Raw genomic sequence first — 57671 nt, 5'->3', positions numbered from 1 at the left:
CGTCCACGAGATCCACGCCGTCGGGGACGGGCAGCACCTGGGTCGACCGCACGCGCACCTGCTCCGCGTACCCGCCGCCGTCGAGCAGCGCGACCACGCGGTCACCCACGGACCACCCCGTCACGGACTCCCCGACGGCCGCGACCGTGCCCGAGACCTCCAGGCCGGGCCAGTCCGGTGCGCCCGGGGGAGGCGGGTACGATCCGGCGCGTTGTAGCAGGTCAGCGCGGTTCACGCCAGCGGAAGCGACGTGGACCACGAGCTCGTCCGGGCCGGGGGTCTGGTCAGGGAGCGCAGAAACCGTTAGTTTCTCAGGGCCACCGGGGCCCGATATCGTGACGCCTCGCACATCGCCGAGACTACGCGGACGGCCCGGGAGGCGCCGGTTCGCCGACGGGGCGTCGCGGGGGCGGGACGAAAGTTCGCGCTCCTCGCGGATTAGGTGTCCGGGGGATGTGCACCGATAGTTAGTACGCACGACCGGGGAGCGGAGCCCGGGAGGCGCCGCTGCCACGCGGGCCGACCGCGCCGCCGAACGGGTGGACCAGGGTGATGGAGGCAGGTTCGTATGCTCCGCAGGTTGAGCGTTCGCGGGAAGATCCTTGCGGCCCTCGCGGTGCCCGTCCTCGTCCTCTTCGCCGCCGCCGCGATCATCTCGGCGCAGGCCATCGGGTCGGCGCGCGACGCCAGCCAGACGAGCGCGCTCGTCGGGGCGCTCGCGGCGCAGGACGCGGCGGGGACCGAGATCGCGGCCGAGCGCACGTACTCCTTCCTGGACGCGAGCGCAGGGTCGGAAGACAGCGAGGCGCAGATGATGGCGCAGCGCGAGAAGACGGACAAGGCGCTCGACGCGCGCGACCGCGCCTACGAGCGGCTCAACACGTCCGTCCTCGACCCGCGCGTGCGCGCCGCGGTCGACGACACGATCGCGGACCGGGCCGAGCTGAAGGCGATCCGGCAGGCCATCGACCGGTCCGGCCTGGGCCAGCTCGCGCGCAACTCGCAGTACAACGCGCTCATCGACTCGGCGCTCGACGTGCCCCGCACGCTCGCCGACACCACGCCGGACCGCGGCCTCGCGCAGTACCTCGACACCTACGTCCTCCTCGACGAGCTCCTCGCGCAGCAGGCGCTCGAGCAGCCGCTCGCCGGCGCCGTGCTCAACGCGGCCCAGATCGGCGTGGAGAGCACCGAGACGAGCCAGCAGGCCGCGGTCCTGGTGACCACCGGTGACGAGCTCGCGGCGCGCACCCGCACGGCCGTGCGACGGCTCCCGGGAGACCTCCAGCTCGCGACGCCGGGCGCGACCTACAACCAGATCCGGCAGAACCTCGCTGGTTCGCGCCCGGGTGCGACACCGAAGAGCCAGGCCGTGCAGTGGCCCGACCTGTCGCAGGCGGACCGTGACCAGACGAGCCCGGTCCGTGACGGCGTCCGCACCGAGACCGCGGAGAAGGCGTCCGACCTCGCCGGCGCGGCGACGACCCGCGCCGTCGTCACGATCCTCGCGACCCTCGCGGCCGTCATCGCCTCGATCCTCGTCGCGGGCCTCATCGCCCGCGCCATCGTCAACCCGCTGCGCCGCCTCACGGACGCGGCCGAGGACGTGCGTGACCAGCTCCCGCGGCTCGTCGAGCAGGTCGCCGTCCCGGGCCAGGGCCCGGGCATCGACCTGGCGCCGATCACGGTGGAGTCCACGGACGAGGTCGGCCAGCTCGCGACCGCGTTCAACGACGTGAACCAGACGACCATCAAGGTCGCGCGCGAGCAGGCCGCGCTCCGTGGCTCGATCGCGGAGATGTTCGTCAACGTCGCGCGCCGCGACCAGGTGCTCCTCAACCGGCAGCTCGCGTTCCTCGACGACCTCGAGCGCTCCGAGGAGGACGCGGGCACGCTGTCCAACCTCTTCCGCCTCGACCACCTCGCGACGCGAATGCGCCGCAACGCGGAGTCCCTCCTCGTCCTCGCGGGCATCGACTCGGGCCGCCGCGTGCGCCAGCCCATGCCGGCCTCGGACGTCATCCGTACGGCGTCCTCCGAGATCGAGCTGTACGACCGCGTCCGCCTGAACCTGGTCGTCGACCCGCTCATGCTCGGGCACAACGCGCTCAACGCCGCGCACCTGCTCGCCGAGCTCCTCGAGAACGCGACGATGTTCTCGGAGCCGCACACGCCCGTCGAGGTCACGACCGGCCGCGACGAGCACTTCGTCCACGTGACGGTCCGCGACCACGGTCTCGGGATGACGCCGGACGAGATCGCGGAGGCGAACCGCAAGGTCGCGACGCACGCGGCGTCGGACGTCGTCGGCGCCCAGCGCCTGGGCCTCTTCGTCGTCGGCCGACTCTCCGACCGCCTCGGTGCGAAGGTCCGGTTCAGCACGGGCAGCGACGACCAGGGGACCGAGGTCGTCGTGTCCTTCCCGGCGGTCCTCTTCGTCCCCGACTCGAACGTGCCGCTCCCGCTGCCGACGGACCCGCTGGAGACGAGCACGCAGGCCGCCGCCCAGCAGCTCGCCGGCACGGGTGTCCTCCCGGCGCTCCCCGCCGCGGACGTTGCGGCCCCGGCCGCGCCGTCGGTCCCCGCACCCGCGGCGACGGCGTCGTTCCCGACCGTCGAGCCCGAGGCGCCCGTCGCCGTGCCCGTCGACCTCGACGCGCTCACGGACGGCACGACGCAGACCGGCATGCCCCGTCGTCGTTCGCGCACGGTCGACCCCGCCGCCGCGGCGCCGAGCGCGTCCTTCGCGTCGGGTCCCCAGACCGGTGCGATCGTCCTGCCCCCGCTCGCCACACCGGCGCTGCCGGAGCAGCTCCCGGCGGGGGACGAGGCGTGGACCCCGCCCGCCGAGGTCGCCGACGTCGGAGCCGCGCTCCCCAGCCGGTCGCGTCCGGCCGCGAGCCCCGTCGAGCCGGTCTCCGCCGAGATCCCCGTCCTCGACGTGGGCACGCGCAGCGCGCTCTTCTCGAGCTTCCGCCCGGTCGGTGACCGCCCGGCCACGGAGAACCCGGTGGAGCTGCCCGTCGCCCCCGACGTCACGGCGACGGACATCCCGCTGGTCGCCGAGGCTCCCGCCGACGCCCCGGTCCCGCAGGACGTGTGGGCGCCGCAGGAGGCGGCCGCACCTGCCCCGGACTCCTGGGAGCCCGAGCAGGCGTGGGCGCCGGAGCAGCCCGCCGAGCAGGCGTGGACGCCGGATCCGACCGCCGACGCCTGGGCGCCCGCACAGCCCGTCCAGCAGGCGTGGGCGCCGGAGCCGACCGCCGACGCCTGGGCGCCGTCGTCGGTGGCCGACGCGCCGCTCGACGCGACCCGCGTCGTGCCCGCGGTCTCGGCCGAGCCCGTCGACGAGGCGACCGTCGCGCGCGTGCCGCTGGCCGAGCGGTCGCGCGAGGTCGCCGAGCCGACCGCGGGTCCTGTCCGGACCCCCGTGCCGACCGTGACCCACGCCGCGACGGCGGCCCCGACCGACGTCCCGGTCGTGGCGACGGGCGTCGAGGCCGAGGTGGTCGAGGACATCCCCGCAGAGCTCACCTTCGAGGCGCTTCCCCGCTTCGAGGAGCTGATGGCCGACCTGCCGACGCGCCGCTCGCTGCGCGAGAGCCAGGCGCGCAAGCGCGGGCTCTTCGGTCGGCGTCCCCGGACGACGGCGACGCCGGCGCTCCCGGCCGGACCGTCCCCGGAGGCTCTGGCCTCGCGCCCCGCGGGTTCATCGCCCGCGGCCGCGGCACCGTCCCTCGCGGCTCCGGCGCCGGCGCCAGCGCCGGCTCCCGTCGTCGCGGAGTCCCCGGTCGCGGCCCGTCCGGTCGCGGCCCCGGCGGCCCCGCCGCAGGAGCAGCAGGCCCCCGCGCGGTCGTCGGCGTTCGCGCCGCGGACCGCGCAGCCTGCGGGCGGTGCGACCGCGTCGCCGTTCGCCCCGGAGTCGTTCGCGGCCCCGGTGCAGGAGACGCGCGCGCTCGCACCGGTGCAGGACGCGCCTCCCGCGAGCACCGGCTACGCCGTGCCGGAGGCGTCCTTCGCGGCCCCCGAGCCGGCACCTGGCCCGGTTGCGACGGGGTACGGCCCGCCGACCCCGCTCGTCCGGAGGCAGGCGGGGGAGGCGATCGAGCCGCTGGAGCCCGGGTACATCGCCGACTCGGTCGAGGCGCGCTCGGACTGGATGGCGTCCGCGGTGCTGTACGAGGAGATGTCCACCCTGCTGCAGGGCAGCACCGACTTCCAGGAAGCGACCTTGGCGGACCCGAGCGACGGCATCTACCAGCCCCTCACGGTCGACGGCACGACGACGTCGGGCCTGACCCGACGCTCGCGTGGCGAGGAGCGGGAGGGCTACGTCGACCGCTTCACGGCTCGTATCGACCGTGACCCGGAGCAGCTCCGAGCCCGCCTGTCGGCGTTCCAGTCGGCCACGGCGCGGGGTCGCGTCGAGGGCCAGGACGAGACGAGTTCGACCTGGAGCCCCCAGGGCATGGATTATGTCCCTGATTCAGCGCCGCAGGCGCGGTGACGACATGCCGTCTGCGGCAACTGACGAGGAGGAAGAGTGAACGCGCTCAGCACCGAGGCAACCAACTTCGGGTGGCTGCTCGACAACTTCGTGCGGACGGTCCCGGGCAGCCGGCACACGCTCGTGGTGTCGGCGGACGGCCTGCTCATGGCGATGTCGGACCAGCTCGACCGCACGAGCGGTGACCAGCTCGCGGCGATCGTCTCCGGGATGTCGAGCCTGACCCGTGGGGCGGCCCGCCAGCTCAACGGGGGGAACGTCCGCCAGGCCATCATCGAGATGGACAACGGGTTCCTGTTCCTGATGAACGTCTCGAACGGGTCCGTCCTGGGCGTCGTCGCGGAGGCGAACTGCGACATCGGCCTCATCGGCTACGAGATGGCGCTCCTGGTCTCCCGCACCGAGGCGACCCTGACGCCGCAGCTCATCTCGGAGATGCGGGGTAGCCTTCCCGTCGACGGCGCGACGCGAGCCCCGGTGGGATGAGGACTGATCGATGACGAACGTACCTTTCGGCAGCATGGGAGCACACGACGGGTACGAGGCGGCGACGGTCCGCCCGTACGCGGTCACGGGTGGTCGTGTGCGCTCCGCCACGTCCGACCTCCCGCTCGAGGCGCTCGTCGAGGTCATGCCGGGCGCCGTGAACAGCTTCGGGCTCCCGCCCGAGAAGCGCTCGATCCTCCAGCACGCCGCGCACACGTACGTCTCGATCGCCGAGCTCTCCGCGCTCCTGCGCCTCCCGCTCGGTGTGACGAAGGTGCTCGTCGCGGACCTGCAGGAGGACAACTACATCACCGTCCACACGTCGACCCCGCTCAACGTCCACACGGGTCACGGCAGCAACCACTCGGGCCTGTCCCTGAGCGTCTTGGAGAGTGTTCTCAATGGCATTTCCACCCTCTGACGGCTCGGGCAGCGCGCCGCAGGCCGGGCAGCCGTCCGGGGTGATCGGAGGTGTGCCCGGTGGCCAGGCGGCGGTCCGACAGACCGCGTGGGCTCCGGTGAGCGCGCCCGTCGGCGTGCCGGCGCAGGCGCCGGTGGCGTCCGTCCCGGCGCGTCCCGCCGCGCCGTCGACGGCGCCGACCGTCCCGGCTCCGGCGCCCACGGCCGCGGCGCCGGCCCCGGTCGCTCAGGCGGCGGCACAGCCGCGCACGGCGCCGCAGCCCGTCGCCGCGGCGCAGCCCGCGGCCCCGGCCCGACCCGCACCCTCCGTCGCGCCGGTGCAGCCCACCGCGGCGGCGCAGACCCCGGCCGCGGCGCAGCCCGCCGGTGCCCCGGCTGCCGCACGCACGGCGCCCACGGTCGTCAAGATCGTCGTCGCCGGCGGGTTCGCGGTCGGCAAGACGACGTTCATCGGGTCGATCTCCGACGTCGAGCCGCTCAACACCGAGGCTGCGATGACGGAGCACTCGGTGGGCGTCGACGACGCGGGCGGCGTGTCCGACCGCAAGACGACGACCACCGTCGCGATGGACTTCGGCCGCGTGTCGCTCCCGGGCAACCTGTGGCTGTACCTGTTCGGCACGCCGGGCCAGGACCGCTTCCTCTTCATGTGGGACGACCTGGTCCGTGGCGCGATCGGGGCGGTCGTGCTCGTGGACACCGACCGGCTCGAGCAGTGCTTCCCGGCGATCGACTACTTCGAGTCGCGCAACATCCCGTTCGTTGTCGGCGTGAACTGCTTCGACGGCGTGGCCAAGCACAAGCTCGAGGACGTGCGCGAGGCGCTGCAGATCCCGGCGCACGTGCCGATGCTCTACACGGACGCCCGGTCGCGCGCCGCGACCAAGCAGACGCTCATCGCGCTGGTCCAGCTCGCGATGCGCCAGCTCCGCGGGGCGGCCTGACCGTCCTCGCTCCCGGTACGAACGCACGACGGCGGGCCGCCCCTCACGGAGCGGCCCGCCGTCGTCGTGCACGGGCCGGGCGTGCCACAATTGCTCGCCGGGAGGGCTGACAGAGCGGCCTAATGTGACGGTCTTGAAAACCGTTGTGCGGCAACGCACCGGGGGTTCGAATCCCTCGCCCTCCGCAGGACGTCGGGCCGGGCCCGGAGCGCTGCTCCGGACCCGGCCCGACGTGCGTGCCGGCGATGCGCGCGACGAGGACCCCTTCGTACTGTCGTCGGCCTCGGACGAGGCGACGAGCCGTTCTCGCCGGGTCCGCTCGCGCCCGGGACGTACACCGTGACGGAGACGGCGACCCCGGGCTGGACCCTCGCGGACCTCGTGTGCGTGGGGTCCAGCGGGTCGACGACGGTCGACGGCGCCACCGCGACCGTGGACGTGCTGTCCGGGGAGACGGTGCTGTGCACGTTCACCAACGAGCGGCCGACCGCGCTCGACGTCGCCAAGACCGTGGTCGAGGGGCCGGACCTGGTCGAGCCCGGCGTGTTCCGCATCGCCTACGAGGTCGTGGTGAGCAGCACCGCGGGCGTGGAGCGGACGTACGACCTCGTGGACCGGCTCGCGTTCGGCAGCGGCATCGTGGTGCGGGACGCGTCGGTGGAGTCCCTGGACGGGCTCCCGGTCGCGGCCGACTGGGACGGCGTGGACCAGCCGACGGTGACGTCGGGCGCGACGCTCGCTGCGGGCGCCACGCACCGCTTCCGGGTGACGGTCGTCGCCCAGGTGCCGGCCGACGTCGTCCCGGACGCGCTGCTGTGCGACCCGGCCGGGACGACGGCGGGCGGCTTCCTCAACACGGTCGGGGTGGTCGGCGAGGACGGCGCGACCGAGTCCGAGGCGGCCGCGTGCGCGCCCGCACCAGAGCCTCCGGCGCCTCCGCAGCCGCCGGGGCCCTCGGCACCCGGGCCGAGCGTGCCGCCCGTGTCGCACCGCCCGCTCCCGGCGACGGGAGCGGACACGGGCTGGCTGCTCGGAGCGGCGGCGGCGCTCCTGCTCGCGGGAGGCGGGCTCCTCGTCGTCCGCCGGGTGCGACGCTCCTGACGAGCGCCGCGTCCGGGCGACGACCGGGTGCCCCTGCCTCCCGGCCCCTGGGCACGCGGGACCGGGACCTTCGGCGAGTGCCGCGCGGACGGACCTACGGGATCATGGCCTCGTGACGCCTGAGCCCTCCCCGGCCGACGAAGCCGGTCTCGAGCCCGTCGACCTCATCCGCCGGTCGGGCACCGTGCTGCGGATCGGCCGTCTCGCCCTCTCCGCGGGCACCGGCAGCTATCGCGTGAAGTCGCACATGACCCGTGCGGCGAGGGCGCTGGGGCTCGACCACATCGCCGCCCACGTGACGCTCACGGAGATCACCGCGACGTCGTACCGGGGCCCGATCTTCCGCACCGAGCTCACCGAGGTCCGGTCTATCGGGATCAACGCCGACCGCCTGGCGCAGCTCGAGCGGTTCTCCGCGGCCCTGCCGGCGGGCGCCGACCTCGATGCCGTGGACGCGGAGCTCGACCGGATCGCGCGCCGGCCGCCGCTGTACGGCGCGCTGCTCAACGCCCTGTGGGCGGGGATCGCGTGCGCGGCCTTCGCGTTCCTCAACAACGGGGGCCTCGTCGAGTGCGGCGCGGTGCTCGTCGCGGCGGCGCTCGGGCAGGGCGTGCGCCGGGCGATGCTGCACCGGGGGATCAACCAGTTCGGCGTGACGATGCTCGCGGCGGCGGTCGCGAGCATCGCCTACCTGGTCCTCGTCCTGGCGCTGTCGGCGCTCGCGGGCGTCGACGGCGGGCACGAGGCCGGGTACGTCTCCGCGGTGCTCTTCCTCGTGCCCGGGTTCGCCCTCGTCACGGGGGCGCTCGACCTCGCGAAGCTCGACTTCTCGGCGGGGGTCGCGCGCGTGACGTACGCGCTCATGATCCTCGCCTCGGCCGCGCTGGCCGTGTGGGGGGTGTCCGCCGCAGCGGGGCTCACCCCGGACCCGGTGCCGCCGCCCGGCCTGGCGGAGCCGCTGTTCCTCGGCCTGCGGAGCGTCGCGAGCTTCCTCGGGGTGCTCGGGTTCGCCCTGATGTTCAACAGCCCGTGGGCCATGGCGCTCGGGGCGGCGTCGATCGGCATGGTCGCGAACGTGGGGCGGCTGCTCCTCGTGGACGGCGGCGTCGTCCCGCAGGCGGCCGCGGCGGCGGCCGCGCTGCTCGTGGGCCTGCTCGCCGCGACGGTCGCCCCGGCGCTGCGCGTCCCGCGCATCACGGTGTCCGTGCCGGCGGTCGTCATCATGGTCCCGGGGGTCACGGCGTACCGGGCGGTGTACGAGTTCAACACCGGCGCGACGGCGCAGGCGCTCGCCTACGCCGTCGAGGCCGGGCTGGTGATCGTCGCGCTCGCGATCGGGCTCGCCGTGGCCCGCATGCTCACGGACCGGGAGTGGACCTTCGAGCGCTGACCGTCCGGACGGCGGAGCAGGCGACGCCCGTCGGGCCCGGCGGTTTGGTCTCGCGGCGGCGCCCTTGTACCCTGGGCGACGCAGGCTCTCCGCCGAGCCTGCGAGGAGACGTCGCATAGTCAGGTCTAGTGCGCCACCCTGCTAAGGTGGTAACGGAGCAATCCGTTCGAGGGTTCAAATCCCTCCGTCTCCGCTCAGGAAGGTCCCGGCTGCGAAGAGCCCGGGGCCTTTTCTGTTGCCCGGCACCGTGCCGTCGCCGCCCACGGGCCCCGGGATCCGTGAGCGGCGACGACGCCGGGCAGGTTACGCGCTGCCCGACGTCGCGAGCGCGGACCGCACCACGAACCGGGACGCCCCGGCCCCGGCGAGCACGAGGGCCGACGCGGCCGCGACGCACAGCAGGAACTGCACGACGACCCCGACGTTCGCGAACGCGTTGAGCCCGATCACGGGGACCATGAACAGCAGCGCCGCGAACGTCGCCACGCCGACGCTCACGACGAGCGGGACGAGCGTCTCGCGGAACCGCGCCTGGTCGAGCGTGCGCAGGTCCGTCCCGGACAGGACGAGCGTGCGGTACTCGTCGCGCTGGTCGATGACGCGGCCGGCCTGCATGACGCCGGTCGAGACCGCGGCGAGGACGCCCGCGATGGCGAGGGTGAGGAACCCGCCGGTCTTCATGTCGGTGAGGTACTGCACCTCGTCCGGGTCAGCGCCCATGCCTGGCTCCAGGAGCGCGAAGATGCTCGTCAGCCCGGCGATGAACGTCGCGAGCGCGACGCCGCCGACGGAGCGCCACGCCGTCTTCGGGTTGTCGACGATCCGCCGGCCCGCGAGCAGCGTCGGTACGCGCCGAGCGCCGCCCGCGGTCATCTTGCCCACGAGCCAGATGACGAACGGCCCCACGACGTTCACCGTGGCGAAGCCGACCAGCAGGATGACGGTGAGGACGGTGACGACGACCGCCACGGACCCGAACGACAGGTTCGTCGCGACGATCAGCGCGACGAATGCGACGCCCATCGACAGCAGCCGGACGGCCTTGAGCCCGGGCGGCGTCACCCGGGCTGCGACGCCGAGCGGCGTGATCGCGACGCGGCGCAGGCTCACGAGCGCGGACACCAGCGCCACGGCCACCACGAGCACGACCGCACCGAGCAGCGCCGGAACGCCGACCCACAGCTCCTCGAGGTCGAACGTGCGGCCCTGGAAGCGCAGCTGCGCGACCAGCGGCAGCAGGGCGCCGTAGCCGACCAGGCCCACGAGGGCGCCGATCACGGCCTGCGCGGCGGCGTCGAGGGCGGTGAGGGTGGTGACCTGGCCCGTCGTCGCGCCCGCGAGGCGCAGCGCCGCGAGGCGGGCGTCACGCCGCGCGACGGCGAGGCGCGCGGCGGCGGCACCGAGCGTCACGAGCGGGATGAGCAGCAGGAGCGACGCGATCCCCGCGAGGAACGGGTACTGCGCGTCGTAGGGTGTCACGCCCTCCATGCCCTCGCGGACGCCCTCGATCCCGCCCGCGCGGCCCAGGAACGCGTGGAAGCCGCCCATGACGACAAGCAGGATCGCCGTCGTCACCGCGAAGGCGATGATCGCGAGCACGTTCGTCAGGCCCTGCGGGTCGCGCTCGTCGGCGCTACGACGGCGCAGGAGCCACCAGAGGTCGACGGTCCTCATCGCGCGCTCTCCTGGCTCGGTGCGGCGGGGGTGACAGGCGCGGCCGGGGCGCCGGGCGCGTACCCCGCGGCCGGGTGAGCGGCCATCGCGGCCTGGGTGGCGGCGTCGTGCGGGGCGGCGGGCGGCGCCGGCGGCAGGGGAGCAGGCTGGCCGACGGCGGGGCTCGCCACGGGCTGCTGCTGCGCCTCGCCGGGGGCGGGCTGGGCACCGGGGGCGAAGAACTCGCCGGAGATGCGGCCGTCGCGCATCGTCACGGTGCGGGTGCAGTGGCGCGCGACGCCCGCGTCGTGCGTGACGACGACGAGCGCGGCACCGGAGTCGCGGGTGGCGCGCGTGAGGACGTCGAGGACCTCGGCGCCGGTCGACTGGTCGAGCGCCCCGGTCGGCTCGTCGGCGAACACGACGCCGGGTGACCCGACGAGCGCGCGGGCGATCGCGACGCGCTGCGCCTGGCCGCCCGAGAGCTCGCCCGGTCGGCGCTGCTCCATCCCGGCGAGGCCGAGGTGCGCGAGCCACCGGGCGGCGACCGCCGTGGCCTCCGTGCGCGCCGTGCCCGCGAGCATGAGCGGCAGGGCGGCGTTCTCGACCGCCGGCAGCTCCGGCAGGAGCTGGCCCGACTGGAAGACGAAGCCGAAGTCCTGGCGCCGCAGGACCGTGCGGCGCGCCTCGGAGAGCGTCGTCACGTCCTCGCCCCGCCACGACACCGAGCCGGAGGTCGGGGTGATGATGCCCGCGAGGACGTGCAGGAGCGTCGTCTTGCCGGAGCCGGACGGGCCCATGATCGCGAGCGACTCGCCCGGGTGGACGGTGAGGTTCACGCCCGCGAGGGCGTGCGTCGCGGTCTGGGCGGAGCCGTAGACCTTGGTGAGCGCGCTCGCGACGAGGGGCGAGCCGCCGGGGGCGGAGGAGGGGCCGGTGAACGTCATGGACCGATCGTCCGACGGCGGCAGGCGCGGCCGCGTCGGGCTGGGGACGGGACGTCGTCCCGCGGGGGTCCGACCCTGGGGGGACCGCCCGGCGCGCCGTGTGCGGCGAGGGTCGGACGGCGTGGCGTCCGTCACCTCGGGCCGTCCGGGGGCGGATCGGTTTGGGTTCGGGGCGGGGACACGGTAGTGTTCTCGACGGCCGGTGAGCGATCAGCGGTCAGCAGGACCGGCGCCCGTAGCTCAACGGATAGAGCATCTGACTACGGATCAGAAGGTTGGGGGTTCGAATCCCTTCGGGCGCACCTCAGGACGAACGGCCTCACCCGCACAGGTGGGGCCGTTCGTCGTTTCTCCCAGCCCGATGCGCAGCGGGTGTCGGGCGCCCCCTCGCCGACCGCGTCGGTGCGACGCTCGGACCGTGACCCGCGGGTCCTGGTTCGTCGCCGGACTGACCGGGCCTCCCGGTTTTCGCACGATCGTGCTACGTTCGCGGTGTGACCAAGGGCGACGAGACGCGGCAGGCGATCCTGCACCGTGGCGTGGAGGCCGCGTACCGCGTCGGGCTGACCGGGCTCACCATCGGCGAGCTCGCGTCGGCCACGGGCATGTCGAAGTCCGGCCTGTACGCGCACTTCCGCTCCAAGGAGTCGCTCCAGCTCGCGGTGCTCGGCCAGGCGCGCGCCGAGTTCGTCGACACGGTGGTCGCGCCCGCGCTGCGCACTCCGCGCGGCGAGCCCCGGATGCGGGTGCTGTTCGAGGGGTGGCTCGCGTGCGACCTGCGCCAGGACCCCGGTGGTTGCCTGTTCGTCAACGCCGCCACAGAGCTCGCCGCCCAGGCGGGGCCTGTCCGGGAGCAGCTCGTGCGCGACCACCGTGACCTCTACGACGCCGTCGCGCAGGTCTTCCGCACGTGCGTCGCCGAGGGCGGGTTCCGCGACGACGTCGATCCGCAGCAGTTCGCCTCCGACCTCTACGGCATCATGCTCGGGGCGAACCACGCGCACGCCTTCATGGCCGACCCGCTCGCCGAGGAGCGCGCCCGGCGTGCGTTCGAGGCCCTGCTCGACGCGGCGCGCACGCCGGCGCCGGTTCCCGTCCGCTGACCGCACCCGTCTGCACCACCGACCGAGAGGAACTCCCGTGGGCGTCCCAGGCTCGAAGAAAAGCACGACCGTTCGTGCTGACCGCCGTCGTGCGGCACGGCGGCGCAAGGCCGCTCTCCAGCTCGCGCTCGTCCGCGCGCGCCTCTCCGCGCTCCAGGCGGTCTCGCCGCGCAGGGCAGCGCGCCTCGCGCTCGACCTGTGGTGCACCCCGCCCGACGGCGCCGGGCGACGCCGGGACGACCGTACGGCCCCCGGCACGCTCACCACGGTGACGACCGACGCCGGGTCCCGCGTCGTCGTCGAGACGTGGGCGGCGGACCGGACCGGCGGCGTGGAGCGGACGAGCGGTGACGGCGACCCGAGGACGACCAGCTCGCCCGCCGAGGCCGGCGTCGTCTACCTGGCCCACGGCTGGGGCGGGTGGCGCGGCCAGCTCGGCGCGTTCGTCGAGCCCCTGCGAGCCGCCGGCTACCGGGTCGTCGCCTTCGACGCGCCGAGCCACGGCGACTCGGGTCCCGGCCGTCTCGGTCCGCGCCGCAGCACGATGCCCGAGCTCGCGAACGCCCTCGCCGCGGTGGTCCGGGAGCACGGTGACGCGACGGCGGTCGTCGCGCACTCGCTCGGCACGGCGACGACGGTCCTCGCGGTCCGCGACGGGCTGCCCGCGGAGCGGCTCGTGCTCGTCGCGGCGATCGCCGACGTGCTGGGCGAGCTCGACGGGTTCGCCGACCTGCTCCGGCTCTCGCGCCCGACCCGCGAGCTGCTCCAGGGTCTGCTCTCCGACGTCGCCGGGCGTCCCCTGGTCGAGCTGGACGTGCGCGAGACCCTGCGCACCCACCCGGTGCCGCCCGCGCTCGTCGTGCACGACCGGGCGGACAAGGAGGTCCCGTACCCGGTCGGGGCGGCGCTCGCCGCGGCCTGGCCCGAGGGCGAGCTGCTCACGACCGAAGGGCTCGGGCACCACCGCCTGCTGCGCGACCCCGAGGTCGTGCGCGCCGTCGTGGACTACGTGACGCCGCTGCGCCCCGGCGAGCCCGTCGAGCCCGACCTCGCGCGCCGCGGGGCCTGAGCGGCTCGTGCTCCCGAGCGTCCGGGACGAGGGCGACCTCGCGTCAGGCGGGCGGTACGTAGCCCGTGGCCCGCGTGAGGGCGCGGGCCCGGTTCGAGCGGGAGAGCATCACGCAGCCAGGGATGAACGCGCCGAGCAGCACGGGCCCGCCGACGAGCATGACGCCCCAGACCACGATCGCCAGGTAGCCCGCCGCGGAGTTCCGCGACGGGTCGCTGTCGGCGTATGCGAGCAGGACGATGCTGAGGACCGCCGCCGCGACCATGAGCGCGACCGGCACCCAGATCAGCGCCCACGCCGTCGTCCGGTACCGGGGTGTGAAGGCTGCCGGCGGGAGGGGCGGCAACGGAGGGTAGCCGGCGTGCGGCGATCCAGGCTGCGGGTATCCCTGTTGTGGGTGTCCGGGCGGGGGCGGCCCCGGAGCGGGACGCGCGGGCGGGTACGCGGCGCGCGGGTCCTGCTGCGGGTAAGGGGGTGGCGAGGCGGTCACACCGTGTGGATACCAGTCGCCGGACGTGGGCGCCAGCGCCGTCCGCGCCGGGTGGTGGCCGCGCCGCGGACCGGACGGGCGGACGGGCCGTCGTCGGGGCCGGCGGGTAGCGTCGGGGTATGCCGTCGGACAAGGTCGACCTCAAGGCGCTGCACCGCGAGCTGTACGCCCCGCCGCGGGGCCGGTTCGTCGAGGTGGACGTGCCGACGCTCGCCTACCTCGCGGTCGACGGCGAGGGCGACCCGAACACGTCGCCCGCCTACGGCGAGGCGGTCGAGGCGCTCTTCTCCCTCTCGTACGCGGTGAAGTTCGCGAGCAAGCGGGAGGGCCGCGACTACGTCGTCGGGCCGCTGGAGGGCCTGTGGACGGCCGACGACCCGGGCACGTTCGTGCGGCGGGAGAAGGACGCGTGGCGCTGGACGCTGCTGGTGCTCCAGCCGGACTGGGTGGACGAGGACCTCGTCGTCGCGGCCACGGACACGGTCCGCGCGAAGAAGGACGCCCCGGCCGCGCTCGACCTCGTGCGGCGCACGAGCCTCACCGAGGGCCGGTCCGTGCAGACCCTGCACATCGGGTCGTACGACGACGAGGGCCCGGTGCTCGCGGAGCTGCACGACGTCTACCTGCCCGAGCACGGGCTCACGTTCGCCGGGCCGCACCACGAGATCTACCTGAGCGACGTGCGGCGCACGGACCCGGCGAGGCTGCGCACCGTGCTGCGCCAGCCCGTCCGCCCGGCCTGACGTCCGACGCGACGACCTACCGACTTCTGCTGACGACGGCCGAGATGCTGGCCGTCACGCGGCCGACCGCCGTCGTGCCCAGGCGAGGTCGGTCTCGTCGAGCACGTCGGCGAGGCGACGGCCCGCGAGCGTGCGGGTCCAGGCGGCGGACGCACCGTCGGGCACGGCCTCCTGGAGCACCCACTCGCGCACCCCGAGGCGACGCAGGTGCGTGCCGAGCGCGAGGAGCTCGGTGCGCGAGTGCACGCTCGGGTCAACGGTGGTGCGCACCTCGTGGTCGACGCCGGAGCGCAGCAGCACGGTCAGCGCCTCGAACGCGCGGCGCCCGGACGGGATCGTCCCGGTGACGACGGGGTAGCGGGAGGGCAGGTGCTTGATGTCGAGCCCGACCCAGTCCACGAAGGGCAGGAGCCGGGCGAGCCGGGCGGGCCACGGCCCGGCGGTGTGCAGCCCGACGTCGAGGCCGAGGCCGCGCACGTCGTCGATCGCGCCGAGCAGGCCGGGGTGGAGGGTCGGCTCGCCGCCCGAGAAGACGACGCCGTCGAGGAGCCGGCGGCGCGGGGCGAGGAACGCGAGGACCTCGGACCACGGGACCGTGTCCCCGGGCGGCGGCGCGCCGTGGGCGGCGACCGCGCACAGGCCCGGGTGGTGGCAGTAGCCGCAGTGCCACGGGCAGCCCTGCGTGAGGACCGTGGCGACCCGCCGCCCGGGCCAGTCCGTGACGGACAGCCGGTTCAGTCCGGCGACCACGAGGCCAGGGCGGGTCATCGGCGGCTCCTTCCGACGCACGACGGCCCGGCAGTCCGACGGGTCGGGGTCGCCCGCCGCGCTGCCAGGACCTCGAACGTAGCGCCGCCGCCCGGTGCGCCGGACCGGTCGAAGGTCCCGACCTGTCCGGCGCACGGCGGCGGCCCCGGTCGTGGCGCTCAGCCCGACGGCGGACCGCCGAACCCGCCGCCCTGCGGGAACCCGCCGCCCGGGAAGCCCCCGCCGGGGAGGTCTCCGGCCGAGAAGCCCCCGCGCGCGTCCGACCCGTCCGAGCCGAGCCCGGTCAGCCCCGACGACTCGTCGTCGTCCTGGACGAGCTGCTGGGCGAGGTCGGCGAGCACGACCTCGTCGCCGGCGGAGAGACCGTCCGTGATCTCGGTGAGCTCCGGCCCGACGGCGCCCGTCGTCACGGTCACGGTGCGCACCTCGGCGCCGTCGAGCACCCGGACCGTGCGCGCCGACCCGTCGGACGCCACGGCGGACGTGGGCACGACGAGCACGTCGTCGACCGCGGCGACGGCGATCGTGGCGGCCGCGGACGCGCCATCCGGCAGCTCGCCGTCGACCGGGTCGAGCGCGACGGTCGCCGCGTAGGACGGGGTCGAGGTCTGCGAGTCGCTGAGCACCGCGATGCTGCTCACCGTCCCCGTGTACGCGGCGCCGGTCGCCGGGACCGTCGCCGTGACGGACTGCCCGACCGCCACGACCTTCACGTCCGCGAGGTCGAGCGTGGACGACAGCACGTACCCTCCGTCGCCGAGGATCGTCACCGCGGCGTCGCTCGTGCCGACCGACGCCCCGGCAGCCACGTCGACCTGCGCCACGGTCCCGGCGATCGGTGCGGTGAGCGTGCCCGCGACGGCGGCGGCCTCCGCGACGTCCACCTGCCGCTCTGCGACCGTCACGGCGGCGCGGTCGGCCAGGATGCGCTCGGCGGTGACGGTGCCCGACGACGCCGCGCGCCCGGTCGCACCGCTCGCCGACGGCGCGGAGCCCGCGGAGGGCTGGTCGTCGCCGCTCGACGAGCTGCCTGACCAGCCGCCCGACGTGCCTCCCGGCGCCACGCCGGACGTCCCGCCCGAGGGTGCGCCGGAGGCGTCCCCCGACGGCGCTGCGGCGCCCGGGCCCGGCGTCGCTGCGGAGCCCCCGGAGCCAGCGCCCCCGGAGCCCGTGCCCCCGGAGCCGGTGCCCCCTGAGCCCCCGGTCCCGTCGCTGCTCCCGGCCCCGGGCTCCTGCGCGTCGAGGAGCGCCCGGACCGCGGTGTCGAGCGCAGCGGACCGCTCGCCGAGCGTGGCGACGGTGTCGTCGAGGTCGGCGACGAGGTCGACGAGCACGCCCTGCGCCGTGCCCGTCGTCCGCTGGGCGGCGTCGGTCGCGACCAGCGCCTCCTGCGCGGCGACGACCGCCGCGGCGCACGCGGCGAGGTCGTCGGCGGTGGCCGCCGCACCGGCGTCGGCACCCAGGACGACGGCGCACGCGCCCTGGTCGCCCGTGGCCGCCTCGACGGCCGCTCCCGAGGCGCCGAGCGTCGTCGTGCCGGCGAGCACCGCGTCCTCGACGGACGCGTACCCGGCGAGCAGGGCGTCCTGCGCCGCCTGCACGTCCGCCTGCGCGGCGACGAGCGCGTCGCGCGCGGCGGCGACAGCCCGCTCCGCCGCGTCGGCGCTGCTCGCGTCCACGGCCACGGCACGCCTCTCGCCGGTGCTCGTGGTGCCGACGACCAGGACCGCGGAGCCCGCCGCAGAGCTCGCGCCCACGCCCCCGGTGCCGGACGCGCCGGACGCGGAGGCCGTCGACGAGGTGCCCGACGCCTGTGCCTCGAGATCGTCCGCCAGCGTCTGCTGCGCGTCGGCGAGCGTCTGCTGCGCGTCGTCGACCGCGTCCTGGAGGTCGTCGGCGTCGAGGGTCGCGAGGACGTCGCCCGCCTCGACGCGGTCGCCCGCCGCGACGGCGACGGTCGCGACCGTGCCCGACGTGCCGAACGTCGCGTCCGCGCGGGCCGCCGACGCCACGGTGGCGCTCGTGGACACCTGCTGCGCGACGTCGCCCGTCGCGACGGTCGCGGTGCGGTACTGGGCGTCCGCGGGACGCAGCGCGTAGGCGGTGCCGCCCGCGCCCACCACCGCGACCGCCACGCCCGCCGCGACGAGCCGGTGGCGCCGTGACCGGCGGCGCCGGCGGACGACCGCGTCACGCATCGCCACCACCGGAGCCCTGCTCGCCCTGGTCGGCCTGGTCGGCCTGGTCGCGCTCCTGGCCGTCGCGGCCGCCGGGGAAGCCCCCACGGCCCCCGGGGAAGCCGCTCGTGCAGCCGTCGTCGCCCGGCGCGGAGAGGGTCAGGCTCGTCGCGGTGAGCGTGCCGTCGTCCCCGCTGTCGCCCTGCGCGCTGACGCACTGCCCGACGACGACGTCGTCGCCCGACCCGGTGCGCTGGACGGTGTAGGCGGTCGCGTCGTCGACCGTCACGGTCTCCTCGCCGCTCTCGCCCTCGGGCGTGGTCGTGCTCACCGTGACCGTGGCGCCGTCGACCGCGGTGACGAGCCCGGTCGTCAGGCCGCCGAAGCCGCCGCCCGGGCGCCCCTCGCCGTCGGGTGCGCCGGACGGCACGTCGGTCGGTGCGCCGTCCGGCCGCTCGGGCAGGTCGGTGGGGAGGTCGCTCGGCGCCCCGTCGGGGCGCTCGCCGCCGGGGAACCCGCCGCCGGGGAAGCCGCCGCCCAGGCCGCCGGTGCACTCGCCGTCGACCGGCTCGCTCACGGACACGGTCGCGGCCGCCGCGTCGGTCGTGTCGTCGCTCTCGTCCCCGGGCGCGCCGCCCGGGGAGCCGGTCAGGGCCACGACGCACGACCCGACGGCCACGTCGGCGAGCGTGCCGTCCACGGCCACGGTGACGGTCGTGCCGTCGGACCACGAGACCGCGGTCTGGGACTCGCCGTCCTGGACCTGCGCCGTCGTGCCGTCGACGGCGGCGACCTCGCCCGAGATGCCGGGCGTGCGACCACCACCGCCCGGGAGCGCGTCGTCGGGGGCACCGTCCGGCGCGCCGTCCTCGGCGCCCGAGGAGGACGTCGCGGGGTCGGGGGTCGCGGCGTCGGACGCCGAGCAGGCCGTGAGGGCGAGGACGAGCCCGACGGCGCCCGCCGCGACGAGGGCGGCGCGCGAGCGTCGACGGGACACGCCGCCGGGCACGAGGTCGGTGGTGGCACGGGGGAGCGGGGGAGCGGTGGTGCGCGGGGTCATGGGACTCTCCGGTTCGGGAAGGTGGGGTGCTGAGGGTGCGCGGTCACTCGCTGCGCAGCGCGTCGATGGGGGCGAGGCGCGCGGCGCGCACGGCGGGGTAGACGCCGAACACGAGCCCGATGGCGAGCGCGACGGCGATCGAGCCGCCGACCGCGAGGGGCGAGACGACGATCGAGGACCCCAGCGCGGCGGGGAGCGCGAGCGCCGCGACGACGCCGAGGAGCGCGCCGACGAGCCCGCCGGTGACGCCGAGCATCGACGCCTCCGTGAGGAACTGGCGGCGGATCGCGCCGGGCGGCGCGCCGAGCGCCTTGCGCAGGCCGATCTCGCGCGTCCGCTCGGTGACGGACACGAGCATGATGTTCATGACGCCGATGCCGCCCACGAGCAGGGACAGGCCCGCGACCCCGGCGAGCAGGACGGTGAGGGTGCGGTAGACCGACGTCGCGGTGGACACGAGCGAGTCCTGGGAGTCGATCGTGAAGTCGGCCGCGTCCGCGCTGCTCGCGCCGTGCAGGGCGAGGAGCAGGGACTCGGCCTCCTGGTAGGCCGCGGAGATCGCGTCCGTGCCGGTCGCCTTGAGGTAGATCGTGCTGACCGACGTGTCGGTGCCGCCCGTGACGGCCGACGTCATCGCCGTCAGGGACACGACCGCCGTGTCGTCGAGGTTCGTCGACGCGCTCGACCCGGCCGCCTCGAGCACGCCGACGACGTCGAACGTCGTGCCGGCGATGCTCACCGTGCGGCCGACGACGTCCGCCCGGCCGAACAGCTCGGTCGCCGTCTCAGGGCCGAGGACGACCTCGTCGGTCGACGCGGGGTCGACGAACTCCCCGGCAGCGAGCTCGCGCGAGCGGACCTCGAGCCAGTCACCCGTGACGCCCGCGACGGTCGTGGTCCAGTTGGCGTCGCCCGCCTCGAGCGACTGCGACGACTCCTTCTCCGCGGTGACCGCGGAGACGTCGGGCACCGCGACCTGAGAAGCGAGGGCCTCGGCGTCGGCGACGGTGAGCGTGGACGCGGAGCCGAACCCGCCCCGGATCCCCGAGGAGTCCGTCGACGACCCGGGGGTGACGATGAGCAGGTTCGACCCGAGCGCGCTGATGTCCTCGGACACGTCCTTCTGCGTCCCCAGCCCGAGCCCGACCGTGAGGATCACGGCCGCGATCCCGATGAGGATGCCGAGCACCGTGAGGAGCGAGCGCATCGTGTGCGCGCGGATCGCGTGCCACGCCGTGGCGGCGGTCTCGGTCCAGCTCATGCCGCGACCACCCGCTCGTCCGACGTCACGAGGCCGTCGAGCACGCGCACGACCCGCCGGGACCGCTGCGCGACCTCGTGCTCGTGCGTGATGAGGACGATCGTGCGGCCCTGCGCGTGCAGCGCGTCGAGGAGGTCGAGCACGTCCGCCGTCGAGCGCGAGTCGAGGTTGCCCGTCGGCTCGTCCGCGAGGACGAGCGCCGGCTCGCCCACGAGCGCCCGCGCGACGGCGACGCGCTGCTGCTGGCCGCCCGAGAGCTGGCCGGGGCGGTTCGCGGTGCGGTCCGCGAGCCCGACGCGCGCGAGCGCCTCCGCGGCCCGGTCGCGGCGCTCCGCCGGGGCGACGCCCCGGTACACGAGCGGGAGCTCGACGTTGCGCAGCGCCGACAGCGACGGCAGCAGGTTGAACTGCTGGAACACGAAGCCGATCTGCTCGTTGCGGACGCTCGCGAGGTCCGTCTCGTCCATGTCCGCCACGTCGTCGCCCGCGAGCCGGTACGTGCCCGAGGTGAGCGTGTCGAGGCAGCCGAGCACGTTCATGAGCGTCGACTTGCCCGAGCCCGACGGCCCGACGATCGCCACGTACTCGCCGCGCTCGATCCGCAGGTCGACGCCGCGCAGCGCCTCGAACTCGAGGTCGCCCGTGCGGTAGGTCTTGCGCGCGTCGCGCAGGTCGATGACCGGCGTGGCGTCCGCGGCCGGGTTCGCGGGCACGACGGCGGTCGTCGCCGCGGTCACGAGTTCCCGCCCTGGCCGGGGCGGGCGCCCAGCTGGGAGGGGTCGAACCCCTCGGGGAAGCCCTGTCCGCCGCCCTGCCCGCCCATCGGAAGCTGCGACGGGTCGAAGCCCTCGGGGAACCCCTGCCCGCCGGTGCCACCCTGCTCGCCGACCTGCCCCCGGCCCGCGCCGGGCGTGAACGCCGTGTACTGGACGGTGTCCCCCTCGGCGAGACCCGAGACGATCTCGACGGACTGGCCCGACGTCTCGCCCGTCTCGACGACCTGCTCGGAGGTGGAACCGTCGTCGGCCACGAGCGTGACCACGGACGCGCCGTCGTCGTTCGTCGAGACCGCGGCGGCGGGGACGGAGAGCACGTCGGTGCGGCGCTCGGTGACGATCGAGACGTCGACGCTCACGCCGTCGTACAAGCCCTCCGGGCTGCCGGTGACCGCGACGGAGACCGGGTACGCGACCGCGCCCTGGGTCGTGGACGGCAGGCGGCCGATCTCGCTCACCGTGCCGAACACGGTGTCGGCGAGGTCGTCGGAGGTCATCTCGACCTGGTCGCCCGCCTCGATCGCGGCGACGTCGGCCTCGCCGACGCTCACGTCGACCGTCCACGCGTCGGTGCCCACGATCGTGAAGGCGGCGGTGTCGGAGGAGCCCGACGACGCGCTGCCGCCGGACCCGCCGGTCGACGCCCCGGGCACCGTGCCGGTGCCGCCGGGCGAACCCGACCCGGTCGACGCGGACGAGCCCGTCGAGCCGACGGTGTCGCCGACGGCGACGCCGACCGTCGTCACGAGCCCGGCCGCGGGGGCGGTGAGCGTCGCGTCGGCCATCGCCGCCTCGGCGTCGTCGTACGCCTGCTGCGCGACGGTGACGGCGGACTCGCGCGCCTCGACCGCGGCCCCGGCGGCGTCGCTGCCGTCGTCCGACTCCCGCGCGTCGGCGAGGTCGGCCTGCGCCTGCGCGAGGTCGGCGTTCGCCTGCGCGAGCGCCGCGTCGAGCTGGAGGGTGTCGATGGTGGCGAGCGTCTGGCCCGCCTCGACCGTGTCGCCGGCGGCGACCTCGACCGTCTGCACCGTGCCCGCCGCCGCGAACGACACGTCTTCCTGCACGCTCGGTGCGAGCGTGCCGGTCGTCGTCACGGTCTGCTCGAACATGGCCGTGGTCGCCTGCGCGGTGACGGGCTGCGCGGCGCCCGCCTCCTGGGCCGACGACGCGCGAGGCCGCAGGACCGCGAGGTACACGACGAGTGCGGCGACGAGGACGACGGCGACCACGCCGACGACGAGCGCACGACGGCGCGGGCGCGGGCCGCGGAGGCGACGCGCGAGGCGCTCGCGGCGCGTGCCGACGGTGCCCTGGGCGGGGCCGTCGGACGTCGTGCCCTCGCCGGGACCGTCCCCGGACCCGGGGTCTGTGCCCGTCGAGCTGCCCGTCGCGGTGCCCGTCGAGGTGCCCGTCGCGGTGCCCGCCGAGGCGCCGGGCGGGTGGTCGGGGGAGGTCCCCCTCGGTGCGGTCGTGGACGACCGTGTGCGCTGCTGGAGCACCCTCGTCTCCCTGGCTCGGTGCCACCGGGTCGGCGGCGGTCGATCGGGAGGCTAGAGAGGCAGGTTGGGGCGAACGTAGCGCGCGGCTGTGCGCAGGCTATGAGCGCGTGGTCCTCGACACGGCCGAACCCGGGGTCGCTCCCCGATCCGGAGGTGGATCGGGGAGCGACCCCGGGTTCGGCGTGGGTGAGCCGCGGGTCAGCCGCAGGTCGGCTGGCCGTGCCCCGGCGTCGCGACGGTCTCGCGCTCGTCGGCGTCGTCCGACGGCGCGGCCGTGACGGTCACGGGACCGTCCGTGGCGTCGCCGCGGACGGCGAACGACTGGTACGCGTTCTTGCCGGGGGCCACGGACGGGAAGCTCTTCGAGCCCCACGGCGTGGTGACCTCGACGTCGAGGCGCGCGTCGTCGTCGTTCACGACCCGCACCGCGACGTACGGCTTGCCGCCGAGGCACCGGACCTCGGCCGTCGCGGTGACCGCCACACGTGCGGGCGACGACGGGTCGGCCGCGCCGGGCGCGAGCACGCGCAGCGCGGTGAGGCCCGGGTCGCCGTCCTGCCACGACGTGCTCAGCGCGACGTACCGGGCCGTGCGGTCGACGGCGAGCGCGCCGCGGGCGTCACCCGCGCCGAGGGTGCCGACGTCGGTGAAGGCCAGGCCGTCGTCGCTCACGGAGACGACCGACTCCGGCGCCCCGCCGCGCTCCCACGCGGCGACGACGGTGCCGATCTCGCGCGGGGCGCCCAGGTCGGTGACCATGCGGCCGTCCGGGCCGGGGACCCACGCCGTGGCGGCGTCGCCGTCCACGGCGAGGGACGGCGACGTCATGCCCTCGGGCAGCACCGACGCGGGGAACGTGAGGGTGCTCAGCGCGCGGTCCGCGACGGGGAACGGCGTCGCGTCCCGGAACGTGACGCGCGTGCCCGACGGCGTCGCCCCCACCGTGCGGGCCGCGCCCGTCTCGGCGTGGCGCAGCTCGACCGGCGCCCCGCCGCCGCTCACGCGGAACGAGCGGGCGTCGTCGACGGCGACGGTGACCCCGACCGGGGTCGCTCCGCCGTGCGCGGCGACCGACGCGCGGGGCGCGAGGACGACCGCGTCACCGGCGGGGACGGTGACGGCGAGCGTCGACGCGTCCGCCCCGACCGTCTGCGTGCCGGCGTACACCGGGACGGCGCCGCCGTCGTGCGGGACGGTGATCGTCGTCGTGACGTCCGCGCCCGTGAGGTTGAACGCCACGACGTAGCCGTCGACGGCGCTCACGAGCACCGCCGGGTCCTCGGAGGTGGGCACGCGGGCCTCGGCCTGCGCGGCGGTCGTCGCGGCGTCGCCCGGGACCATCTCGACGAGCCGGGGGCCGGTCGCGCCGTCCGTGAGCCGGACGACGTGCCGCGTGTCGGTCGCGCGCGACACCGTCACCGGCGCGTCGGAGCCGCGCACGACGAACCCGGCCTCGCCCTCGACGTTGAGCCAGTCGCCGTCGCTGCTCAGCACCTGGTCGCCCGTGTACCGGAAAGACGCGGCGTCGTGCCACGTCTGCCCGTCCAGCGACGTCTGCACGCGGTACTCCTGGCCCGCGGCGACCTCCCAGCCGAGCTGGACCTGGCTCACCGCGGTGGGTGCGCCGAGGTCGACCTGGACCCACGAGTCGGGCTTGGTGCGGTCCGCGACCGACACCGCCCAGCGGGTCGTGGCCGAGCCGTCCGTGACGGCGCTCGCGGGGTTCGAGCCGTTGGCGCTCGACGCCGTGGCGGGCTTGCCCGCCGCGACGTCCGTCCCGGTCGGGGAGAACGCGCGCAGGTGGTAGAGCGAGTAGCCGTACGCCGCGTCGCCGCGCACGCCCTGCATGCGCACGTAGCGCGTGGTGACCGGCGCGGGCGCGTCCGCGCCCTCGGGCGTGAGGTCGACGGTGTCGAGGCGGGCCACGTTCACGTCCGCCGGGGCCTTGCCGTAGGCGGTCGCCGTGGTCCAGGTCTGGCCGTCGGTGGACGTCTGGACGAGGTAGCGCGCGCCGGCGCTCGCCTCCCACGCGAAGCGCACGCCGCCGACGGTGGTCTCCTCGCCGAGGTCCACCTGGATCCACGAGTCGGGGCGCGTGCGCTCGCCGACCGCGACGGCCCAGCGGGTCGACGGGTTGCCGTCCGTGACGCGCGCGGCCTGGCGACCGCCCCCGACGTCCTCGCTCGACGCCGTCGCGACCTTGCCGGCCGCGAGGTCGGTCGCCGACCCCTCGTCCGCGCCGTAGGCGTGGAACGCGAACATCGAGTAGCCGTACTGCGGGTGGCCCTGCTGCCCGAGGAGCCGCACGTACCGCGCCGTGACGGGCGCGAACGTGAGGTCGTCGACGCGCGCCGCCTTGGCGTCCGCGGGGTCGGCCGGCCGGGTGACCGGGAGCGTCGCGGTGGTCTCGCCCTCGGCGGTCGTGTAGGTGCGCGACCCGTCGAGCCCGGAGTAGCCGTTCATGTCGAGGTTGCGGACGGACAGGCTCGCGTCCTCCGTGGCCGAGCCGGTCGAGGAGCCGGTCGACGCGTAGACGGCGGCCCCGGTCGGGAGCGTGACCTGGCCCGCGTACCCGCTGCCGACCCGGAACACCGACGACGTGCCCTCGAAGCCGTCGCGCGGCTCGGTGTACGTCGTCACGTGCCGCTCGTCGACGGTCGCGCCGGTGCTGGGGTAGAGGTACGGCGTCGAGCCCGAGACGTGGAACAGCCACGAGTCGTGCCCCGGGACCCAGGGGAACTTGACGAAGCCCTTGCGGCTCGACGCCGCGGCCCAGGCGTCCGCGGACTGCTGGACCGTCAGCCCGGGGCCGGCGCCGAAGTCGCGCACGCCGGCGAGGCGCTCGAAGAACTCGTCCTGCGGCGTCGGCTCCACAGAGCCCTCGGGCGACTCGGCGGCCTCGACGTGCAGCAGGTAGGAGATGGCGATCTCCGCGCGCGCCTCGGGCTCGTACTTGGGCTCGCCCGAGAACTTCGCCAGGCGGTAGACCGGGGCGTACGACTGGTAGTCCGCGAGCGCGGCCGCGAGGTTGGCCTCGGCGCGTGCGGCGTCGGGGTCGCGCAGCACCTGGCCGAGGAACGCCATGGGGATCGCGTCGCGCCCGTAGAGGTACTCGCGGTCGGCGACCATCGGCATGAACGGCTCGCCCGCGTCGGACATGACGAGCTTGATCGACTCCCACAGCTCCGCCGAGTTCGGCTGGTGCGTGAGGATCTCCGGCAGCGGCTCGTCGCGGAGCAGGAAGTGGATCGCGTTGCGCCCGCCGGACCGCCAGATGTCGGACTGGTAGTGCGGGCCGAACGACCCGTGGTTCTCCACGAGGTACGTGTCGTGGATGGTCTGCATGGTGTTCGTCGACACGGCCTTGCCCGCGACGACGGCCGGGTTGTTCTGGTCGGCCGTCGGCTGGCCCGCGGCGTTGCGGCCCCAGTCGCCGAGCTGCTCGGCCCAGCGCGCCGCGTCGGGGTCGTCGGGCGCCCACGCGAGGCCGGGGGCGAGCGCCTGCGTGTAGACGCCGACCTCCTCCTGCGCGGTGTCGCCCTCGTGCTTGCCCGTGGGCCAGTCGGCGGTCCAGGAGCCCGACAGCGGGTCCTTGCCGAAGTCGAGGTCGGCCGTGTACTTCGACTGGCCCGTCGCGATGGTCGTGAGGTTCGCCTGCGTCGTCGCGTCGAGCTCGTCCCACAGCAGGGTCCCGGCCGCGAGGAAGTACGACTGGAACGTCGAGTCCCAGAACAGCTTCTTGCCCCAGGTGCCCGCCGGGTCGACGAACCGGTTGCTCGCGGCGTAGTGGCGGATCGTGGCGAGCGTGTGCGCGCGGAGCGTCTCCTCGGAGATGCCGGCGAGCTCGGCGTCGTACTCGCCGTGGGTCAGGAGCACGGCGTTGCCCAGCACGACGGCGAAGTTGAAGTCCTTGAGCTGGTACACCCCGGCCGACGAGTCCCAGACGGTCTCGACCCAGCGGGTGTGGCGCAGCAGCGCGCCGTAGTAGTCGGCGGCCGTCGCGTCGGGGGCGCCGAACGCGGGGGCCGCGTCGAGCGACGCGGTGGCGGCGGCGGGTGACGCGGCCGACGGCGCGCCCTGGGCGACCGCGGGGGTGAGCAGCAGGGCTCCGGCCGTCGCGAGCGCGACGGCGGCGGTGGCGCGGCGTCGCGCGCGGCGTCCTGGTGGCGGGGCGGGCGGGCGGGTCATGGGGCCTCCGGGCGTCGTCGAGCGGCAACGGTGCTGGTGCTCGGGCGGGTGGTGCGGGTGCGGGGTGGTGCGGGTTCGCGCGGGGAGTGCCGGTCCAGGGTCGGACGACCGGCGCCCCCGCGCGGGTCGGGGGGCGCTGCTCAGGCGGGGCGGGGGGTGCTCACGCGGTGCGTTCCTCTCGGGTGGTGCGACGTCGCACGTGGTGACGCGAGGTCACCTGACAGCGCTGTCGAAGTGAGTATAGGCGGGGTTCTCCCGGGAGTGAAGGGAGCGCCGCGGACTTCGCCCGGTCGGCCGTCGTGACGACCGACCGGGCGGTCCGCTCAGCCGCAGTCGACGGCGGGCACGTCGACCGCGACCCGGGCGTCCACAGGCTCTCCGCCCAGCTCGCCGTGCGCGGTGACGACCGCGGTCGTCGCCTCGACGGCCCGCGCCCGCGTCGCGAACGACTGGTAGCCGGACGCGCCCGGCGCGACGTCGGAGACCGTGCGCTCGCCGAACGCGGTCGCCAGGTCGAGCGTGAGCCCGACCGGGACGTCCTCGCCGTTGAGCGCGCGCAGGGCGACGTACGCCTTGCCGGCCAGGCACCGCGGCTGCACCTCGACGCGCACGTCGGCCGCGGCGCCGACGACGCCGCCGGACGACCCGACGACGACCCCGCGGTCGGGCACGAGCCGCACGTGGTCGACGTTCACGTTGCCGGTGTCGCCGCGGTCGTAGCGCAGGCCGACGCGCGTCGTGCCCTCGCCCACGGTCACGCGGACCGGCTCCGAGAAGCCCCAGCGCCGCCACCGCTCGGCGTCCTGACCCAGGTTCGGGAACGGGACCGGCCCGGAGGAGACGCCGTCGACCGTGAGCGAGAGCTGGCGGTCGAGCGGGGCGACGACCATGCCGTTGGCGTAGCGGAAGCTCACCTCGTAGGTGGTCCCCGGCGCGACGCCCGCGACGTCCACGGCGAAGGCCGCGCCCTCGCGGGAGAGGGTGCGCACGAAGCCCGTGCCCGTGTAGCCGGGGTGCTCGGTCGTCGTGATCGCGCCCCCGCTCAGCGTCCCGGCCTCGGCCTCGAGCACGAGCTCCTCGCGCTGGGCCGCGACGAGCCCGTCCAAGGTCTCGACGGCGGGTCCGGCAGGCAGGGTGGCGAGCGCGGCGGCAGCCCGGGCGAGGGCCCTGCCCACGGCCGCGTCGTCGTCGCGCGTCGCGGCGCGGACCGCGGCGGCCAGCGGTGCGCGGACGGCGGCGGCGTCGCTCTCCGTGAGCTCTCCCGCCCCCTCGGCCGCGTGCAGGTCGGCGAGCACGCGCGGCAGCCCGACCCGCTCGCCGAGCCACGGCGCGACCGCGGCGTCGAGCGTCGCGAGCGCGGAGCCCCCGACCTGCTCGGTCGAGCGCGTGAGCAGGACCGTCCGCACGCTCTGCGCGGCGCGCTGGGCGGCACCCAGGTCCGCGTCGGCCGCCGCCGCGACGAGCGCACCGACGCGCGTCGAGAGCAGCCCCGCCGTCGCGGGGTCGAGGTCGCCGTCCGCGCGAGCGGCGGTCACCAGGGCCTCCAGGGCGGCGCCGTCCGGGTACGGCAGGAGCGCCGCCCGGGCGGGCTCGCCCGACGCGCCGTCCGTCCCGGCGACCGCGAGCTCGTTGTGCTCCGCGTAGGACACGTCGGCCGCGTCGAGCGTGAACGAGAGCTCCCGGGTCTGGCCGCCGCCGACCCGCGCGGTCGTGCCCGCGACGGTCTCGCCGTCGAGGACCAGGTGCGCCTCGGCGACCGTGGTCCCCGCGTTGGCGACCTCGGCCGAGACGCTCACGGTGCCGGTGGCCGGGTCGAACGTGGCCTCCGGTGCGCCGGTGAGGTCGAGGCGGGCCCGCTCGTACGGCGCCAGCCCGGCGAGGTCCTCGGCGGTGGCCGGTCGGAGCCGGACCGCCTGCCCGCCTGCCCCGACGAGCGACGCGCTGAGGACGTCGTCCGAGGTCACGAGGGACCGCGTGACCTCGACCGCGGTGGGGTCGCCCTTCCAGCTCGCCTCCTGCGCGTCGGCCCAGACCTCCGCGACGTACGTGACGCCGTCGTCCAGCATGTCCAGCGGGACGTCGAGCGTGCGGTCGACCTCGTCGGTCACGACGCCCACGTACCAGGTGTCGCCGCTGCGGCGGGCGGTCGTGACGTGGTCGCCGATCTGCGCGTCCACGTGCGACTCGTCCCACGTCGCGGGCATGCCGCGCAGGTACTCGAACGCCTCGGGGTGCTTCGCGTAGTTCTCGGGCGTGTCCGCGAGCATCTGGAGCGGGCTGTAGAAGGTCGTGTAGAGCGCGAGCTGGGTGGTGGTGGTCGTCTGCACCCGCGTGTTGAGCTTCGCCGGGTCCCACAGCACGTCGAGCACGCCCGGCGTGTAGTCGGCCGGGCCGCCGATCCAGCGCGTGAACGGCAGGATGGTCGCCTGCTCCGGCGGGTTGCCGTTCGCGCCCATGTAGTTCTGCTGCTCCATGCCCGCGACGCCTTCGCCGGTCATCATGTTCGGCCAGGTGCGGTCCTTGCCCGTGGGCTTGATCGCCTCGTGCGCGTTGACGGAGATGCCGTGCCGCGCCGCCGCCTCGACGACGCGCTGGTAGTGCTTGACGGCCTCCTGGTCGTAGTGGCTGCGGTTGACGCCGCCCAGCTGGAAGCGGGTCGCGTAGCCCGTCTTGATCGCGTGGATCCCCCACTCCTCGTACTGGGAGAAGATCCGCTCGAGGTTCTCGTCGTAGTAGTCGACGTAGCCGCGGGTCTCGTTGTGCGCGACGAACCCGACGCCCTTCTCGGCGCCGTAGCGCAGCACCTCGTCGAGGTCGACGTCGGGCATCGGCGTCGTGAAGTCCTGGTTGGTCCAGGAGCCCCCGGCGTTGGTGTTCCAGCCCTCGGCGAGCACGTACCGCGCCCCCGCGTCCGCCGCGAGGTCGATGTAGTCCTTGATCCGGGCCGTCGTCGCGCCGTGCTTGGCGCCCGCGGTCCACGTCGTGTCGCGGCGCTGGAGCTCCCACCACACGCCGGTGTACGTCCCCGCCTCGATCCAGTCGGTCGTGTCGGCGGTGCCGTCGCCGTCGGAGTCGACGTCGCAGACGGCGCACGGCGGGTTGAGGTTCTGGACCAGGTGCGACTCGGCGAGGTCGCCCGCCGCACGCCCCACCTGCACCGTGCGCCAGGGCGTCACGACGTCCTTCTCGCGCGCGTCGAGCACCGCCTTGGTGCCGTCCGGGAGCGCGATGAGCTCGCTCACCAGGGTCCCGGGCGTCGCCCCGCGGACGAGCGTCATGCTCGCGTAGTCCGTGAGGTCGGCCTCGTGGACGGCGAGGAACAGGTCGTCGCCGCGGGAGAGGGTGAGGGGCGTCTGCGCGTCGGGCACCTCCCCGACCGGGGCCGCCTTGTAGTGCTTCTCGTCCGCGTTCCAGTCCTTGCCGGCGCGGATGAAGTACGCGGTGAGGTCCGCCGGCAGCGCGAACTCCGTCCGCTCCGCGGTCACGACGAACGGTCCGCCCGCGAGCGCGTCCTGGCGGGGCAGGACGTAGCGGAACCCGACGCCGTCGTCGAACACCCGGGCCACGACGTCGAGCGCGAGGCCGGAGGCGTGTCGCGCGTGCACGGTCAGCTCGTTCGCGTGGTTGCGCACCGACGAGCTCGTGCCCCACGCGGGGGTCCACGTCTCGTCGACCTCGTCGCGCTCGACGGACTCGACGGTCATCCCGGACGTGAGGTCGACGTCGGGTCCGCGCAGCAAGAGGCCGAGGCCGGAGGCTCCGACGACGGTCGTCGAGCCGTCCCGCACGACGTCGTAGGTGAGGCGGCCGTCGACGACGCCGACCGTGAGGTCGAGGCTGCCGTCGGGCGACGAGACCTCGTGCCCGTCGACGGCCGAGGCGGCCGCGGGTGCGCCGGGCGCGGCGAGCGCCGGGGCCGCGGCGCCGACGGGCGCCACGAGCGCGAGCGCGAGGACGGCGCCGGACAGCAGCCGGCCACGGCGTCGTCGTGCGGTGGGTGGGGGCGGGGTGGGGTCGTGCGACATGCGGTACACGGGGCTCCTTGAGACGTCGTCGTCCTGGGGACCGTCGGCAGCCCGCGGTGGTGCGCGGGCGCCGCGCGGCGCGGCGTTCGCGGGGTGCGCGACCGCCGTCGTGCGGTGGGTGGTGGTACGACGGAGGGGCGGGCCGGACCTGGTACGACCAGGTCCCGCCCGCCCCCCGCGTGCTCGGTCCGACCGGAGGTCAGCCCTTGACCGAGCCGGACATGAGTCCGCCGATGAAGTACTTGCCGAGGATGATGTACACGAGCAGCGTCGGCAGGGACGCGAAGAGCGCACCGGCCATGGACACGCCGTAGTTCTGCAGCAGCGCGCCGTTCGCGAGGTTGTTCAGCGCGAGCGTGACTGGGCCGTTCTGGCTCGAGGAGAAGAACACCGCGAAGAGGAAGTCGTTCCACGACGAGGTGAACTGCCAGATGAGCACGACCACGAAGCTGGGGATCGAGATCGGCAGGATGATCGACCAGTAGGTCCGGAACATCCCGGCGCCGTCGACGCGTGCGGCCTCGATGAGCTCGTGCGGCACCGTCATGTAGTAGTTGCGGAAGATGAGCGTCGTGATCGGGATGCCGTACACGACGTGCAGCAGGATCAGCGACGGCACGCCGCTGGGGATGCCCAGGTCCAGCACGAGCTGGTTGAGCGGGATCATCACGGCCTGGTAAGGGATGAACATCCCGAACAGGATGAGCGTGAAGACGAGGTTCGAACCCTTGAACGACCAGCGCGAGAGCACGAAGCCGTTGAGCGAGCCGAGGAATGCCGCGATGATCGCCGACGGCACGACCATCTGCAGCGTGCGCAGGATCGCGGGGGACAGCGCGGTCCACGCCGTCTGCCAGTTCTCGAGGGTCCACACCTGGGGCAGCGACCACGCACGAGCGGGCGACGCGTCGCCGGTGCCCTTGAAGCTCGTCACGAGGAGCACGTAGACCGGGATGAGCACGATGATCACGAAGAAGATCAGCGCGGCGTACTTGAGGGTGCGGCCCACGGAGAACCGGTTCTTGGGCACCGTGCGGTGCAGGTCGATCGGGCGCCCGGCGGTGTCCGGTGCCGGCGCCGAGGTGGCTACGACGTCGGTCATCGCTTCTCCTGACGGTTGGTGCGGACCAGGTAGGGCACGATGACGACGGCCACGATGATCAGCAGGATGGAGCCGACCGCCGCGGCGTTCGCGTAGTCGAAGCTCGACTTGAACACGTACATGTCGACGGCCGGCACCTTGGTCTGGTAGTTCGCCGGCTTCGAGATCGACATGATGAGGTCGAACGACTTGAGCGACATGTGGCCGATGATGATGAGCGCCGAGAGCGCGACCGGCGACAGCTGCGGGAAGAGCACGTGGCGGTAGAGCTTCCACTCGCTGGCGCCGTCCATGCGGGCGGCCTCGCGCAGCTCGTCGGGGATGCCGCGGAACCCGGCGAGGAACAGCGCCATGACGTAGCCGGAGAGCTGCCAGATCGCGGGGATGGCGATGGCCGTGATGCCCCAGGTGACGTTGTTCCACCAGTTGTTCTGGAGGAAGTCGAGCCCGATGATCTGGAACAGCCGGTTCAGGCCGCTCGCCTGCGCGTCCTGGTTCGAGTTGAGGAGCCAGCGCCACACGACGCCGGAGGCGACGAACGACACGGCGAAGGGGAACAGGTAGACCGAGCGGAACAGGCCCTCGCCCTTGACGGGCTTGTCCATCATCCACGCCCAGAGGAAGCCCATGACGAGCGTGCCGGCGAGGAACACCACCGTGTAGAGGACGAGGTTCTTCAGCGAGTGCTGGAATGCCTCGCTGCCGAGCAGGTCGAAGTAGTTCTCGAACCAGACGACCACGGACGGCTTCTGTCCCGTGGCCTGCGCGGCGGTGTGGTTGTCCGTGATCGACGTCTTGAAGTTCGCGCCGATGAGGCCGTAGACGAACACGCCGACGAGGATCAGCGAGGGGGCGAGCATCAGCAGCGCTGGGCCGGCTCGTCGCAGTGACTTGAGCATGGTGGGACTTCCCGGTCGTGAGGAGGGGACGCGGCGCGCGAGGGCGACCGACGTCCCGGGGGACGCGTTCCGGTCACGCGGTTCCGCCGCGCGCCGTCGGGAGGGTTCCCGACGACGCGCGGCGGCTCCGGTGGACCGGTGTCAGCCCTGTGCGGCGGCAGCGAGCTCGGACTGGTAGGTCGCGAGGTCGGACCCACCGGACGTGAACTTGCTCGTCGCGTCGGAGATCGCGTTCAGCGTCGCGACCGGGGCGGCGGCGCCGTGCGCGAGCGAGGACACGATCGTGTCGTTGCCGAACGACTCGATCGCCGTCTGCTGGTACTCCGAGAACTCCTTCGGGTCGGCGTCGGTGCGCGCCGGGATGGAGCCCTTGGCCTTGTTGAACGCGACCTGGCCCTCGAGCGAGCCGACGGTCTCGAGCCACGCCTTGGCGCCGTCGGGGTGCGGCGCGCCCACCGGGAGGGTGAACGAGTCGGCGAGGAAGTCGAACACGCCGTCCGTGCCCGGGACGGGGAACGCGGTGAAGTCGGTGCCGAGCGTCTTGCCCTGCTCCTCGAACGCCGCGACGGCCCAGTCGCCCATGACGTTGAACGCGGCGTTGCCGTCGATCACCATCTGGGTCGCCTCGGGCCAGTCGAGCCCGTCACGGTCCGTGTTGGTGTAGCTCATGAGCTTCTCGAAGTCCTCGAGGGCGGCCGTGACCTCGGCGCCCTCCCAGTCGGTCGAGCCGTCCCACAGGCCGTTGTAGCCCTCGGCGCCGAGGTCCGCGAGGAGCACTGTCTCGAGCAGGTTGACCTGGGTCCAGGTCGTCGCGACCGACAGCGGCGTGACGCCCGCGGCCTTGAGCTTGTCGAGGTCCGCCATCCAGGCGTCCAGGTCCGCGTACGTCGCGGCCGGGTCGACGCCGTTGGCCTCGAGGACGGTCGGGTTGGCCCACACGACGTTCGCGCGGTGGATGTTCGACGGGATCGAGTAGATCGCGCCGTCGTCGGACTTGAGGCGGTCGACGAGGTCGGCCGGGAAGACGTCGTTGAGGCCGAACTCGTCGTACAGCGACGAGACGTCCTCGATCTGCGCGGCGTCGATGTAGTCCTGGAGCTCGGCACCGGCGTGCGCCTGGAACGTGTCCGGCGGGTCCTGCGCCTGCAGGCGGGACTGGAGGAGGTCCTTCGCGGCCGAGCCGGCGCCGCCGGCGACCGCGCCGTTGATGAACTCCACGTCGGGGTGCTGCTCGTTGAAGACGCCGACCAGCGCGTCGAGACCCGCCTTCTCGGAGCCTGCGGCCCACCAGGTGAAGACCTCGACCTCGTCGCCGCCCCCCGAAGCGCCTCCGTCGCCGGTGCCCCCGTCACCGGAACCACCGCCGCTGCACGCGGCGAGTGCGAGACCCACGAGGGCGGCCGTCGCCACCGTCGCGCTCGTCCTGCGATCGATTCGCATCGTGATATCCCTACGCCTTCTTCGGTCGTTGGGGGACCGGAGAGACGACCACGTCGCACCGGCCGGGCGCACCGGCGCGCCCTCGAACCCGCTGCCCATACAACGACCCGACCCGGCTTGATGTCAAGAAATGAACGCAAGCGTCGCTGAATCGTGATCTTCGCGTCAGGTCCTGCACGCAACCTGCGGTTCCGCTGAGTCTGGCCTAGGGTGACAGCGCTGTCCAGTTCGTCCAGGGGATCGGCTCGGTGTCCACGACCCGGCCTGTCCCACCTGGACGGGGGCGCCCCGGCGGTATCCTGACCTGCGTGCGCGCTGACCGGGTGACCCCGGGCTCGCAGACTTCACTGCGTGAGGCCAACCGAGCTCGGATCGTGAGCGCCGTCCAGCAGCGTGGCTCCCTCACGCAGATCGAGCTGGCCGGCGTCACCGGGCTGTCCCCTGCCACCGTCTCCAACATCGTCAAGGAGCTCACCGGTGCGGGGGTGCTGCACACCTCGCCGTCCACGCGCAGCGGCCGCCGCGCGCTCCAGGTCACGCTCGCGCGCAACCTCGGGCTCGTCGCCGGCGTCCACTTCGGCACCCGGTCCATGCGCGTCGCGCTCGCCGACGCGTCCATGCGCGTCCTCGCCGACCAGCGCATGCCGCTCGCCCCCGACCACCGTGCCGACACCGGGCTGCAGCGCGCCGCCCTGCTCGTCGAGGAGATGGTCGCGTCCGTCGACGCCGCCCCCGACGAGCTCCTCGCCGTGGGCGTCGGCGTGCCCGCGCCCGTCGACGTGCGCGCGGGCCGCATCGCCACGGTCGGCATGATGCGCGGCTGGGACGGCGTCGTCGTCCCCGAGGTGCTGGAGGCCGAGCTCGGCGCGCCCGTGACCGTGGACAACGACGCCAACCTCGGTGCGCTCGCCGAGACCCGGTTCGGGGCCGCCGTCGGGCACGACGCCGTCGCGTACCTGCGCGTCTCCCACGGCGTGGGCGGCGGGCTCGTCCTCGGGGGGCGGGTCGTGCACGGGCGCGCGGGCGTCGCGGGCGAGATCGGGCACGTGACGATCGACGAGAACGGCCCGGTGTGCCGGTGCGGCAACCGCGGCTGCCTCGAGATGTACGTCGGCGCCGGCGTCCTGCTGTCCATGCTCTCCGAGAGCCGTGGCCCCCTCACCCTGCGCGACGTCATCGCGCGCGCCCAGGAGGGCGACCCTGGGTGCCGGCGCGTCCTGTTCGACGCCGGCCAGCACCTCGGCGTCGCGGCCGCCAACCTGTGCAACCTCGTCGACCCCGAGATCGTCGTCGTCGGCGGGCAGCTCGCCGAGGCGGGCGAGGCCCTGCTCGGCCCGCTGCGCACGGCGCTCGAGCAGCGCACCGTGCCGAGCACCGCGGGCCCCGTCGAGGTCGTCGCGTCCGAGCTCGGCTCCGCCGCCGAGGTGCGCGGGGCGCTCGCCGTCGCGCTCGACCTCGCGCGCGTCAGCGGGTCGCTGGGGGTGAGCGCGTGACCGGGACCACCTCCGCGCCGACCCGGCGCCGTCGGGCCCGCGGCGCCGTGACGACGGCGCTCGCGGCCGTCGTCGTCGCGCTGCTCGCGCTCGCCGGCTGCGCGGCGCCCGACGAGCCAGCCGGGCCGTCGGAGGGGACCATCGGGCTCCTGCTCCCCGAGGCGAAGACCGCGCGGTACGAGACCACCGACCGCCCGACCTTCGTGGGCGTCGTCGAGCGCCGCTGCCCCACGTGCGAGGTCCTGTACGCCAACGCCGCCCAGGACGCCGCGAACCAGCAGCAGCAGGCCGAGTCCATGCTCGCGCGCGGGGCCGACGTGCTCGTCCTCGACGCGGTCGACGCGGTCGCCGCGGTGAGCATCGTCGCCCAGGCGCAGCGGCTCGGGGTGCCGGTCATCGCCTACGATCGCTTCGTCGAGGGCGCGAACTACTACGTCTCGTTCGACAACGAGCTCATCGGGTACCTCATGGGGGAGGCGCTCGTGGGCGCGGTCCTCGACCGCGCCGAGCAGGACCCGCCGGCGCAGGGCCGGCGGCCGGGCGTCCTGCTCGTCCAGGGCTCGCCGACCGACCCGAACGCCGCGGAGCTCGCCGCCGGCGCCCACCGCGCGCTCGAGGGAGAGGACATCGACGTGCTCGCCGAGTACGACACCCCCGACTGGAGCCCCGACAAGGCGACCGAGTGGGTCGAGGGGCAGCTCACGCAGTACACCGGCCGCGTCGACGGCGTCTTCGCGGCGAGCGACGGCATCGCGGGCGGCGCGATCGCCGCGATGAAGGCCGCGGGCCTCGACCCCGTCCCGCCCACCACGGGCCAGGACGGCGAGCTCGCGGCGATCCAGCGCATCGTCTCCGGCGACCAGTACATGACCGTCTACAAGGCGACCGCCCAGCAGGCCCGCACCGCCGCCGAGCTCGCCGTCCGCGTGCTCCGCGGCGAGGACCCGCGCGCGACCGCGAGCATCGACGGCGTCCCGAGCCTCCTCCTCGCGCCGCGCGCGGTGGGGATCGACGACGTGCAGCGCGTCATCGTCGACGGCGGCGTGTACACGGTCGACGAGATCTGCACCCCGTACTACGTCGACGCGTGCGTCGAGGCCGGCCTCCTGGAGGCCGCCCCGTGAGCGCCCCCGTCCTGTCCCTGCGGGGGGTCTCCAAGAACTTCGGCGGCGTCCGCGCGCTCGTCGACGTGGACGTCGACGTGCGCGAGCACGAGGTGCTCGCCGTCGTGGGCGACAACGGGGCCGGCAAGTCGACCCTCGCGGGCGTCGTCGCGGGCGCGTTCCGGCCCGACGCGGGCGAGGTCCTGCTCGACGGCGCGCCCGTCGTCCTCGACTCACCTGCCGCAGCGCGGGCGCACGGCATCGCGGCGGTGTTCCAGCAGCTCGCCCTGGTGGACGACCTCGACGTCGTCGAGAACGTCTTCCTCGGGCAGGAGACGCTGCGCGGCCCGTTCCTCGACGAGATCGCCATGGAGCGCGAGGCGTGGGGCCTGCTCGACCAGCTCGCCGCGACCGTCCCGTCCGTGCGCCAGCCCGTGCGCACCCTGTCCGGCGGGCAGCGCCAGGTGGTCGCCGTGGCGCGCGCGCTGCTCGGCGCGCCGCGCGTGCTCGTCCTCGACGAGCCGACGGCGGCCCTCGGGGTCCGGCAGACGGCCGAGGTGCTCAACCTCATCGAGAAGCTGCGCGAGCGCGGCCACGCCGTCGTGCTCATCAGCCACCAGGCGGGCGACCTGCAGGCCGTCGCGGACCGCATCCTCGTGCTGCGGCTCGGGCGCGTGCACGGCGAGTTCGCAGGCGACACGTCCTACGAGGACCTGCTCGCCGCGATGACCGGAGCGGTCCGGCCCGCGCGGCCGGGCGGCTCGTCGCGGCCGTCGACCGACCCGGGGCGCGAGCGGCGCTCCGGCGGCACCGGGGCGGTGCACCGATGAGCGTCCCCGGCCGCACCTCCGGCGCGGCGCTCGACCGCTCGACGGGCGCGCTGTCCGGCAGCGTCGTCCGGCAGCTGCGCGGCGCCCACCTCGGCATGCTCCCGATCGTCGGCGCGCTGCTGCTCATCTGGGTCGTGCTCGGCGCGATCAACCCCGCGTTCCTCTCGGCGGAGAACCTCGTCAACCTCACGCTCCAGAGCGCGCCCACGGGGATCATCGCGCTCGGGGTCGTGCTCGTGCTGCTCGTCGGCCAGATCGACCTGTCGGTCGGCTCCGTGAGCGGGCTCGCCGCGGCGGTGCTGGCGGTCGGGACCGTCAACCTGGACTGGCCCGTCGGGCTCGCGATCCTCGCGGCGCTCGCGGTGGGCGTCGTGGTCGGCCTCGGGTACGGGCTGCTGTCCACGCGCCTCGGGCTCGCGTCGTTCGTCTTCACCCTGGCCGGGCTGCTCGTCCTCGCGGGAGTGCAGCTCCGGGTGCTGGGCCCGACGGGCTCGATCAACATCCCGTTCGAGTCCTGGCTCGTGCGCACCGTGCAGCAGGGCTTCCTCGCTCCGGCCGCCGCCTGGGGGCTCGTGGTCGTGGTCGTGGCCGGGTACGCCGGGCTGCGCGTCGTCGACCACCTGCGCCGCGTGCGCGCGGAGCTGCCGAGCCCGGGGCTGGGGCGGATCGCGATCCGCACCGCCGTCCTCGCCGCGGTCCTCGTCGGCACGGTCGCCTACCTGGGGACCGCGCGCGGGATCGGCTACACGGTCGTGCTGTTCGTCGCGCTCGTCGTGGTGGTGGACGTCCTCCTGCGCCGCACCCGGTGGGGCCGGTCGGTGCGCGCCGTCGGCGGTAACCGGCGCTCCGCGCTCCTCGCGGGCGTCGCTGTGCGGCGGACCGTCGTCTCGTGCTTCGTCGCCTGCTCCACGTTCGCCGCGCTCGGAGGCATCCTCGCGGCCGGTCGCCTCGCCGCCGCGAACCAGGGCACCGGCGCCGCCGACACCTACCTCACGGCGATCGCCGCGGCGGTCATCGGCGGCACGAGCCTGTTCGGCGGGCGCGGGAGCGCGTGGTCCGCGCTGCTCGGCGTGCTGGTCATCCAGTCGATCGCCAACGGCCTCACGCTGCTGAATCTCGACACGGCGACGCGGTACATCGTGACCGGAGCGGTGCTCCTGCTCGCTATCGTCGTCGACATGCTCATCCGCGGTCGACGGGAGGTCTGATGATGGTGATGCAGGGGGAGAGCACGGGCACGCTCCCACCGGGCGGGAGTGCCGCCACGGCGCCGGGCGCCGGGACGGACACCTCGACGGAGGCGGCGGCGCGCCCGCACGCGGGGCGCGGGGGCCGACGGCCGACCCTCGCTTCCGTGGCGGAGGTCGCGGGTGTCAGCCTCAAGACGGCGTCGCGCGTCCTCAACGACGAGCCCAACGTCGCGCCGCAGACGCGGGCCAAGGTGCAGGAGGCCGCGCAACGGCTCGGGTTCCGCCGCAACGCGGTGGCGGCCGACCTGGCGCGTGGCGGCTCGTCGCGGCTCGTCGGCTTCGTCACCGGCGACCTCGCGAACCCGTTCTACTCCGCGCTCGCGAGCGGGATCGAGCGCGAGCTGCGCCATCACGGGCTCCAGCTCATCACGACGAGCTCCGACGAGGAGCCCGAGCGCGAGCGCTCGCTCACGGAGGCGCTCGTCGAGCGCCGCGTCGGCGCGCTCGTCGTGACGCCCACGTCGACCGACCACTCGTCGCTGCGCCGCGAGCTCGACGACGGCCTGCCGGTCGTGTTCATCGACCGGCCGGCGCAGGGCGTCGACGCGGACACCGTCGTCATCGACAACCGCGGCGGGGTGCGCGACGCCGTCACGCACCTGCTCGCGCACGGGCACCGGCGGATCGCGCTCGTCGGGGACGTCTCGCGGCTGTGGACGTTCCAGGAGCGTCGCGACGAGTTCGTCGCGACGCTGCGCGGCGCGGGCGTCGAGGACCCGTCGCGCTACGTGCGCGACGGCGCCCACGACGCCGACCTCGCGCGCGCGTTCGTGGCGGAGCTGCTGGCCCTGCCGGAACCCCCGACGGCGTTCGTCACCGCGAACAACAAGATCACCGTCGGCGCGCTCCACGCGCTGCGCGACCGCGTGTCCGCAGGCGGGCAGGCGGACGTCGCGCTCGTGGGCTTCGACGACTTCGAGCTCGCGGACCTGCTGAACGTGACCGTCGTGGGGTACGACGTCGTCGAGATGGGGCGGCAGGCCGCGTCGCTCGCGGTGTCGCGGGCCGAGAACCCGGAGCTCTCGCCGCGCCTCGTCGTGGTGCCCACGCGGCTCGTCGTGCGCGGCACGGGAGAGGTCCCGGGCCCGGGCGCCTAGGTCTCCCGGGCCCGCATCACGGGACTGAGCCGCGAGTCGGGTGCCCGGTGGCCGACACAGGACCGCGCGCAGATCAGGAGACGAGCGCGCCGTCGCGGTCCCGCGATCGCCCGCTCAGGTCCGATCTGACCGGCGGGCGCCCTGTCGGCTCTACCCGGGCTCGCACGCGATGGTGGACTGCTCGGCGGTGGCCGTCGTCGTGCAGGACCAGGTGCCGACGGCCACCTTCACGGTGAACGACGCGTCGGTGCCGTCGGCGGATGCGGAGAGCTCCTGGCTGACGGCACCGTCGGCGCCGACGTGCTCGACGGCCGAGACCAGGACCGTGCCGCCCTGGTCGAGAACGGTCGTCGAGGCCCGGGTACCTGGCGTGATGTCGGCTGAGGAGACGACGACGTCCAGGACGCTGTGCTGGTTCCCGGTCTCGTCCGGTGCGCTGACGGTCCTGGCGACCGTCACGTGAGGTGGAGCCTCCCTGTCGACGGAGACCGCGATCAGTACGGAGACGATCGCGCACAGGACCGCGGCGACGACGAGGAGGCCGGCCCAGCGAAGCGCGACGCCGCGCAGGACGACTCGACGGCGGTACCACGCCTTGGTCTCGAGACGGTTGGCGGAGTTGAGAGTTGCCGAGGTCAGGACTTGGCACAGCAACGCGATGACGACGGCGAACGAGGAAGCGACGACCGCGGCGACCGCGAAGCTCTTCGCGGCCCAGTCGTGCAGCACGGTGACGGTGGCGACCAGCCCGGCAGCACCCAGGACGGTCCCCACGAGCGCGATCTGCCCGACGACTCGGGTTGCTGCGGCCTCTACCCGCTCGAGCGACTTGGCTGGAGTCAGCTCGTTCCCCAGCGCGTCCCAGGCGAGATCGTCGCGACTGGGGGCCTCGCCCCATTGGGGATCTGGTTGCGTCGTCACTGCCGGTCCAGCGGCGCCCGGTCGTACAGGACGTCGTCCCAGTCGCTCTTGAGGAAGGTGTAGACCCCTTTCGCGACCACGTCGTGCGGCGCGTCGGGCTGGCTGTCGACCTTTCCCGGGCAGCGAACGGTGATCTCGAACTGCCGCTTCGTCACGTTGGTGCCGCGCAGCACCGGGGGCACAGCCGAGCGGACCTTCAACGTGCTCCTGACCGCAGCCGTGATCACCTCGGTGTTCTTACCCTGCCGGTGCGCGCTGCAGCCGTATCGGCTTGGTTCCAGGTCCATGTCACACCCCTGCCGTCGTTCCTCAGCGAACCGGGCAGTTTCAGGATCCCGCTCCTGAACTCACGTGGCAGCAGCGGCGGCGGGTGAAGTCTGTGACCACTGCCCGAGCGGACGCACGGAGGTCCGGCCACGTCGTGGAGTGGACGAGCCTGTTGCCCCGGGGTCTGGACCGAGCGCACACGTGTCGGCGTCGCACCCCAGCCTCGCCGCGCTCCCGAGGCTTCGCGCGCGTTGACAAAGCCGTCGCTCCCACATAGGTTCGGGTCGCCCCTGACAACGCTTCCCCCCTGCGCGTTGTCAGGGGCACCCCTGCAGCCTGACAGCGCTGTCAGTTGATCGAAGGAGATCGAGAGCATGACCAGACCCCTCCCGCCCGGACGCGCGGCCGCCGCGCGCTCCGGGAGCGGACGCGCGAGGCCTCTCGGCCTCGCGCTCGCCGCGGCCCTCACCGTCCCTCTCGCAGTGCCTCTCGCTTCCCCGGCGGGGGCCCTCACGGCGGCCCCCGCCGCCGCCGCGGAGCCCGGGGACTTCTCGTCGTCCTTCGAGTCGGGAGACCCGGCCGCGCTCGCCACCACGGTGGCCGAGCGCGACGGCGCGCCCTGGCAGGCGAACGTCGGGTCGTTCACGAGCGGCCTCCCCGGCAGCGTGCTCGGGAAGCTCAAGGCCGTCACGGCGAGCGCCCAGAACCTGCCGAACGAGGGCGCCGCGAACCTCGCCGACGGCAGCTCCGGCACCAAGTGGCTCGCGTTCGCCTCGACCGGCTGGGTCCGGTACGAGTTCGCCGAGCCCGTGTCGTTCGTCGCCTACTCGATGACGTCGGGCGACGACTCGGCAGGCCGTGACCCGAAGACCTGGACGATCGAGGGCTCGAACGACGGCTCCACGTGGACCCCGCTCGACCAGCGCACCGACGAGGACTTCCCGAACCGGCAGCAGACCCGCAGCTTCGAGCTCGACCAGCCCACCGAGGCGTACACCTACCTGCGCCTCAACGTGACCGCGAACTCCGGCGACAGCATCGTGCAGCTCGCCGGGTGGGACCTCTCGGGCGACCTGAGCGCCGGCCCCTCCGCCGCGCCCATGAACACCAAGGTCGGCACCGGCCCGCGCGTGAACTTCACCAACAAGGCGGGCGTCGGGTTCTCCGGCCTGCACTCGCTGCGGTACGACGGCTCGCACCTCGCCGACGGCGAGACCTACGCGACCAACGTGCTCTACGACGACGTGGACGTCGCCGTCGGCGAGGACACCCGCCTGAGCTACACGATCTTCCCCGAGCTGCTCGACGACCTCCAGTACCCGTCGACGTACGCGTCCGTGGACGTGCTGTTCACCGACGGCACCTATCTGTCCGACCTCGGCGCGCGCGACGCGCACGAGACGGTCGCGACGGCCCAGGCGCAGGGCGAGGGCAAGATCCTCTACGCCGACCAGTGGAACTCCGTGCGGATCGACCTCGGCGACGTCGCCGCGGGCAAGACCGTCGACCAGGTCCTGCTGGGCTACGACAACCCGGGCGGCCACGCGGGCACCAAGTTCGCGGGCTGGCTCGACGACGTCGCGATCACGGCGGAGCCGGCGACGATCGACGGGTCGAGCCTCGCCAACTACGTGGACACGCGCCGCGGCACGCTCGCGTCGGGCAGCTTCTCGCGCGGGAACAACATCCCGGCGACGGCGACGCCGAACGGCTTCAACTTCTGGACGCCGTACACCAACGCGTCCTCGCAGAGCTGGCTGTACGAGTACCACAAGGCCAACAACGCCAACAACAAGCCGGTGCTCCAGGGCTTCGGCGTCTCGCACGAGCCGAGCCCCTGGATGGGCGACCGCAACCAGCTCACGTTCCTCCCGTCGACGGCGTCCGGGACGCCCGACGCCACGCTCTCGACGCGCGGCCTCGAGTTCGACCACGCCGACGAGACGGCGCGCCCGGACTACTACGGGGTGACGTTCACCAACGGGTCCGCGATCGAGGCGACGCCCACCGACCACGGCGCGGTGCTCCGCTTCAGCTACCCCGGCGCCAAGGGCCACGTGCTCGTGGACAAGGTGGACGGCTCGTCCAAGCTCACGTACGACCAGGCCACGGGGACGATCTCCGGCTGGGTCGAGAACGGCTCGGGCCTGTCCGTAGGCCGTACGCGCATGTTCGTCGCCGGCACCTTCGACCGTAGTCCGACGGCGGTCGGGACGGCGGCGGGCAACCGCGCGGACGCGCGCTTCGCGACCTTCGACACGTCGTCCGACAAGACGGTCGAGCTGCGCGTCGCGACGTCGTTCATCAGCCTCGACCAGGCGCGCAAGAACCTCGACCTGGAGGTGACGGGCAAGACCTTCACCGAGGTCAAGGCCGCCGCCGCGCAGGCGTGGAACGACCGCCTGGGCGTCATCGAGGTCGAGGGCGCGAGCGAGGACCAGCTCGTCACGCTGTACTCCAACCTCTACCGCCTCAACCTGTACCCGAACTCGCAGTTCGAGAACACGGGCACGGCGCAGGCGCCGGCGTACAAGTACGCGAGCCCGGTCTCCGCGACCACGGGCTCCGCGACGGACACGCAGACGAACGCGAAGATCGTCGACGGCAAGATCTACGTGAACAACGGGTTCTGGGACACGTACCGCACGGCCTGGCCGGCGTACTCGCTCCTCTACCCGGAGCTCGCGGGCGAGCTCATCGACGGGTTCGTCCAGCAGTACCGCGACGGCGGCTGGGTCGCGCGCTGGTCCTCCCCGGGCTACGCCGACCTCATGACGGGCACGAGCTCCGACGTCGCGTTCGCGGACGCGTACCTCAAGGGCTCGCTCCCGACGGACTCCGCGCTCGAGGCGTACGACGCCGCGCTGCGCAACGCGTCCGTCGCGCCGCCGAACAACGCCGTGGGCCGCAAGGGCCTGCAGACGTCGCCGTTCCTCGGGTTCACCCCGGAGTCCACGCACGAGTCCGTGTCGTGGGGCCTGGAGGGCCTGGTCAACGACTTCGGCATCGGCAACATGGCCGCCGCCCTCGCGGAGGACCCGGCCACGCCGGACGAGCGCCGCGAGACGCTGCGCGAGGAGTCCTCGTACTTCCTCGAGCGCGCCACGCACTACGTCGAGCTGTTCGACCCCGAGGTCGACTTCTTCGTGCCGCGGCACGAGGACGGCACGTGGGCCGTCGACCCGGAGACCTACAACCCCGAGGCCTGGGGCGGCGGGTACACCGAGACGAGCGGCTGGAACTTCGCGTTCCACGCGCCGCAGGACGGTCAGGGCCTGGCGAACCTCTACGGCGGCAAGCAGGGCCTCGAGGACAAGCTCGACCTGTTCTTCTCCACGCCGGAGAAGGGCGCCGGCAACGGCGGCATCCACGAGCAGCGCGAGGCGCGCGACGTGCGCATGGGCATGTGGGGCATGAGCAACCAGGTGTCGCACCACATCCCGTGGCTGTACGACGCCGCGGGCGCGCCCTCGAAGGCCCAGGAGAAGGTCCGTGAGGTCACCCGCCGCCTGTTCGTGGGCAGCGAGATCGGCCAGGGCTACCCGGGTGACGAGGACAACGGCGAGATGTCGTCGTGGTGGATCTTCGCCTCGCTCGGCTTCTACCCGCTCCAGGTCGGCTCCGACCAGTACGCGGTCGGCTCGCCGCTGTTCGACAAGGCGACCGTGCACCTGCCGGACGGCGACCTCGTGGTCAACGCCGAGAACAACTCGGTGGACAACGTCTACGTGCAGTCCCTCGCGGTGGACGGCGAGGCCCGCACCTCGACGTCGCTCTCGCAGGCCGACCTCTCGGGCGGCGCGACGCTGGACTTCGTCATGGGCCCGGAGCCGTCCGACTGGGGCACCGGCGAGGACGACGCGCCGCCGTCGCTCACCGAGGGCGACGAGCCCCCGGCACCGGTCCAGGACGCGACGACGTCGGGCCTCGGCACGACGACCGTCGCGGACGGCGACGCGTCGACGAGCGCCGCGGCGCTGACGGACAACACGTCCGGGACGCGCACGACGTTCGCCACGGCGACGCCGTCGATCACCTGGGCGGGCAACGGCATCCGGCCGACGGTGGAGTCGTACACGCTGACCTCCGGGGCGAGCGGGACGGCGTCGCCGTCCGCGTGGACCCTCGAGGGCTCCGACGACGGCGAGACCTGGACGACGCTCGACGAGCGGTCCGGCGAGCAGTTCCGCTGGGCGCTGCAGACGCGGCCGTTCACGGTCGCGGAGCCGACGGCGTTCGCGCAGTACCGGGTGTCCGTGACGGCCGCGGCCGGTGACGGCGCGCTGTCGCTCGCCGAGCTGGAGCTCCTGGCCGACCCGAAGGCATCCGGTGCCGACGAGCTGACGCTCTCGGCCGCCCCGGACCGCGACACGGTCACCGGGCGCGAGGTCTCGGGCTCGTTCGCGACCCTCACCGGGGTCGAGGGCGACGCGTCGGCGCTCGACGTGCAGGTCGCGTTCGGCGACGGCTCCGAGCCGGTCGCGGGCTCGCTCCAGGCTGGCGCGTTCGGCGGGTTCGCGGTGAACGCCGCGCACTCGTGGGCCGCCCCGGGCGTCTACCCGGTGACCGTCACGGTCTCGGGCGAGGGGATCGAGCCCGTCTCGACCTCCTCGAACGTCACGGTCTCGCTCCTGCGCGAGGGCTCGCTGCTCGGTGCGTACGACAACGTCTGCATCGGCGACCTCGGCACGACCGTCGGCTCGTGCGACGGCCAGGGCGTGTTCTTCGACCGGGCCCAGCTCGCGGCGAAGGGCTTCGTCCAGGGCGAGCGCGGCACGGTGCCCGGCACCGACCTCGCGTTCGACGTCCCGGCGATCCCCGCCGGCCAGCCGGACAACGCGACGGGCGACGGCCAGACCATCGAGCTCGAGGTCCCCGCGGACGCCGAGCAGCTCTCGGTGATCGGCACGGGCACGGAGAAGAACCAGCAGGCCCAGGGCGTGCTGACCTTCGACGACGGCTCGTCGCAGCCCATCGACCTGAGCCTCGGCGACTGGTCGGGCGCGGCGCGCAACCCGGTGTTCGGCAACATCGCCGTCGCCGTGACGGACAACCGCCTGCGCGGCGGCAGCCCGCAGACCGGCACCCCCGCGGCGTTCTTCGCGACGGCGCCGATCACGCTCCCCGAGGGCAAGCGGGCCGTGAGCCTCACGCTCCCGGACCAGCCGGGCGAGCTCTCGCGCGACGGCCGCATCCACGTGGTCGCGGTCGCGCACGACGGCACGTTCGCCGAGCACCCCGCGCTCGAGGTGACGGCCGCGGACGGCGTGACCCTCGCCGTCGGGCAGTCGACGGACGCGGTGCTCGCCCAGGTGACCGGCGGCCGCGAGGGCGCCGAGCTCCGCGCGGCGGTCACGTGGGGCGACGGCTCCGACGTCGCCGCGGGCACGGTGGCGGACGGGTCGGTCTCCGGCTCGCACGCCTACACGGCGGCCGGCACGTACACCGCGTACGTCGTGGTCGACGACGGCTGGACCAGCCAGGTGGTCGAGGTTCCCGTGACCGTGACCGAGGGCCAGCCGACGCTCGCGATCGACGTCACGGTGAGCACGCGCTGCCTCGCCGGCAAGGCGTACGTCGCGGTCCGCGCGGAGAACGGCGAGGACGCGCCCGTCGCGATCCGGCTCGTCACGCCGTTCGGCACCAAGGAGTTCGCGGCCGTCGCGCCGGGGGCCAACGCCTACCAGTCGTTCGCGACGCGGGCGACGTCGGTCGAGGCCGGCACCGTCACCGTCGAGGCGACCCGTGGAGACCAGGGGGTGACGGCGTCGATCACGGCGGACTACGCGGCCGTGACCTGCGGCTGAACCCTGAGCCCACCTCACGCCCCGGCTTCTGGGGCGTGAGGTGAGCATGCACCACCGGCGGTGCCCCGGGATGATCGTCCCGGGGCACCGCGCCGTACCGGCACCGCGCCCGGTGCGGCACCACGTTCCCAGCACGAGAAGGACCGAGACATGACCGAGCACCCGTCCGAGCAGCCCTCGCCCGCAGCAGCCCCCCGGGTCGACCCCACGGCCGACCTCACGGCATGGCGGCGCGACCAGCTCGCCGACCTCCTGTACTTCGGCGCGGCCTCGCTGCGGTCGGACGGCGCCGCGCAGTGGCTCGACGACGACGACGTCCCGGACCTCGCGCGGCCGGTGCACACGTGGATCACGTCGCGCATGGCGCACGTCTACGCCTTCTCGTCCCTGCTCGGCGTCCCCGGCGCGGGCGAGCTCGCGGACAAGGCGCTGCAGGGCCTGCGGGGCGTGCTCGTCGACGCGGAGTACGGCGGCTGGGTGTCCTCGCGCGGTCCTGGCCCCCGTCCCGGCGACCTCGCCGCGACGGAGGAGGGTGCGGTCGACGGCACCAAGAGCGCGTACGCGCACGCGTTCGTGGTGCTCGCCGCGGCGTCGGGGACGATCGCTGGCCGCGACGGCGCGCGCGAGCTGCTCGACGCCGCGCTCGCCGTGCTCGACGAGCGGTTCTGGGAGCCCGGGCCCCGGATGCACGCGGACGAGTGGTCGCGCGACTGGACCACGCTCGACGAGTACCGCGGGGTCAACGCCAACATGCACTCCGTCGAGGCGCTGCTCGCGGCCCACGACGCGACCGGCGACGCCGAGTGGCTCGGCCGCGCCGCGTCGATCGCGGACCGCGTGATCGGCTGGGCGAGCGAGAACGACTGGCGCATCCCCGAGCACTTCGACGCGGACTGGAACCCGCTGCCGGACTACAACGCCGACCGCCCGCGCGACCCGTTCAAGCCGTACGGGTCGACGCCGGGGCACGGGCTCGAGTGGGCTCGTCTCCTCCTCCAGGTCGACATCGCGGCCGGCACGCCCGGCGCGCGCACCGAGGCCGCGGTCGCGCTGTTCGACCGCGCCGTCGCGGACGGCTGGGACGGCGAGCACGGCGGCGGGTTCGTGTACACGGTCGACTGGTCCGGCGTGCCCGTCGAGCCGCGCCGCTACCACTGGGTCGCGGCCGAGGCCGTCGCCGCGGCCGACGTGCTCGGCCGGGTCACGGGGGAGTCCCGCTTCACCGAGGCAGCCGCAGGCTGGTGGGCGTGGATCGACCGGTTCCTCGTCGACCCCGAGCGCGGCTCGTGGCACCACGAGCTCGACACGGCCAACCGGCCCGACGGCGTCACGTGGGTCGGCAAGCCCGACGTCTACCACGCCGCCCAGGCCGTGATCCTCCCCGACCTGCCCCTGACGGGCTCGCTCGCCGCATCGGCGAAGGCCGCGGGCAGCATCCTGGGCTGACGCCCCCCTGACCGCCGAGCCCGGGGTCGTTCCCCACGTCACCGTCGCCGTGAGGAGCAACCCCGGGCTCGGCGCTTGATACCCCCATCAAAGTTAGTATTCTTGGTGGGGGTTTGATCTGAGGGGGTTTCATGACGGGATTCGTCGGACGGGCGACGGAGCTGCGCGAGCTCGCGCACCAGCTGGACGTCGTCCGGACGGGTGGGCGGGCGGACACCGGCGTCGCCGTGCTGCTTCGAGGCCGCCGCCGCGTCGGCAAGTCGCGCCTCGTGACAGAGCTCATCGAGCGGGAGGGCGTCCCGTCCGTGTACTTCCAGGCGGCGCGACACGCGCCTCCGGGGGACGAGCTCGCGGCGTTCGCCGAGGCTGTCGCGCGCTCGGACCTACCCGGTGCCGCCGTCGCGGAGGAGAACAGGCCCACCTCTCTCACCGCTGCCCTGCGGTTGCTGGCCGCCGCGCTGCCCGCCGAGAGCCCGGCTATCGTCGTCGTGGACGAGCTGCCCTGGTTGCTCGAGGGCATCCAGGGCGGCGCCGGGGAGCTGCAGCGCGTCTGGGACCGGGAGCTCTCGCGACGCCCCGTGCTCCTGCTCCTGCTCGGGAACGACCTCGCGATGATGGAGGCGCTCGGGAGGCCGGACCAGCCGTTCCACGGGCGAGCGACGGAGATGCTGCTGCGTGCTCTCTCCCCTCGGGACGTCGCCCGGATGACGGGACTGACGGGAGCGGAGGCGTTCGACGCGTTTCTCGTCACGGGAGGGCAGCCGCTCGTCGCGCAGGAGTGGCAGCCGGAGGAGCCGCCCGTCGCCTTCGTGCGCCGTGCGTACGAGCGGCCGACCAGTGCGCTCGTCGTCTCCGGGACGAGGGTCCTCGACGGCGAGCTGCCAACCACGTCGCACGCCCGGCTGGTGCTGACGGCGATCGGCGGCAAGGGCGAACGGACCCACTCGCGGATCCTCCAGGCTCTCGACGGATCGATCTCCCCGACCACGCTCGACCGGTCGCTCGGGCTGCTGACCGAGAAGCGCGTGATCGCCGCGGACGAGCCGCTCTCCACGCGGGCCGCGACGAAGGACCGGCGCTGGCGGGTGTCCGACCCGGCGCTGCGGTTCTGGCTCGCGATGGTCGAGCCCGCGCTCCCGGACATCGACCGCGGTCGACCCGACCTGGCTGTCGCCCGGTTCGAGGGGGCGTTCTCGTCCTGGCGCGGTCGCGCGATCGAACCCGTGGTGCGGGAGGCTCTCGCGCGGCTGCTGCCTGACGAGACCTGGCCCGGTGCCCGAGAGGTCGGAGGGTGGTGGCCGCGGAACAACACCCCCGAGATCGACCTCGTCGCGGCGGACGCACGCCCCGCGCGTGCCATCGCGTTCGTCGGGAGCATCAAGTGGCACGCCCGCACGCCGTTCACGTCGCGGGACGTCGCCGCGCTCGCGACCGACGCGGTCCACGTGCCGGGCGTCGGCGCCGCGACCCCGCTCGTCGCGGTCTGCCCGGCCGGTGCCGACGACGACCCGCGCCTGTCCCGGGTGTGGACGGCCGACGACCTGCTCGCCGCCTGGCCATGACGACGAGAGCCCCGCACCGGACCGGTGCGGGGCTCTCGTGTGCTGAGCGGGTGACGGGAATCGAACCCGCGCTATCAGCTTGGGAAGCTGAAGTTCTACCATTGAACTACACCCGCGCGGCGCTGGTGGCGTCCGCCCCGGGGCCTCTGGGAGGATCCTCGGCGAACCAGCGCGCGCCCCGATCATAGCGGACGTCGCCGGTGATGCCAGAACCCGACCGCACGACGACCCGATCCGCGCCCGTGCGCGGCGCACGCCGGAGGAGCAGCCTTGTCCGAGAACCCGTACCAGCAGCAGCCCGACCCCGCGCAGGGGAGCCCGGCCCCGGGCGACCCGGTCTACGGGGGCGGGGCGACGCCGTCGGGCGGGGCGCCGGGGCACGACCAGCCGCAGCCCGGCTACGGTGACGCGTACGGCCAGCCGCAGGGCTACGGGGACGCCTACGGCCAGCAGCCGTACGGGACGCCCGGCGCGCAGGCGGGGTACGGCCAGCCGCAGGGGCAGGCCTACGGCGCCGACCCCCAGCAGGGCTACCCCCAGCAGGGGTACCCGCAGCAGGGCTACGGCCAGCAGCCGGGGTACGCGCAGCCCGGCCCGTACGGGCAGCCCGGCTTCGACCCCGCGTACGACCCCCAGGCCAAGTCGCGCCTCGCCGCGGGCCTGCTCGGCATCCTCGTCGGGAGCCTCGGCATCCACCGGTTCTACCTGGGCTACACGGGCATCGGCCTGACGATGCTGCTCGTGTCGGTCCTGTCGTTCGGCTTCGCTGCGCCGGTCATCGCGATCTGGGGCCTCGTCGAGGGCATCCTCTACCTGACCTCGAAGACGGGCTACTACTCGGTCGACTCGACGGGCCGCCCGCTGCGCGCCTGACGCCTTCGCCGAACCCTGGACCGCTCCCCACGGCGACGCCTGCCCGGGGAGCGATCCAGGGTTCGGCGACCGGTCCTGGCGGCCCCCGTCGTCGGCTAGCGTGGGGCCGTGCTGCTCTCCGACCGCGACATCCGGGCCGAGCTCGACGCCGGGCGCGTCCAGCTCGAGCCGTACGACCCGTCGATGCTCCAGCCGTCGAGCATCGACGTGCGCCTCGACCGGTTCTTCCGGCTGTTCGACAACCACAAGTACCCGTTCATCGACCCGTCGCAGGACCAGCCGGACCTCACCCGTCTGGTCGAGGTCGACCCGGCGGAGCCGTTCGTGCTGCACCCGGGGGAGTTCGTGCTCGGGTCGACGTTCGAGGCGGTGACGCTGCCCGACGACGTCGCCGCGCGCCTCGAGGGCAAGTCGAGCCTCGGCCGGCTGGGCCTCCTCACGCACTCCACGGCCGGCTTCATCGACCCGGGTTTCTCCGGGCACGTGACCCTCGAGCTGAGCAACGTCGCGACGCTGCCGATCACGCTGTGGCCGGGCATGAAGATCGGGCAGCTGTGCTTCTTCCGCCTGTCGTCGCCCGCCGAGAACCCGTACGGCTCGAGCGTCTACGGCTCCCGCTACCAGGGCCAGCGCGGCCCGACGGCTTCCCGCTCGTGGCAGAGCTTCCACCGCACCGACGTCTGAGCGCGGCACGCCGCGTCGGACGTCGTTCGACCCCGCAGGACCCGAGGACCGGAGGACCGCACCGCATGAGCCCGCTCCCGCCGCTGCCGCACCCCGACGGGCCTGGCGCCGCGCAGTCGTACCAGGCGCGGCACCTGCTCGGGCTCCCGGCCGACGTCGTCGTCGACGAGGTCGAGACCCTCGGGCTCTCGCGGTTCGCGGGCGCGCGCTGGGACGTCGCGCCGGAGGGCACCGAGCCGCTCGTGCCGCCCGCCCGTACGGCGGCGCCGGGAGCGCCGGGCGTGCTGCGCACGTCGCGCCACACCACGGTCACGGGGCCGTACGCGGGGTCCGGGACCGGGCTGCCGCCGGGCACGACGCTCGTGTTCGACGTCGTGTGCCCGCGCGAGCGCGGCGACGCCCCCTACCCCGGCGGCGGGGACCGCGACGGGATCGGCCGCGCGTTCCCGGGCGGGCTTCCGGTGCGGGAGGAGGAGCGGGTCGTGGCGTTCCTCGTCGCGGCCGCGCGCCGCCTCGGTGGGTCGGTGCGGACCGACGTGGGGAACCCGGCCGGCGCGGGCGTCGTCCTCACGCCCGACCCGGGCGTCGCGATCGACATGACGCTGTACTCGGACGTCTGGCTGGACCCCAACGCCGCGCTCGCGCTCGTCGCGCGGCTCAACCCCCGCACGCGGCTCGCGACCGAGGGGAAGTCGTACGAGGGACCGCCGAAGGGCATCGCCGACCTGCCGCTCTACCCGGGCGAGAAGATGGACCCCGCGCTGCGGCGCGCGATCCACGCGGCCGCGGACGACGTCGACATCAAGGCGCTGACGACGGGTGCCGTCCTCGACGGCTACGGCCTGATCGTCGACCTCGGCATGGACGGGCTCGTCGCCGTCGAGGTGGGCGGCGAGGAGGCCCTGCCGCTGCTGCTGCGCGGCCTGCCGTGGACGGCGGACGGCGCCGTGAGCTACCGCGTGCGGTGGGAGCCGCGCGACCTGGTCGAGTCCCAGCAGGAGCAGCCGTCGCTCGACCACCAGGTCGCGCGCAAGCGGGCGGCGGAGGTCGTCGCGCAGGTCACCCGGACGCTGTACGGCGCGGTCGGGGGCGAGATCGCGGACGAGGCCGAGTTCCTCGTGGATCCCGAGGATCTGTGACGGGAGACTGAGGAATCGGTCACGGTCCGGGCTGCGGGGCCCGTGCAGGGCTGAGGAGTCGGTAAAATAACTCTCGGCACGGCATCGCCGTCGCCGTGAACTGTCGTGCCCTGCGTCTCCCCTCCGCGGGTGCGACGATGACAAGTCCAGCAAGACCCCCGGCTCTGCCTGCCCACCCCGCCCCCGACCCGGACGGAGCGGCCCGTGCTCTACGTGCTCGTTGCCCATCTCGTGATGGCTCTGGGCGCGCCCGCACTCGTCTCGTTCCTCGGCCGCCGGGCGTTCCTCGTCATGGCGCTCGCGCCGGCGTCGGCGGCCGTCTACGCGCTCGCCTGGACCGACCGGGTGATGTCGGGGGAGCACCCCACGCAGGTCGTCGAGTGGGTCCCCGGCCTGGGGCTCGAGCTGGCGTTCCGCATGGACACGCTGTCGTGGCTCATGCTGCTGCTCGTCGGCGGCGTCGGCGCGCTCGTCCTCGTCTACTGCTCGGCCTACTTCTCGCCTACCGCGCAGGGCCTGCGGCGGTTCGGCGGCGTGCTCACGGCGTTCGCCGGGGCCATGGTCGGGCTCGTCACCGCGGACGACATGCTGCTCCTGTTCGTGTTCTGGGAGCTCACGACCGTCTTCTCCTACCTCCTCATCGGGCACTACGCCGACCGCAAGGCCAGCCGCCGTGCCGCGATGCAGGCGATCGTCGTGACGACGGCGGGCGGCCTCGCGATGCTCGTGGGCGTCGTGATCCTCGGCGTCCAGGGCGGCACCTTCCGGATGTCGGAGATCATCGCCGACCCGCCCACGGGCGGCGCGGTGACGGCCGCGATCGTGTGCCTCCTGATCGGCGCGGCGAGCAAGTCCGCGCTCATCCCGCTGCACTTCTGGCTGCCCGCGGCGATGGCCGCGCCGACCCCCGTCAGCGCCTACCTGCACGCCGCCGCGATGGTCAAGGCCGGCGTCTACCTCGTCGCGCGGTTCGCACCCGCCTACTCCGACACGACCGTGTGGCGGACCATGGTCATCGCGCTCGGCGCGGGCACGCTGCTCGTCGGTGGCTACCGCGCGCTGCGCCAGTACGACCTCAAGCTCGTGCTCGCGTTCGGCACGGTGAGCCAGCTCGGCCTCATCATCCTGCTCGTCGGCCTCGGGACGCGCGGGGCGGCGCTCGCCGGGCTCGCGATGATCGGCGCGCACGCGATGTTCAAGGCGTCGCTGTTCCTCGTGGTGGGCGTGGTGGACGCCGCGACCGGGACGCGCGACCTGCGCCGCCTCACCGGGGTGGGCAAGGCCCTGCCGTGGACGGCGGTCGCGGGCGGGCTCGCGACCGCGTCGATGATCGGGCTGCCGCCGTTCGCGGGGTACGTCGCGAAGGAAGCGGCGCTCGAGTCGCTCCTGCACGGCGAGGGCCCCGTCTGGGTCGACACGGTGGTCCTGTGGGCGGTCGTCGTCGGGTCGATGTTCACGGTCGCGTACGGGATCCGGTTCTGGTGGGGCGCGTTCGCGTCCAAGCCGCACCTCGGCACGCCGCCGGCGCGCGCGAACGAGCACGTGGGTCTGCGCGCGGCCGCCGCGCGTCGCCCGGCGGTCGAGGCCGACGAGCCCCCGATCGACCCCGCGCGCATCCACCGCCAACCGGTCCTGCTCGTGGGGCCCGCCGTCGTGCTCGCCGTGCTCGGCCTCGCCACCGCGCTCGTGCCCCACTTCGGCGAAGAGCTCCTCGCGCCCTATGCGGACACCTACCCCGTCGGTGAACCTGGGCACCTCGTCCTGTGGGCGGGCTTCACGCCCGCGCTCGCGCTGACCGTGCTGGTCCTCGCCGTCGGCGTCGTGCTGTTCTGGCAGCGGGCGCGCGTCGAGCGGTTCCAGGCGTCGCTGTGGACGGGGCCCGAGGCCGACGTCACGTACCGCAAGGTCATGCGCAAGCTCGACGACCTCGCGGCGGACGTCACCGCCGTCACCCAGCGTGGCTCGCTGCCGTTCTACCTGGGCGCGATCCTCGTGGTCCTCGTCCTGGGGCCGGGGGTCGTCATGGTCGCGCAGACCGCGTGGCCCGAGCAGCTCAAGGCGTGGGACCGTCCCGCACAGCTCGTCGCGGTCGCCGCGATCTGCATCGCCTCGGTGCTCGCCGCACGCTCGCGCCGCCGGCTCAAGGCCGTGATCCTCGTCGGCATCGCCGGGTACGGCAACGCCGTCCTCTTCCTCCTGCACGGGGCGCCCGACCTCGCGCTCACGCAGGTGCTGGTCGAGACGATCACGCTCGTCGTCATGGTGCTCGTGCTGCGCCGCCTGCCCGCGTACTTCTCGAACCGGCCGCTCGCCGCGAGCCGGTGGGTGCGCCTGGGGATCGGCCTGGCCGTCGCCGTCGTCATGATGGGCTTCGCGGTCGTGGCGCCGCTCGCGCGGGTCGCGACGCCGATCTCCGTCGACTTCCCGGCCGAGGCGTACGAGTTCGGGCACGGCAAGAACATCGTCAACGTGACGCTCGTCGACATCCGCGCGTGGGACACGATGGGCGAGATCTCCGTCCTGCTGGCGGCGGCCACGGGTGTCGCGTCGCTCGTGTTCCTGCGCACCCGCAGCGGCGAGATCCTGCGCGCGTCCGGAGCGAAGCCCGCCACGACGTCGTCCGGCTCCGGCGTGTGGAGCGAGGGCGGGGCGGACCCGGGGGCCGCGCTGCGCCGTCGTGGGGTCACCGAGAAGGACCACCCGCGCATGCTCGTGTGGCTCAACGCGGGGCGCACGCTCGCGCCCCAGAGACGCTCGGTGATCTTCGAGGTCGTCACGCGCGTGCTGTTCCACGCGATGATCGTGTTCGCGCTCTTCCTGCTGTTCTCCGGGCACAACGCGCCCGGCGGCGGCTTCGCGGCCGGACTCGTGGTCGGGATCGCGCTCATCGTGCGCTACCTCGCGGGCGGCCGGTACGAGCTCGGCGAGGCGGCGCCGGTCCACCCGGGCCTGCTGCTCGGCACGGGCCTGTTCCTCTCCGCGGGCGTCGGGCTCGTCGCGTTCCTGCTCACCGGCAACGTGCTCGGCAGCGACGCGTACGACATCGCGCTCCCGCTGGTGGGGGAGATCCACCTCGTCACGTCGCTGTTCTTCGACGTCGGCGTGTTCCTCGTCGTCGTGGGCCTCGTCCTCGACATCCTGCGGACCCTGGGGGCGGAGATCGACCGGCACGCCGAGCGCGCCGCCGCCGGGCGCGAGCCGGGCGAGGACACCGGGCCGCTCGAGGCCATGGAGCCCGACTCGATCGGGGGCGGCCGCCGGTGAACGTCATCGACATGACCCCGAGCGTCGTCCTCGTGCTCGCGATCGGCGTGCTCTTCGCGGCGGGCGTCTACCTGCTGCTCGAGCGCAGCCTCACGCGCGTCCTGCTCGGCTTCATCCTCATGGGCAACGGCGCGAACCTGCTCTTCCTCGTCGCGGGCGGGCGCGCCGGGGGTGCGCCCCTCATCGGCACGACGCCCGAGGAGGAGATGAGCGACCCGCTCGTCCAGGCGATGGTGCTCACCGCGATCGTCATCACGCTCGGCATCACGGCGTTCGTGCTCGCGATGGCCTACCGGTCGTGGCAGCTCCACGGCCACGACGAGGTGCAGGACGACCTCGAGGACCGTCGCGTCGCGCGGCACGCCGCACGCAACGCCCCCGCGTTCGAGGACGCGGACACGGAGGAGAGCGGCGCGAGCCTGGACGACGAGGCCGCGGAGGTCCGCGACGAGACCGACGGCGACGGCGACGGGATCACCGACGGGCAGGAACCGCCGTCCCCGGCACCCCGGGCCGCGGGGGACGACGACGGCGCCCGGCCGGAACGCCCGGACGACCCACGACCTGACGACCGCAGCGACGACGGGAAGGAGCCGCGATGAGCCTCACCGCCGCGGCGCTCGTCCCGCTGCCCGTCGTCCTCCCGCTCGTCGCGGCCGGCGCCGCGCTCGCGCTGTGGCGCCACCCGCGCGCCCAGCGGCTCATCACGGTCGCCGCCCTCGCGCTCGTCCTCGCGGCGTCGGTGGGGCTGCTGGTCGCGGCCGACTCCGGCCCGATCGTCGTCGACGTCGGCGGGTGGGCCGCCCCGGTCGGGATCGACCTCGTCGCGGACCGGCTGTCGGCCCTCATGCTCGTCGTGTCGAGCTTCGTCATGCTGTGCGTCCTGCTCTACTCGCTCGCGCAGGGTGTCGCGGACGGCGACGAGGAGGCGCCGGTCGCGATCTACCACCCGACGTTCATGGTCCTCGCGGCGGGAGTGTTCAACGCGTTCCTCTCGGGCGACCTGTTCAACCTCTACGTCGGGTTCGAGATCTTCCTCGCCGCGAGCTACGTGCTCCTCACGCTCGGCGGCACGGGCGAGCGCATCCGGGCGGGGTCGATCTACGTCGTCGTGGCGCTGCTGTCGTCCATCGTGTTCCTGGTCGCGATCGCGCTGACGTACGCGGCGACGGGCACGGTGAACCTCGCCCAGCTCTCCGAGCGCTACGCCGAGATCGACCCGGGCATGGCCCTGACCATCCAGCTCCTGCTGCTGCTCGCGTTCGGCATCAAGGCGGCCATCTTCCCGCTCTCCGCGTGGCTGCCGGACTCCTACCCGACGGCGCCCGCGCCCGTCACGGCGGTGTTCGCCGGCCTGCTCACCAAGGTGGGCGTCTACGCGATCATCCGCACGCAGACGCTGCTGTTCCCCGAGGACAGCGTGGTCGACGACGTGCTCATGTGGCTCGCGCTGCTGACGATGGTCGTCGGCATCCTCGGCGCCGTCGCGCAGAACGACATCAAGCGACTCCTGTCGTTCACGCTCGTCAGCCACATCGGCTACATGATCTTCGGCATCGCGCTCGCGTCCGAGCCGGGCATGGCCGCCGCGATCTTCTACGTCGTGCACCACATCACCGTCCAGACGACGCTCTTCCTCGTCGTCGGGCTCGTGGAACGCCGCGGCGGGTCGACGTCGCTCGACCGGCTCGGCGGCCTCGCCAAGCTCGCGCCGGGGCTCGCGATCCTGTTCTTCATCCCCGCGATGAACCTCGCCGGGATCCCGCCGCTGTCGGGCTTCCTCGGCAAGGTGGGCCTGCTGGAGGAGGGCGTCGCGCAGGGCACGCCGCTCACGTGGGCGCTCGTCGTCGGGTCCGTCGTCACGTCGCTGCTCACGCTGTACGCGAT

Annotated in this window: 40 protein-coding genes and 4 tRNA genes (2 of these 44 only partly in view); 26 read left to right on the top strand and 18 right to left on the bottom strand. The window is 74.1% G+C overall.

What is annotated here, in order from left to right:
* Positions 1–349: the start of an NAD(P)H-quinone oxidoreductase gene (locus NF338_RS04225; RefSeq protein WP_264029635.1), read on the bottom strand. It extends 629 nt beyond the left edge of the window; only the first 349 of its 978 coding nucleotides appear in the window; the start codon lies at positions 347–349; the stop codon falls past the left edge of the window.
* Positions 350–580: 231 nt separating this feature from the next.
* Between NF338_RS04225 and NF338_RS04220 the strand changes: the two genes are divergently transcribed.
* The 8 genes from NF338_RS04220 (at position 581) to NF338_RS04185 (ending at position 9041) form a co-directional block, all read left to right on the top strand.
* On the top strand, positions 581–4507 hold the full coding sequence (locus NF338_RS04220; RefSeq protein ID WP_264029634.1) for an ATP-binding protein: 3927 nt from the start codon (positions 581–583) through the stop codon (positions 4505–4507).
* Between the two features lie 36 nt (positions 4508–4543).
* Positions 4544–4993 carry a roadblock/LC7 domain-containing protein gene (locus NF338_RS04215; protein WP_024839165.1) on the top strand — a complete coding sequence of 150 codons (450 nt, stop codon included), beginning with the start codon at positions 4544–4546 and terminating at the stop codon, positions 4991–4993.
* Positions 4994–5027: 34 nt separating this feature from the next.
* On the top strand, positions 5028–5414 hold the full coding sequence (locus NF338_RS04210) for a DUF742 domain-containing protein (RefSeq protein ID WP_031317001.1): 387 nt from the start codon (positions 5028–5030) through the stop codon (positions 5412–5414).
* A 406-nt stretch (positions 5415–5820) separates the two neighbouring features.
* Positions 5821–6357 carry a GTP-binding protein gene (locus tag NF338_RS04205; protein ID WP_082141054.1) on the top strand — a complete coding sequence of 179 codons (537 nt, stop codon included), beginning with the start codon at positions 5821–5823 and terminating at the stop codon, positions 6355–6357.
* 100 nt (positions 6358–6457) lie between these two features.
* Positions 6458–6542, top strand: a tRNA-Ser gene (locus NF338_RS04200).
* A gap of 154 nt (positions 6543–6696) precedes the next feature.
* On the top strand, positions 6697–7458 hold the full coding sequence (locus NF338_RS04195) for an LPXTG cell wall anchor domain-containing protein (RefSeq protein ID WP_264029633.1): 762 nt from the start codon (positions 6697–6699) through the stop codon (positions 7456–7458).
* Positions 7459–7570: 112 nt separating this feature from the next.
* Positions 7571–8848 (top strand): threonine/serine ThrE exporter family protein, encoded by a 1278-nt coding sequence (locus tag NF338_RS04190; protein WP_264029632.1) that lies wholly within the window; start codon positions 7571–7573, stop codon positions 8846–8848.
* Between the two features lie 104 nt (positions 8849–8952).
* A tRNA-Ser gene (locus tag NF338_RS04185) sits at positions 8953–9041 on the top strand.
* Positions 9042–9151: 110 nt separating this feature from the next.
* On the opposite strand, the gene NF338_RS04180 is transcribed toward NF338_RS04185, so the two are convergent.
* Together NF338_RS04180 and NF338_RS04175 are read right to left on the bottom strand one after the other, a co-directional pair.
* Positions 9152–10522, bottom strand: coding sequence for an FtsX-like permease family protein (locus NF338_RS04180; RefSeq protein WP_264029631.1), 1371 nt, complete (start codon positions 10520–10522; stop codon positions 9152–9154).
* Positions 10519–11448 (bottom strand): ABC transporter ATP-binding protein, encoded by a 930-nt coding sequence (locus tag NF338_RS04175; protein WP_318782946.1) that lies wholly within the window; start codon positions 11446–11448, stop codon positions 10519–10521. Before NF338_RS04175 ends, NF338_RS04180 begins: the two co-directional genes overlap by 4 nt.
* Positions 11449–11677: 229 nt before the next feature.
* Here NF338_RS04175 and NF338_RS04170 point away from each other — a divergent pair.
* The 3 genes from NF338_RS04170 (at position 11678) to NF338_RS04160 (ending at position 13620) form a co-directional block, all read left to right on the top strand.
* A tRNA-Arg gene (locus tag NF338_RS04170) sits at positions 11678–11750 on the top strand.
* 192 nt (positions 11751–11942) lie between these two features.
* Positions 11943–12551 carry a TetR/AcrR family transcriptional regulator gene (locus NF338_RS04165; RefSeq protein ID WP_264029630.1) on the top strand — a complete coding sequence of 203 codons (609 nt, stop codon included), beginning with the start codon at positions 11943–11945 and terminating at the stop codon, positions 12549–12551.
* A 37-nt stretch (positions 12552–12588) separates the two neighbouring features.
* On the top strand, positions 12589–13620 hold the full coding sequence (locus NF338_RS04160; RefSeq protein WP_264029629.1) for an alpha/beta fold hydrolase: 1032 nt from the start codon (positions 12589–12591) through the stop codon (positions 13618–13620).
* A 43-nt stretch (positions 13621–13663) separates the two neighbouring features.
* Here NF338_RS04160 and NF338_RS04155 read toward each other — a convergent pair whose 3' ends face one another.
* Positions 13664–13966 (bottom strand): hypothetical protein, encoded by a 303-nt coding sequence (locus NF338_RS04155; RefSeq protein WP_157759563.1) that lies wholly within the window; start codon positions 13964–13966, stop codon positions 13664–13666.
* 263 nt (positions 13967–14229) lie between these two features.
* On the opposite strand from NF338_RS04155, the gene NF338_RS04150 reads away from it, so the two are divergent.
* Positions 14230–14853 carry a GyrI-like domain-containing protein gene (locus NF338_RS04150; RefSeq protein ID WP_264029628.1) on the top strand — a complete coding sequence of 208 codons (624 nt, stop codon included), beginning with the start codon at positions 14230–14232 and terminating at the stop codon, positions 14851–14853.
* Positions 14854–14907: 54 nt separating this feature from the next.
* Here NF338_RS04150 and NF338_RS04145 read toward each other — a convergent pair whose 3' ends face one another.
* The 11 genes from NF338_RS04145 to NF338_RS04095 all read right to left on the bottom strand — a co-directional run bounded on the left by NF338_RS04145 (position 14908) and on the right by NF338_RS04095 (position 34048).
* Positions 14908–15621 (bottom strand): anaerobic ribonucleoside-triphosphate reductase activating protein, encoded by a 714-nt coding sequence (locus tag NF338_RS04145; protein ID WP_264029627.1) that lies wholly within the window; start codon positions 15619–15621, stop codon positions 14908–14910.
* 158 nt (positions 15622–15779) lie between these two features.
* Positions 15780–17819 (bottom strand): biotin/lipoyl-binding protein, encoded by a 2040-nt coding sequence (locus tag NF338_RS04140; RefSeq protein ID WP_264029626.1) that lies wholly within the window; start codon positions 17817–17819, stop codon positions 15780–15782.
* Positions 17812–18858, bottom strand: coding sequence for a hypothetical protein (locus tag NF338_RS04135; protein WP_264029625.1), 1047 nt, complete (start codon positions 18856–18858; stop codon positions 17812–17814). Before NF338_RS04135 ends, NF338_RS04140 begins: the two co-directional genes overlap by 8 nt.
* A gap of 43 nt (positions 18859–18901) precedes the next feature.
* Positions 18902–20119 (bottom strand): ABC transporter permease, encoded by a 1218-nt coding sequence (locus NF338_RS04130; RefSeq protein WP_264029624.1) that lies wholly within the window; start codon positions 20117–20119, stop codon positions 18902–18904.
* Positions 20116–20856: an ABC transporter ATP-binding protein gene (locus tag NF338_RS04125; protein ID WP_264029623.1), complete on the bottom strand. Its 741-nt coding sequence runs from the start codon at positions 20854–20856 to the stop codon at positions 20116–20118. The genes NF338_RS04130 and NF338_RS04125 overlap by 4 nt, the downstream gene beginning before the upstream one ends.
* Entirely contained in the window at positions 20853–22394 is a 1542-nt protein-coding gene (locus tag NF338_RS04120) for an efflux RND transporter periplasmic adaptor subunit (protein WP_264029622.1), read from the bottom strand. Before NF338_RS04120 ends, NF338_RS04125 begins: the two co-directional genes overlap by 4 nt.
* A gap of 198 nt (positions 22395–22592) precedes the next feature.
* A complete protein-coding gene (locus NF338_RS04115; protein WP_264029621.1) occupies positions 22593–26582 on the bottom strand; it encodes a discoidin domain-containing protein in 3990 nt (1329 codons plus the stop codon).
* A 323-nt stretch (positions 26583–26905) separates the two neighbouring features.
* Complete coding sequence (locus tag NF338_RS04110) at positions 26906–30607, bottom strand: glycoside hydrolase family 97 catalytic domain-containing protein (protein WP_264029796.1); 3702 nt, start codon at positions 30605–30607, stop codon at positions 26906–26908.
* 199 nt (positions 30608–30806) lie between these two features.
* Positions 30807–31709 carry a carbohydrate ABC transporter permease gene (locus NF338_RS04105; protein ID WP_087470891.1) on the bottom strand — a complete coding sequence of 301 codons (903 nt, stop codon included), beginning with the start codon at positions 31707–31709 and terminating at the stop codon, positions 30807–30809.
* Positions 31706–32608: a carbohydrate ABC transporter permease gene (locus tag NF338_RS04100; protein WP_264029620.1), complete on the bottom strand. Its 903-nt coding sequence runs from the start codon at positions 32606–32608 to the stop codon at positions 31706–31708. The genes NF338_RS04105 and NF338_RS04100 overlap by 4 nt, the downstream gene beginning before the upstream one ends.
* Before the next feature lie 141 nt (positions 32609–32749).
* Positions 32750–34048 (bottom strand): ABC transporter substrate-binding protein, encoded by a 1299-nt coding sequence (locus tag NF338_RS04095; protein WP_204539428.1) that lies wholly within the window; start codon positions 34046–34048, stop codon positions 32750–32752.
* A 374-nt stretch (positions 34049–34422) separates the two neighbouring features.
* Here NF338_RS04095 and NF338_RS04090 point away from each other — a divergent pair, with 374 nt between their 5' ends.
* The 5 genes from NF338_RS04090 to NF338_RS04070 all read left to right on the top strand — a co-directional run bounded on the left by NF338_RS04090 (position 34423) and on the right by NF338_RS04070 (position 39821).
* The gene (locus tag NF338_RS04090; RefSeq protein WP_204539431.1) at positions 34423–35541 is read left to right on the top strand and encodes an ROK family transcriptional regulator; all 1119 of its coding nucleotides are present in this window, start codon (positions 34423–34425) and stop codon (positions 35539–35541) included.
* The gene (locus tag NF338_RS04085; RefSeq protein WP_264029619.1) at positions 35538–36665 is read left to right on the top strand and encodes a substrate-binding domain-containing protein; all 1128 of its coding nucleotides are present in this window, start codon (positions 35538–35540) and stop codon (positions 36663–36665) included. Before NF338_RS04090 ends, NF338_RS04085 begins: the two co-directional genes overlap by 4 nt.
* Positions 36662–37474, top strand: a complete 813-nt coding sequence (locus tag NF338_RS04080) for an ATP-binding cassette domain-containing protein (protein WP_087470895.1) — start codon at positions 36662–36664, stop codon at positions 37472–37474. Before NF338_RS04085 ends, NF338_RS04080 begins: the two co-directional genes overlap by 4 nt.
* A complete protein-coding gene (locus NF338_RS04075; RefSeq protein WP_087470896.1) occupies positions 37471–38682 on the top strand; it encodes a sugar ABC transporter permease in 1212 nt (403 codons plus the stop codon). Before NF338_RS04080 ends, NF338_RS04075 begins: the two co-directional genes overlap by 4 nt.
* Positions 38683–38828: 146 nt before the next feature.
* On the top strand, positions 38829–39821 hold the full coding sequence (locus NF338_RS04070; protein ID WP_264029618.1) for a LacI family DNA-binding transcriptional regulator: 993 nt from the start codon (positions 38829–38831) through the stop codon (positions 39819–39821).
* A gap of 150 nt (positions 39822–39971) precedes the next feature.
* Here NF338_RS04070 and NF338_RS04065 read toward each other — a convergent pair whose 3' ends face one another.
* Together NF338_RS04065 and NF338_RS04060 are read right to left on the bottom strand one after the other, a co-directional pair.
* Positions 39972–40742 carry a hypothetical protein gene (locus NF338_RS04065; RefSeq protein WP_264029617.1) on the bottom strand — a complete coding sequence of 257 codons (771 nt, stop codon included), beginning with the start codon at positions 40740–40742 and terminating at the stop codon, positions 39972–39974.
* Positions 40739–41029: a hypothetical protein gene (locus NF338_RS04060; RefSeq protein WP_264029616.1), complete on the bottom strand. Its 291-nt coding sequence runs from the start codon at positions 41027–41029 to the stop codon at positions 40739–40741. The genes NF338_RS04065 and NF338_RS04060 overlap by 4 nt, the downstream gene beginning before the upstream one ends.
* A gap of 354 nt (positions 41030–41383) precedes the next feature.
* Between NF338_RS04060 and NF338_RS04055 the strand changes: the two genes are divergently transcribed.
* The 3 genes from NF338_RS04055 (at position 41384) to NF338_RS04045 (ending at position 49824) form a co-directional block, all read left to right on the top strand.
* On the top strand, positions 41384–46816 hold the full coding sequence (locus NF338_RS04055) for a GH92 family glycosyl hydrolase (RefSeq protein ID WP_264029615.1): 5433 nt from the start codon (positions 41384–41386) through the stop codon (positions 46814–46816).
* Positions 46817–46966: 150 nt separating this feature from the next.
* Positions 46967–48262: an AGE family epimerase/isomerase gene (locus tag NF338_RS04050; RefSeq protein ID WP_264029614.1), complete on the top strand. Its 1296-nt coding sequence runs from the start codon at positions 46967–46969 to the stop codon at positions 48260–48262.
* Positions 48263–48393: 131 nt separating this feature from the next.
* Positions 48394–49824: an ATP-binding protein gene (locus NF338_RS04045; RefSeq protein WP_264029613.1), complete on the top strand. Its 1431-nt coding sequence runs from the start codon at positions 48394–48396 to the stop codon at positions 49822–49824.
* Between the two features lie 45 nt (positions 49825–49869).
* On the opposite strand, the gene NF338_RS04040 is transcribed toward NF338_RS04045, so the two are convergent.
* Positions 49870–49940 (bottom strand) — tRNA-Gly (locus NF338_RS04040).
* 154 nt (positions 49941–50094) lie between these two features.
* Between NF338_RS04040 and NF338_RS04035 the strand changes: the two genes are divergently transcribed.
* The 6 genes from NF338_RS04035 to NF338_RS04010 all read left to right on the top strand — a co-directional run.
* Entirely contained in the window at positions 50095–50697 is a 603-nt protein-coding gene (locus NF338_RS04035; protein WP_264029612.1) for a TM2 domain-containing protein, read from the top strand.
* A gap of 108 nt (positions 50698–50805) precedes the next feature.
* Positions 50806–51381 (top strand): dCTP deaminase, encoded by a 576-nt coding sequence (dcd, locus tag NF338_RS04030; RefSeq protein WP_047233554.1) that lies wholly within the window; start codon positions 50806–50808, stop codon positions 51379–51381.
* Positions 51382–51446: 65 nt separating this feature from the next.
* On the top strand, positions 51447–52520 hold the full coding sequence (locus NF338_RS04025) for a hypothetical protein (RefSeq protein ID WP_264029611.1): 1074 nt from the start codon (positions 51447–51449) through the stop codon (positions 52518–52520).
* A gap of 204 nt (positions 52521–52724) precedes the next feature.
* The gene (locus NF338_RS04020; RefSeq protein ID WP_264029610.1) at positions 52725–55784 is read left to right on the top strand and encodes a Na+/H+ antiporter subunit A; all 3060 of its coding nucleotides are present in this window, start codon (positions 52725–52727) and stop codon (positions 55782–55784) included.
* A gap of 11 nt (positions 55785–55795) precedes the next feature.
* The gene (locus NF338_RS04015; protein WP_264029609.1) at positions 55796–56386 is read left to right on the top strand and encodes a Na(+)/H(+) antiporter subunit C; all 591 of its coding nucleotides are present in this window, start codon (positions 55796–55798) and stop codon (positions 56384–56386) included.
* Positions 56383–57671, top strand: the 5' portion of a protein-coding gene (locus tag NF338_RS04010; RefSeq protein WP_264029608.1) for a Na+/H+ antiporter subunit D. 310 nt of this gene lie beyond the right edge of the window; the window shows 1289 of its 1599 coding nt (coding positions 1–1289); the start codon lies at positions 56383–56385; its stop codon lies off the right edge, out of view. Before NF338_RS04015 ends, NF338_RS04010 begins: the two co-directional genes overlap by 4 nt.

This window comes from Cellulosimicrobium sp. SH8, assembly GCF_025818875.1.
In the GTDB taxonomy this organism is placed as follows: domain Bacteria; phylum Actinomycetota; class Actinomycetes; order Actinomycetales; family Cellulomonadaceae; genus Cellulosimicrobium; species Cellulosimicrobium cellulans_D.
The sequence above is the reverse complement of the archived record's forward strand: the minus strand, read 5'-3'. Positions and strand labels throughout refer to the sequence as shown.

Excerpts from the sequence above, each read along its gene's own strand:
- NF338_RS04210 (WP_031317001.1), top strand. The coding sequence starts at position 5,028 with ATGGGAGCACACGACGGGTACGAGGCGGCGACGGTCCGCCCGTACGCG.
- NF338_RS04180 (WP_264029631.1), bottom strand. The coding sequence starts at position 10,522 with ATGAGGACCGTCGACCTCTGGTGGCTCCTGCGCCGTCGTAGCGCCGAC.
- NF338_RS04175 (WP_318782946.1), bottom strand. The coding sequence starts at position 11,448 with ATGACGTTCACCGGCCCCTCCTCCGCCCCCGGCGGCTCGCCCCTCGTC.
- NF338_RS04150 (WP_264029628.1), top strand. The coding sequence starts at position 14,230 with ATGCCGTCGGACAAGGTCGACCTCAAGGCGCTGCACCGCGAGCTGTAC.
- NF338_RS04145 (WP_264029627.1), bottom strand. The coding sequence starts at position 15,621 with ATGACCCGCCCTGGCCTCGTGGTCGCCGGACTGAACCGGCTGTCCGTC.
- NF338_RS04140 (WP_264029626.1), bottom strand. The coding sequence starts at position 17,819 with ATGCGTGACGCGGTCGTCCGCCGGCGCCGCCGGTCACGGCGCCACCGG.
- NF338_RS04135 (WP_264029625.1), bottom strand. The coding sequence starts at position 18,858 with ATGACCCCGCGCACCACCGCTCCCCCGCTCCCCCGTGCCACCACCGAC.
- NF338_RS04130 (WP_264029624.1), bottom strand. The coding sequence starts at position 20,119 with ATGAGCTGGACCGAGACCGCCGCCACGGCGTGGCACGCGATCCGCGCG.
- NF338_RS04115 (WP_264029621.1), bottom strand. The coding sequence starts at position 26,582 with ATGACCCGCCCGCCCGCCCCGCCACCAGGACGCCGCGCGCGACGCCGC.
- NF338_RS04110 (WP_264029796.1), bottom strand. The coding sequence starts at position 30,607 with ATGTCGCACGACCCCACCCCGCCCCCACCCACCGCACGACGACGCCGT.
- NF338_RS04105 (WP_087470891.1), bottom strand. The coding sequence starts at position 31,709 with ATGACCGACGTCGTAGCCACCTCGGCGCCGGCACCGGACACCGCCGGG.
- NF338_RS04100 (WP_264029620.1), bottom strand. The coding sequence starts at position 32,608 with ATGCTCAAGTCACTGCGACGAGCCGGCCCAGCGCTGCTGATGCTCGCC.
- NF338_RS04095 (WP_204539428.1), bottom strand. The coding sequence starts at position 34,048 with ATGCGAATCGATCGCAGGACGAGCGCGACGGTGGCGACGGCCGCCCTC.
- NF338_RS04075 (WP_087470896.1), top strand. The coding sequence starts at position 37,471 with ATGAGCGTCCCCGGCCGCACCTCCGGCGCGGCGCTCGACCGCTCGACG.
- NF338_RS04060 (WP_264029616.1), bottom strand. The coding sequence starts at position 41,029 with ATGGACCTGGAACCAAGCCGATACGGCTGCAGCGCGCACCGGCAGGGT.
- NF338_RS04055 (WP_264029615.1), top strand. The coding sequence starts at position 41,384 with ATGACCAGACCCCTCCCGCCCGGACGCGCGGCCGCCGCGCGCTCCGGG.
- NF338_RS04050 (WP_264029614.1), top strand. The coding sequence starts at position 46,967 with ATGACCGAGCACCCGTCCGAGCAGCCCTCGCCCGCAGCAGCCCCCCGG.
- NF338_RS04045 (WP_264029613.1), top strand. The coding sequence starts at position 48,394 with ATGACGGGATTCGTCGGACGGGCGACGGAGCTGCGCGAGCTCGCGCAC.
- NF338_RS04025 (WP_264029611.1), top strand. The coding sequence starts at position 51,447 with ATGAGCCCGCTCCCGCCGCTGCCGCACCCCGACGGGCCTGGCGCCGCG.
- NF338_RS04015 (WP_264029609.1), top strand. The coding sequence starts at position 55,796 with ATGACCCCGAGCGTCGTCCTCGTGCTCGCGATCGGCGTGCTCTTCGCG.